Source organism: Pseudomonas entomophila (genome assembly GCF_013523165.1).
Classification (GTDB): domain Bacteria; phylum Pseudomonadota; class Gammaproteobacteria; order Pseudomonadales; family Pseudomonadaceae; genus Aquipseudomonas; species Aquipseudomonas entomophila_A.
Map to the genome: position 1 here is coordinate 1 of NZ_JAAMQI010000004.1, position 57,671 is coordinate 57,671.

Below are 57,671 nucleotides of genomic sequence, written 5' to 3' on the forward strand. Positions count from 1 at the left end.
ACACTGACCGCGGACAAGACCACTGTCACCGAAGGCGGCCAGGTTACCTACACCGTGACCCTGACCAACGCCCAAGGCTTGCCGGTCAGCGGCCATAACGGCCTGAGCTTCACCTTGACCGACGGCACCGTGGTCAAGGTCCCGGCTGGCACCACCACCGGCACCGCGACCATCGTGGTGAAAGACGACGCCTATGTTGGCGGCCAAGCGGACATCGTCAACAAGCTGGTCTCGGTCAGCGGTGGCGACAACTTCGAGAAATTGACGCTGGGCGGCGAAACCCGCACCACGACCGTCACCGACGAGCCAGGCACCCCTGGCAATCCAGGCGGTACTGGCACCTTGAATGGCGGCGACCTGGTCACCGTCGGCATCACCGCCGACCAGACCAGCGTCACCGAGAACCAGTCGGCGACCTTCACCGTCACTACTAACCGTGTGCTGGAGCGTGACCTCAACGTTACCCTCAGCAACGGCGCTACCGTGACTGTGAAAGCGGGCTCGACCACGGCCACTTACACCCTGGCAGCCCAGGGCGACGACGTCTTCAAAGACGGCGAAACCGTTAAGCTGGGTGTTCAGAGCGCAGTCGATGCCGGTGGCAAAGGCTTCGAGAACCTGCAGCTGAGCACCACCCCAGCAACGTTGCAGATCACCGACACCATCAACGAAGTTGTTGCGACGCTCACCGCCGACAAGACCACCGTCACCGAAGGCGGCCAGGTCACCTACACCGTGACCCTGACCAACGCCCAAGGCTTGCCGGTCACCGGCCATAACGGCCTGAGCTTCACCTTGACCGACGGCACCGTGGTCAAAGTCCCGGCTGGCAGCACCACTGGCACCGCGACCCTGGTGGCGAAGGACGACGTCTACACCGGTGGCCAGGCGGACATCGTCAACAAGCTGGTCTCGGTCAGCGGCGGCGACAACTTCGAGAAGTTGACCCTGGGCGGCGAAACCCGGACCACGACCGTCACTGACGAGCCAGGCTCGGGCACGACAGGCTCCACAAACCAGGGCGACAAGGTACTGATCACCATCACCAGCAACGGCGATGTGGACGAGTCGCAGCCGCCTGCCTTCACCGTCAAGGTGAGCCAGGCCCTGGATCGCGACCTCACCGTCACCCTGACCAACGGCGCCAGTGTCGTCATCGCCGCCGGCCAGACCCAGGTCCAGTACAAGGCGCCTATCCAAGGCGAGGACGTCTTCAAGGACGCCGGCTCGCTGACCGTTGGCATCAAGGACGCTGCAGTCGTCGGCAAGACGTTCGAGAACCTGCAACTGGGCGATGCGGCCACCGTGCAGATCAGCGACACGGTCAGCGAAGTGATCGCGACCCTGACGGTCGACAAGACGTCGGTGATCGAAGGCAATACGTTCAACTACACCGTGACCCTGACCAACGCTCAAGGGCTGCCGGTCAGCGGCCACAGTGGCCTGACCTTCACCCTGTCCGACGGCACCAAGGTGTTCCTGGCTGCCGGCAGCGCGACGGGCAGTACGCAGGTCACCGCGCCGGACGATGTCTTCATCGGCGGCCACGCCACCATCGTCAACAAGCTGGTCACCGTGGCAGGTGGCGACATCTTCGAAAAACTGACCATGAGCCAGGACGAAGTCTTCACTTCGGTGAAGGACGAGCCAGGCAGCGGTACGACGGGCTCCACCAACCAGGGCGACAAGGTCTCGGTGACCATCGTCAGCAATGGCGACGTCACCGAAGCCGAACAGCCGTCGTTCACCATCCAGGTCAGCCAGAAGCTCGACCAGCCGCTCACCGTGACGCTCAGCAACGGTGCGCAGGTCGTCATCGACGCCGGCCAGACCCAGGCGATCTACAAGGCGCCTGTCCAGGGCGAGGACGTGTTCAAGGATGCAGGTGCGTTGACCCTGAGCGTCAAGGACGCTGCCGTGGTCGGCAAGTCGTTCGAGAACCTCGACATCAACAGCAGCGCCACCGTGCAGATCAGCGACACGATCAACGAGGTCGTGGCGACCCTGACCGCCGACAAGACCACCGTCACCGAAGGCGGCCAGGTCACCTACACCGTGACTCTGAGCAACGCTCAAGGCTTGCCTGTAGGCGGCCACAACGGTCTGACCTTCACCCTCACCGACGGTACCCTGCTCAAGGTCGCCGCCGGCAGCACCACGGGCACCGTGACCATCGTCGCCAAGGACGACGCCTACGTGGGTGGGCAGGCAGACATCGTCAACAAGCTGGCCTCGGTCAGCGGTGGCGATAACTTCGAGAAGCTCACGCTGGGCGGCGAGACCCGTACCACCACGGTCACCGACGAGCCGGCCGGCCAGGGCGACCTGACCAGCCTGACCCTCAGCGGCGATGCCTCGGTGATCGAAGGTGGGACAGCGCACTACACGCTGGCCCTGAGCAACCCGTCGAAGAGCGACGTCACGGTCACGCTGACCTACAGTGGCACCGCCACCAACGGCCAGGACTACACCGGTGTCACCACCGTGAAGATCCCGGCCAACGCCAGCAGCGTGGGCTTCGACATCAAGACCATCGACGACCAGTTGGTCGAAGGTGCGGAGAACTTCGTCGTCAAGGTCGCCAGCGCAACCGGTGGTGGCTTCGAGAACCTGGCGATCGACGCCAGCAAGTCCAGCGTCACCACGACGATCATCGACAACGACAACGCACCAGTGTCCACCGGCGGCGCGGTCACGGGTATCGAGGACACCGACTACGTCTTCGCCTGGGACAACTTCAAGGTCACGGACGCCGATGGCAACACCGGCCTGAGCGTGAGCATCACCAAGCTGCCGGACCTGGGTGCGTTGAAGTTCTTCAACGGCACGGCATGGGTGGACGTCACGCTGAACCAGACGGTCAGCCAGGCGGACATCGGCAAGGGCTACCTGAAGTTCGTGCCGCTGGCCAACCAGTCGGGCGTCGACGGTTATGGCGGCTCGGGTGTCGGCAACAAGCAGGCCGACTACGCGCAGGTCAAGTTCAAGCCGTTCGACGGGACCAACGTCGGTACCGAAGCGACGATGAAGATCGACATCGCACCGGTGGCGGACAAGCCGACCCTGAGCATCGCCAGCAACAACGTCAACTCGCTGGGCCTGACCAAAGAGTCCTGGACCACCCTCAAGGGCCTCGGGAGTGACGGCAACGGCATCACTGGCGAAGCGCTCAAGACCGTGTTCGCCAACTCCGGCACTGCCAACCGCAGCGAAACCACGACGAACGTGCAGTCCGACAGCAGCGTGACGGCCCAGACCGGCTCTAAGACGTCGGGCTTGCTGTACCTGGAAGCAGGCAAGGTGTACACCTTCAGCGGCGTGGCGGACGACAGCCTGTACGTCACCATCGGTGGCAAGGGCGTGGTCAACGCGACCTGGGGCGGCGGCGGCAGCATTTCGGGCAGCTTCACCCCGACTACCAGCGGCTACTACCCGATCGAGGTCTACCACGCCAACCAGTCGGGCCCCGGCAGCTATGACCTGAACATCAAGGTCGGTAGCGGTGGGGTCACCGACCTGAGCAGCACCAACATCCCGATGTACCAAAGTGTCGCCGACATGGCCGGCGCGGGCCTGAGCACGTCGGACCTGCACACCAACGCCAGCGGCCAGACCTATTACGATGGCTACAAGCTCAACGAAGGGCCTGAAAACGGCAGCGTCAAACTGGTGGGCATCAGTACGGCACTGACCGACACTGATGGCTCCGAGAGCCTGAGCGTCAAGCTCAGCGGTATTCCAGCGGGCGCCGTGGTCAGCGACAACGCCGGTCACAGCGTCACGGTCGGCGCTACGGCCGTCGATGTGACAGGCTGGAGCCTGTCCAACCTGACCATCAAGCCGCCGGCTTACTACTCGGGTCAGTTCGACGTGAAGGTCACCTCGGTGTCCTCCGAAAGCGTTGGCGGCAGTACGGCCACGACTGAAGGTACGCTCAAGGTCACCGTTTATGCGGACAGCTACACCGCGACCAACCTGACGACCGACAACGATAACTACACGGGCAGTACGGGCAGCGACATCGTCGTGGGTGACGTCACGGGTCTGCATGTCGTGGCGGGCAAGGACTACAACATCGCCTTCATCGTCGATACCTCGGGCAGCATGGGACAGTCGGGTGTGGATGCGGCGAAAAGTTCGCTGGAATCGGTGTTCAAGACGCTGACGGACAGTGTGAAAGGTTCGATGTCCGGAACGGTGAATATCCTGCTGGTAGACTTTGCCACCCAGGTCAAGAGCAATGTTTCGGTGACACTCAATGACGCCGGCCTGACCACGTTGAAGAATGCGCTGGCCAACATGACGTCAGGTGGCGGTACCAACTACGAAGATGCGTTCAAGACTACGGCCAACTGGTTCCAGAGCCTCAAGAATGCCGGCAACACGGGCAGTAACCAGACCTACTTCATAACCGATGGGAAGCCGACGTTCTATCAGACCAACGAAAATACCAATCCCACGTTGGGTTCTTCGGGTGTTGCCATGGATACCTATCTGAGCGGCAATGGGTATCAATCGGGTGGCTCCATCGCCGGCCGATACCTGGACAACAACACGTACGTCAGCGTCGACAGTGGTGTGCTGACGGTGGCCTCTAGGGCGTACACGCTCTTTGGCTCTTACATGAAAACGGTGCTGACTGGCGAGCTTCATGCCGAAGGTAATGGTGGATATGAACTGTCGGGTCGTGCGGGAACTGGCAGCACCACCGATGACGCGACACTGAGCAACTCGCAGAGCACGTTCAAGTTGCTATCGGGGCTGTCCAACGTCGAAGCGATCGGTCTGAATAACGAGGTCAGCGTCAGCGATCTGAAACCCTACGACTCGGACCAAAAGCCGCAGACCAACATAGACCCGAGCAAGTTGGCCGATGCCATTCTCGGTCACACCGAAACCACCGTGCCTGGCAATGACACGATCAACGGCGGCGATGGCAACGACATCCTGTTCGGCGACTTGGTCACCTTCAACTCGGTGGCGGGTACCGGGGTCGAGGCCATTCAGGGCTATGTGGCCAACAAACTGGGCGTGGACAGCGGCGACGTGACTGCGCAGCTCATGCACAAGTACGTATCTGAGCACTACAGTGAGTTCGACCTGTCCGGGACCAACGACGGGGGTGACATCCTTAACGGCGGCAACGGCAACGACATCCTGTTCGGCCAGGGCGGTGACGACAAACTGTATGGCGGCAAAGGCAACGACATCCTGCTGGGCGGTAATGGCAACGACCTGCTGGACGGCGGTGACGGCGACGACATCCTCATCGGCGGCAAGGGTAACGACACCTTGATCGGCGGTGCGGGTGCCGACACCTTCATCTGGAGGGCAGGTGACACAGGCAACGACGTGATCAAGGACTTCAAGGCCAGTGAAGGCGACCGTATCGACCTGCGTGACCTGTTGCAGGGCGAGAAGGCCAGCACCATCGACAACTTCCTGAAGATCAGCACGGTCGATGGCAGCTCGACCTTGCAGGTCAGCAGCGAGGGCAAGCTCAACGCAGCGGGTGGCCTGGCCAACGCCGACGTGTCGATCAAGCTCGAAGGCGTCAACTGGTCGACCTCCAGCATCAACTCGTTGATCAGCGGTGCCGACCCGACCATCAAGATCGATAACTCCAACAGCTGATCCACGCCTTCACGGTGGCCTTGTCCGGCCACCGTGAAGTGCAGGGTTTGCCTCTCGCCGCCCGCAGCGCATACTCGCGCCTCGGGCCGGCGAAGTGGGTGAACTTTGCCTATGCTGCGATCTACCAAGAAGCATCATCGTGATGAGGGAACACCCCATGTTCTACGTGCAACGCGACGCCGGAGGTCGGCTGCTGCGTGTGGAAGCTGCGCCGTACGCCGAGTCCACCGAAACACTGCCGCCCGACCATGCCGAGATTCAGGACTGGTTCGCCGACGACGTCGTGGAGAACAGCCTCAAGCAGCTCAAGCAGAGCGACCTGGACATGATCCGGGTGCTGGAGGACCTGATCGAGGTCCTGACGGCCAAAGGCGTCTTCAGCATCACCGATCTGCCGCCGGGGGCGCAGGCCAAGCTGCTCAGCCGTTCGCACGCGCGCAGGGCACTGGGGAGCCTGACCACCCTGATCAAGGAAGACGAGGAAGAAGGCCTGATCTGAGCGGTTGCCGAGTTCAGGAGCTCCATCACGTCGCTCGAACAGTGTCGCCTCGGCGCCACTGCACCCTGCGCTGCCCGTCGTTTGAAGCAGACCTTGCTGTCAGGCGATACTCTCTGGCCCTTTTTCCAGGATGACCTTGTCCATGCGTATCTGGATCGACGCCGATGCCTGCCCGAAAGCCGCCAAGGACTTGGTGATCAAGTTCGCCCTCAAGCGCAAGCTGGAGGTGGTGATGGTCGCTGGCCAGGCCCTGGCCAAGCCCACACTGACCTGCGTGCGCCTGATCGTCGTGCCCAGTGGCATGGATGCCGCGGACGATTACCTGGTCGACAACGCCTTGCCCGGCGAGCTGGCGATCTGCAGCGATGTACCCCTGGCCGATCGGTTGATCAAGAAGGGCGTCGCTGCCCTGGACCCGCGTGGCCGAGAGTTCGATGAGCGGAACATGGGCGACCGCCTGGCCGTGCGCAATCTGTTCACCGAGTTGCGCGAGCAAGGCCAGGTCGGAGGAGGGCAGGCGCCCTATGGCGAGCGGGAGAAGCAGGCGTTCGCCAATGCGCTGGATCGCATCCTGACGCGGCTGCTGCGTCAGGCGGGTGCCTGACGCCAGCCCATTTCCGGGGCCTCCAGCAAGCTGCCGGTGGTCTTCACCAGTCAGCGTGGGTCAGGTCCAGTACCCGGTCGACCAGCTTGTAGATGCCCGCCGCCGCTTCGCTGATCGACTGGGCGCGCATGTAGGCGGGGGTGGTGACCAACTTCCGCTCGGTGTCCTCGACGATGTCGTGCACGTCGCATTCTTCGTGCGTGGCGCCCATCTTCACCAAGGCGGCAAGGGTCTCGGCGTCGTTGCCGATCGTGCACACGACGCCTTCACCATAGATCTTCGCCGCGAAAGCCGGCGCAATGCACATCAGGCCCACCGGCTTGCGCTGCTCTGCAAAGGCCTTGATGAAGGCCAGTACCTCGGGCTGCACGCTGCAGTCGGCGCCTTTCTCCGCGAAATCGGACAGGTTCTTGGCGGCCCCGAAGCCACCTGGCACGATCAGGCCGTCGAACTCATCGGCCTTGGCTTCGCGCAGGTCCTTGACCTGGCCACGCGCGATGCGTGCCGACTCCACCAATACGTTGCGCGCGCCTGGGGTTTGTTCGCCGGTCAGGTGGTTGATGACGTGCTTCTGGTCGATATCGGGTGCGAAACACTGGACCTGTGCGCCGCGCTGATCGAGGCGTAGCAGGGTAATGACGCTTTCGTGGATTTCAGCGCCGTCGTAGACGCCACAACCCGACAAGATCACCGCGATCTTCTTCTGCATGCTCGTTTCTCCAAGGTCGAGGCATCGATGACGACAGTGTGGCAGATACGCACGCTCAAGGCATGCCACCGTGTGTGCCACGGATGTCTTCGTGCCAAGGGCCTGAAAGAGAACGGCGGCCGGTTCTCAGGCGAGCGTCAGCAGAGAGGGCGTGCTCAAGGGCGCTGTTCGGGTGGCTCGTCCTGAGGCGTGACCGCCTGCGCGGCCTTGGCCTCGGCCGCCGCCTTGCGCTCGGCGCGCACGGTACGGAAGCGCCGACGGATCCACAGCAGGATACCGATCAGCAGCAACCCGCCCAGCACCCACAGCTCGTACTTCTTCACGCTGCCCAGCAAGCCTTCGAGAATGGCGCCGAAGTGATAGGCCGCCGCCCCCAGGGCAATGGCCCAGACCGCCGCGCCAATCCCGTTGAGCAGCAGGTATCGACGGGGAGGGTAGCCCGACAGGCCGATGGCCACTGGCATGACGGTGCGCAGGCCGTAGACGAAGCGAAAGCTCAGCACCCAGATGTCCGGGTGACGCCGGATGTGCTCCAGCGCACGATCGCCCGCCGCCTGCCAGCTCGGCTTGCGTGCCAGCAGGCTGCGGCCACGGCTGCGGCCGAGGAAATACCACAGCTGGTCGCCGGCATAGCTGCCGAAGAAGGCCGTCAGCACCACCAGGTTGATGTCCATGTATCCGCGGAACGCAAGGAAGCCTGCGAGGACCAAAATGGTCTCGCCTTCGAAGAACGTGCCGAGGAACAGGGCAAAATAGCCAAAATCCTGCAGGAATTGTTGAAGCATGGCGTAGGTGCTGGCGAAATGAACGCGCAGCCTACCCCTTCGCAGGCATTCGTGAAAGTGTCCAAATGTGTCTCGACGTGAACGACTTCCGTGGGACAATCCCTGCGTCCATGGGTCGCAAGGTTGATCAGATCTGTAACGCAGGCGTCATAATGGACGCCTATAACTGTCGCGCTAGCCCGCCTGCGCGGGCTCAGGAGTTTGCCGTGAGCTTTACCCCCGCCAACCGTCTGTTCCCTGCCACTCGCCTGCGTCGCAATCGCCGGGACGACTTTTCCCGTCGCCTGATGCGCGAGAACGTGCTGACGGTCGATGACCTCATCCTGCCGGTGTTCGTGCTCGATGGCGAAGGTCGCCGTGAAGAGGTCGCTTCCATGCCCGGCGTCGAACGCCTGTCGATCGACCTGCTGCTCGAGGCGGCCGAAGAATGGGTTGCGCTGGGGATCCCCGCGCTGGCGCTGTTCCCGGTCACCCCGCTGGAGAAGAAGACCCTCGACGGCGCCGAAGCCTGGAACCCCGACGGTATCGCCCAGCGAGCCACCCGTGCCCTGCGTGCGCGCTTCCCTGAACTGGGCGTGATCACCGACGTCGCGCTCGACCCCTTCACTACGCACGGCCAGGACGGCATCCTCGACGACGAGGGTTACGTGCAGAACGACATCACCGTCGACGCACTGGTCCGCCAAGCCTTGTCCCACGCCGACGCCGGTGCGCAGATGGTCGCACCGTCGGACATGATGGACGGCCGCCTGCAAGCCATCCGCGAAGCCCTGGAGCTGGCCGGCCACGTGAACGTGCGCATCATGGCCTACTCGGCCAAGTACGCCAGTGCCTACTACGGTCCTTTCCGCGACGCGGTGGGGTCGGCTGCCAACCTGGGCAAGGCCAACAAGGCGTCGTACCAGATGGACCCGGCCAACAGCGACGAAGCCCTGCACGAGGTCGCGACCGACCTGGCCGAGGGCGCCGACATGGTCATGGTCAAGCCAGGCATGCCGTACCTGGACATCGTCCATCGGGTCAAGACCGAGTTCCGCGTGCCGGTGTTCGCCTACCAGGTCAGCGGTGAATACGCCATGCACATGGCCGCCATCCAGAATGGCTGGCTGAGCGAGGCGGTCATTCTCGAGTCGCTGACCGCTTTCAAGCGGGCCGGTGCCGATGGCATTCTCACCTACTTCGCCGTGCGTGCCGCTCAACTGTTGAAAGGGCAGTAAGGCCCTACAGGAACGACTGATGAATAACGAAGTGCCGACACCGTTCGACCCCAAGGAAGCCCGCGCGGTGCCTACCGAGCTGGTGGAGACGCCTCCAGACCTGCCCGTTTCCGAAGCCCCTCTGGACACCGCAGTGCCGCCTCCGGCGCCTGCACCGGCCATCGCCATTCCGGGGCTCGACGACAGCAGTCTGTACATTCATCGCGAGCTGTCGCAGCTGCAGTTCAACATCCGCGTGCTCGAACAGGCGCTGGACGAGTCGTATCCGCTGCTCGAGCGCTTGAAGTTCCTGCTGATCTTTTCCAGCAACCTGGACGAGTTCTTCGAAATCCGTGTCGCGGGCCTGAAGAAGCAGATCGCCTTCGCCCGCGAGCAGGCCGGTGCCGACGGCCTGCAACCCCATCAGGCCATGGCGCGGATCAGCGAACTGGTGCACTTTGAGGTCGATCGGCAGTACGCGATCCTCAACGACGTGCTGCTGCCCGAGCTGGAAAAGCATCAGATCCGCTTCATCCGTCGGCGCTACTGGACACCCAAGCTCAAGACCTGGGTGCGCCGCTATTTCCGCGACGAGATCGCGCCGATCATCACCCCGATCGGCCTCGACCCGACGCACCCGTTCCCCTTGCTGGTCAACAAGAGCCTGAACTTCATCGTCGAACTGGAAGGCGTCGACGCTTTCGGGCGCGACTCGGGCCTGGCCATCATCCCGGCGCCACGGCTGTTGCCCCGCGTGATCCGCGTACCGGAAGAGGTCGGTGGGCCAGGCGCCAACCACGTGTTCCTGTCGTCGATGATCCATGCGCACGCCGACGACCTGTTCCAGGGCATGAAGGTCAAGGGCTGCTACCAGTTCCGACTGACCCGTAACGCCGACCTGGCGCTGGACTCCGAGGACGTCGAGGACCTGGCCCGCGCGTTGCGCGGTGAGCTGTTCTCGCGCCGCTACGGCGATGCCGTGCGCCTGGAAGTCGCCGATACCTGCCCCAAGCACTTGTCCGACTACCTGCTCAAGCAGTTCAACCTGAGCGAGAGCGAGCTGTACCAGGTCAACGGCCCGGTCAACCTGACGCGCCTGTTCAGCATCACTGGCCTGGACAGCCATCCTGAACTGCAATACATGCCGTTCACGCCGGCCATCCCGAAACTGCTGCAGAACGCCGACAACATCTTCAGCGTCATCAGCAAGCAGGACGTGCTGCTGATGCACCCCTTCGAGTCGTTCACGCCGGTGGTCGACCTGCTGCGCCAGGCTGCCAAGGACCCTCACGTGCTGGCGGTACGCCAGACCTTGTACCGCAGTGGTGCCAACTCGGAAATCGTCGATGCCCTGGTCGACGCCGCGCGTAACGGCAAGGAAGTGACCGCAGTCATCGAGCTGCGCGCACGCTTCGACGAGGAGTCCAACCTGCAGATGGCCAGCCGCCTGCAAGCGGCGGGCGCGGTGGTGATCTACGGCGTGGTCGGTTTCAAGACGCACGCCAAGATGATGCTGATCCTGCGCCGCGAGGCAGGCGACATCGTGCGCTACGCCCACCTGGGCACCGGCAACTACCACGCCGGCAACGCACGCCTCTACACCGACTACAGCCTGCTGACGTCCGACGATGCGCTGTGCGAGGACGTGGGCAAGCTGTTCAGCCAGCTGATCGGCATGGGCAAGACCCTGCGCATGAAGAAGCTGCTGCACGCGCCGTTCACCCTGAAGAAGGGCATGCTCGACATGATCGCGCGCGAGACCCAGTTCGCGGTGGACGGCAAGCCGGCGCACATCATCGCCAAGTTCAACTCGCTGACCGATGCCAAGATCATCCGCGCCCTGTACAAGGCCAGTCAGGCCGGCGTGCGCATCGACCTGGTGGTGCGTGGCATGTGCTGCCTGCGGCCGGGGGTCGCGGGCGTGTCGCACAACATCCAGGTGCGCTCGATCGTCGGCCGCTTCCTGGAGCACACACGGGTGTTCTACTTCCTCAATGGCGGTGAGGAGCAGATGTTCCTGTCCAGTGCCGACTGGATGGAGCGCAACCTCGACAAGCGTGTCGAGACCTGCTTCCCGGTCGAGGGCAAGAAGCTGATCATGCGCGTCAAGAAGGAGCTGGAGAGCTACCTGACCGACAACACCCACGCCTGGATCCTGCAGCCCGACGGTCGCTACGTACGCAGCACCCCCACCGGCAACCAGAACCCGCGCAATGCCCAGGCCACCCTGCTCGAGCGCCTGAGCAACCCGGTGCTCAGCGTACGTTGAGCACGAAACCGACCCGGGCCAGCCACTGCGCCTCGTTGGCGAAGTCGGCCTGGGTCAGTTGGTTCTGCTCCAGCCAGCCGTCCGGGAACACCACGTCCAGCTGATCATGCCCAGGGTGCAGTTCGACCGTGGGCATCTGCTGGGTCCCACGGATGTGGTGGAAGAGGATGGCGAAACGCAGCAGCACGCACAGACGGATCAGGGTCGCGCCTTCCTCGCCGAACTCGGCGAAACGGTCCTTGGGGATGTTGCGTCGATGGCCTCGCACCAGCAGCGCGAGCATCTGCTGGTCCTCGCGCGAGAACCCGGCCAGGTCGGAGTGCTCGATCAGGTAGGCGCCGTGCTTGTGGTAGTGGTAGTGCGCGATGTCCAGCCCGATCTCGTGCACCTTGGCTGCCCAGCTCAGCAGGTCGCGCCAGTTGCCTTCCTCCAGGCCCCAGGCCGCGGCGACCTGGTCGAACGCATGCAGGGCCTTGCGCTCGACGCGTTCAGCTTGCTGCTGGTCGGCATGGTAGCGCTCCATCAGGGAGCTGAGGGTGCGCTCACGCACGTCCTCATGGTGGTGGCGGCCGAGCAGGTCGTACAGCACGCCCTCGCGCAGCGCGCCGTCGCAGTGGGTCATCTGCTGCAACTCCAGCGCATCGAAGATGGCTTCGAGAATCGCCAGCCCGGCCGGGAAGATCGCGCGGCGGTCCGGCTTGACCCCATCGAAGTCGATCTTGTCGGTCTCGCCGAGCTTGAACAGCTTGCGTTTGAGCCAGGCCAGGCCCGGTGCGTTGACTTCGCCCGCACCCTGACCACCGGCCTTGATGGCCGCACCGATGGCGCGAATGGTGCCGGACGACCCGATGGCCTCGTCCCAGCCCAGCCGGTGCAGGCCGTGCTCGATGCTCATCAGCTCCAGACGCGCGGCGGTGTAGGCCTGGGCGTAGCGCGCCGGGGTGATCTTGCCATCGCGGAAATAACGCTGCGTGAAGCTCACGCAGCCCATCTGCAGGCTCTCGCGCAGCAAGGGCTCGAACCGTTGGCCAATGATGAATTCGGTGCTGCCGCCGCCGATGTCGGCGACCAGGCGCTTGCCGGGGGTATCGGCGAGGGTATGCGAGACGCCCAGATAGATCAGGCGCGCCTCTTCACGGCCGGAGATGACCTCGACCGGGTGGCCGAGGATGGCTTCGGCGCGGTGAATGAATTCGGCCCGGTTGCGGGCCTCGCGCAGGGCGTTGGTGCCGACGATCCTGACGGCGCCATCGGGCAGGCCATTGATCAGTTGGGCGAACCGCTTCAGGCAGTCGAGGCCGCGTTGCATGGCCTCTTCGCTGAGCAGGCGGTCCTCGCCGATGCCGGCGGCCAGCTGAACCTTCTCGCCCTGTCGCTCGAGAATGCGGATCTCGGTGAGGTGGGCCTTGGCCACGACCATGTGGAAGCTGTTGGAGCCAAGGTCGATGGCGGCGATCAGGGACAGGTTCTTCGCTTTGGTATGCGGCATGATCTCGAGGTTCTCGGTCGATTACCCGACAATCGTGCCACGATCCACGCCGCGCGCCAACGCGCGACGTGATCTGCGTTGATGGGAGGCAACGTCATGCGCCCCGGCGACGCCTGGCAGTCGGCACCGATTGACGGGATCAAGCGCTTCCATAGTGACAGCCAATCGCCCGCAGCTTCCTGTAGCGCGCCGGTGCGGCTATGATGGGTCACGTTTTTTCTTGCCTATGATATGGAGATATCCATGAGCGATCTGATCAAATACGTCACCGATGCCACCTTCGAGTCCGAAGTGCTGAAGGCCGAAGGTCCGGTACTGGTCGACTACTGGGCCGAATGGTGCGGCCCCTGCAAGATGATCGCCCCCGTGCTGGACGACATCGCCTCCACCTACCAAGGCAAGCTGACCGTCGCCAAGCTGAACATCGACGAAAACCAGGAAACCCCTGCCAAGCACGGTGTGCGCGGCATCCCGACGCTGATGCTGTTCAAGAACGGCAACGTCGAAGCCACCAAAGTGGGTGCCCTGTCCAAGTCGCAACTGGCAGCGTTCCTCGACGCCCACCTGTAAGGCAGGCGCGAGCGATGAAAAAGCCCCGGAATTTCCGGGGCTTTTCTTTTGCAAATCACTAGACGTCGAAAAAAGCAAGTGATACATTCGGCCTCGCACTGTTTCTCCAGTGCCCTCTGCACGCCGTCGCCGATGCACCCCCAATTCGAATCAGTACGCGATCCTGTCGCCTTCTTGCGGCGCGGCTTCATTAAGCCAGAAGCTTAATCCTCCCTTCTTACATGATTACGTCACTCCCCTTATGAACCTGACTGAACTCAAGCAAAAGCCGATTACCGATCTGCTGGAAATGGCCGAACAGATGGGCATCGAAAACATGGCCCGTTCGCGCAAGCAGGACGTGATTTTCTCCCTGCTGAAAAAACACGCGAAGAGCGGCGAAGAGATCTCGGGTGACGGCGTGCTGGAGATTCTCCAGGATGGTTTCGGTTTCCTGCGTTCCGCCGATGCGTCTTACCTGGCCGGCCCGGACGACATCTATGTCTCGCCCAGCCAGATCCGCCGCTTCAACCTGCGTACCGGCGACACCATCGTGGGCAAGATCCGCCCACCGAAAGAAGGCGAGCGCTACTTCGCGCTGCTGAAGGTCGACACCATCAACTTCGACCGTCCGGAAAACGCCAAGAACAAGATTCTCTTCGAGAACCTGACCCCCCTGTTCCCGAACAAGCGTCTGAAGATGGAAGCCGGCAACGGTTCCACCGAAGACCTCACCGGTCGCGTGATCGACCTGTGTGCACCGATCGGCAAGGGCCAGCGTGGTCTGATCGTCGCGCCGCCGAAGGCGGGCAAGACCATCATGCTGCAGAACATCGCGGCCAACATCACGCGTAACAACCCCGAGTGCCACCTGATCGTCCTGCTGATCGACGAGCGCCCGGAAGAAGTGACCGAGATGCAGCGTACCGTGCGCGGCGAAGTGGTCGCCTCGACCTTCGACGAGCCGCCGACCCGCCACGTGCAAGTCGCCGAGATGGTGATCGAGAAGGCCAAGCGCCTGGTCGAGCACAAGAAGGACGTGGTCATCCTGCTCGACTCCATTACCCGTCTGGCACGCGCCTACAACACCGTCATTCCGAGCTCGGGCAAGGTGCTGACCGGTGGTGTGGACGCCCATGCCCTGGAGAAGCCGAAGCGCTTCTTCGGTGCTGCGCGTAACATCGAGGAGGGCGGCTCGCTGACCATCATCGCCACCGCGCTGGTCGAGACCGGCTCGAAGATGGACGAGGTGATCTACGAGGAGTTCAAGGGCACGGGCAACATGGAGCTGCCACTGGATCGCCGCATTGCCGAGAAGCGCGTGTTCCCGGCCATCAACATCAACCGCTCCGGTACCCGTCGCGAAGAGCTGCTGACCGCCGACGACGAACTGCAGCGCATGTGGATCCTGCGCAAGCTGCTGCACCCGATGGACGAGATCGCCGCCGTCGAGTTCCTGGTCGACAAGCTCAAGCAGACCAAGACCAACGACGAGTTCTTCCTGTCGATGAAGCGCAAGTAACAGGCGCTTCGAATAGAAACGGCGCCTTCGGGCGCCGTTTCTGTTTGTCTGCCTGAAAAGCCTGCGTCGCTGTCAGATATCGATGGCATAACCGAAGTCGATTTCGCACGCGGGTATGCCGCCGCGCATTCCCCAGTTTTCGCCCTCACGCTCATCGAGCAGGATCAGCACAGCCTCTATCGGCAGATGGAGCTGCTCCGACAACGCCTGGCTTATGGCCTGGTACAGCCGACGCTTGGTGTTGAGCGTGCGCCCTTTGAAGACGGTGATCTCGACCTGCAGGAAGGCGTCGCAGTCCCCTGGGCTGCGGAAATCGTGTGGGGCGTAGGTGTGATAACGCGCTTGCAACTCCTCGTCACTGACCTTGAATACATGGCGCAGGCAGCGGTAAACCGTTTCGATGATCGCCTGACGTGTTTCAGGCGTCCGGTGCACGGGGTCTTCTATACGTACGATGGGCATGGTCAAGCCTCGATGGGATGCAAGGGGGCGGTGGTCAACAGCTCGGTCAGCAGGTCACGGTGCTCGTCGAGGCTCTGGGACAGCAGATGGTTCAGCGCGGCCGAGGCATCGGGGGCGGTCTTGTCCTGGGACAGCTTGAAACGCCCCTCCACGCAGATCGGGTGAATGCTCAGGCCGCGTATGTGCGGCAGGTTCTTGAGGACCCTGGGGTCGGCAGGATCGACGTGATAGCTCCGATCGCCGGTGGCCAGTCGCTGGGCCGTTTGCTGCAGGATCTCGAGGTTCTGAGGAGCGTTCTCGGACACGCGGACGATGGCCTGCATGTGCACGGCGAGGTAATTCCAGGTCGGTAGCTGAGAAGAGACGTACGCCTCAGGCGGAATATAGGCGGACGGTCCTGTGAAGATGATCTGGCAACGGATTTCACCCTGGCCGCGAAACTGGGGGTTGGCGCCGTCCACATGGCCGAACAGCGAGCCGTCTGCCTGGCGCAAGAGGGGAATGTGGCTGGAAAAGAAACGGCCTTCTTCATGCGATGTGAGAATCGCCAGCGGAAACGCGTCGATGAAGCGATCGATCAATTCGGGCGAGGTGGCGCGGTATTGTGAATAATGAAAGGGACAAGCACTCATGGTGGGCTCTCGTGCAGAAAAGGGACTCAGGACGCCAGTAAGGTGCGGCGTTGTCGGTAACGGTCTTGTGCGATGACGACTTGTGCCAGCCAGGCCAGCACATTGCCCGTCCGCCAGCCCGGCCCAGTCCGCGGTATGCACGGCCCGGCCAGCCCGCACAGCTGATCCATCAGGGTTCGACCCATCATCAGCGAAAGAGCGATACCGCGCCCATTGCAGCCACTCCAGCTGAGGATTCGCCTGTCGCCGTCGTGAACCTTGGGCAGGCCGTTGGGCGTCAAGCCCACCCAGCCAGCCCAGTGTTGAAGCGGCGCAGCGGGCCGGTGGCCATACAGGCCATCGAGGCGGCCCTGTAACAGATCACTGCAGGCTTGGGTCGAGCGTTGCCAGGGAAGGGCGAAGCAACCGGTCAGGACCGTGCGGGCGTCGAGCCAGCGTGCAAACCACATGTCCTTGTGCGTGTCGGAAAAAGGCAGCGGGCTGGACGCAGCAGGGCGGGGCATGGCGAAGGTGGCCAAGGTGAGCGGGAGTGGCCCTATAGCGCGACGAGTCGCCTGACTGGCCCCCGTACCGTAGGCATTACCGGCGATGAAGACACGACTTGCCTTCAAGCGGCCTGTCGGGGTTTCCAGAACGATCCCGCAGCCTGTGGGGGTGATCCGCACGACCGGGCAGTGCTCGATGATCGATCCGCCCCGCTGGTAGATCGCATTGGCCAGCTGTTGCAGCAAGGTTAGAGGGTCGATGGCGCCCCCGCCCGGAAAGTGCAAGGCCGTCGTGTAGCGAGGCGTGCCGATCGCGTGCACGAGCGCCTCGCCTTCGAGCATGCCGACATCCACGCCCAAGGCCCGCCAACCGGCGGCCAGTGCCTGGGCGTTGGCGGACAGGGCCGGCGTGAACGGTTGCAACCAGCCACGTTGGCCTTCGCTCGGAATCTGCTCGAACACACCTTGGACGGCCTCTTGAAGCGCCGCCATCAACGCGCGGGTGCCACTGCCCACGCATCGACGAAGCGAGTCTGGCGTGTGACGAGCCGGTACGGGCACCACGAACCCCGAGTTTCGCCCGCTGCCGCCGCTGCCTACCTGGTTCGCCTCCAGTACCGTAACGGACAGCCCGGCCTCGAGCGCCCGTTGCGCGGCGGCCAGACCGCCGAGGCCGGCACCGATGATGGCGACATCGGTCTCCAGCGGCAAAGGCGCGGCATGGACCTGACGACAGGCCAATCGAGCCTGCCAGCACGAAGGCGCCGTCAGCAGCTCATGCAAGCCATGGCTATGCATGAGCTGCAGGCTCTGGAGTCGTCAGGGCCGTGGTCAGCGACTCGACGATGGACTGGGCGCGCAGCGCCAGCAAGCTGAAGGAGCCGGCATCGCCCATCCCGTGCGTGGACTCGCACAGACCATTCAGGTAGATCGGTAGCGCGTTGCCCAGGTCGATACGGTAGTCACGTTGGACCGACAGCCCCGCGTGCGCGTGCTCGTCGATCAATGTCGCCAGCAGCGGCGGCACAGGCTCCTGACGTTCGCCTTGCCCCAGGTCGAGAAAACCGGTGGCCAGGATGACCAGGTCGAATCCCTGACGATGATGCTCCCCCTGCAGGGCATGCCGGCTCTCTATCTCCACCTGCCCGGCCGAAGGGCGGCACGCCTGGATCTCCTCGCACGTGCGCAATTGCAGCCGGTCTTCTCCGCGCAAGGATTGCTCATAGCGACGCACGTACAACTGATTGAGAACGTCGATATCGGCTGCCGAATAGTTGGTGTGCACCAGCTCGCGACGCAGCCGCGCCTTCTGGTCGGGGGTCGCCTGGTAGAACGTGTCGACGAAGGCCGGAAAGTAGACCTCATCGGAAAACGGGCTGGTGTCTTTTTGCCGGTAACCGAAATTGCGCGTGAAACCCACCACGTCCCGCACGCCTGACTGCTCACTGGCATGGAGCAGGATTTCCACGGCGCTCTGGCTGCCGCCGATGACTGCCACCCGAGACTGGCCCCCCGTCGCCGCGATGCTTTCGGCCAGCGCAGGCAGGTAGTCGTTCAGGTGGCGAATACGGGCGTCGGTGATCCCGGCAAACGGTGCCGGTATATGAGGGGTACGCCCAGGTGCCAGGACCAGTGCGCGCGCACGCACGGTACGCCCGTTGGTACAGGTCACCTGATAGTGGCGCTCGCCTCCGGGCTCATCGACCAACGTCACGGTCTGTGCTTCGCAGCCATACTGCACACGGTCAGCGAAGAAGCCGGCGGCCCACGTGACGTACTGTGCGTACTCTTCGCGCAGGGGGTAATGAAGCGGCAGGTTCAGGTGTTCGTAGAGACGGCCTTGCTCGAAGAGAAAGTTGGTGAAGCCATAGCGGCTGCGCGGGTTTCGGGGCGTCACCAGGTCGCGCAGCGGATGGTTCTGGATATCCGAACCAGGCAGCAGCATGTTGGGTTGCCAGAACGGCCCCAGGCGCCGCTCCAGAAACGCCACGTTCAGGTGAGGTGCCAGCTCTTCGAGCGCGATGGCCAGCGCCAGGTTGGCCGGGCCGAAACCGATGCCCAGCAGGTCGACGATAGGCGAGGGACGGTTCATGCTTGCGCCTCCAGTGTGTTCGCCACATGGGACGAGTGAGCCAATGTGCGTTGCAGCGCACGCCCGAGGCGCTGCAGGATCTGCTCCACTTGTGCGGGCGTGATCACCAGTGGTGGCAGGAACCGCAGCACGGCGCCATGCCGCCCGCCTGTTTCAATGAGCAGGCCTTCGTCCAGGCAGGCGCGTTTCACGCGTGTGGCCAAGTCGCCGGCAGCCAGGCGATGGCCTTGGGCATCCAGGGCGCCCTGTGGATCGACCAGTTCCATGCCCACCATCAAGCCCCGCCCTCGTACGTCACCGATGCAGGCATGCTGCTGCTGGAGTCGCAGCAAACCTTCACGCAGTTGATCGCCTACCTGGCGTACATGCTCGAGCACGCCCTCCTGGCGAATGTATTCCAAGGTGGCGGCGCCGCTGACCAGCGCAATCTGGTTGCCTCGGAAGGTGCCGGCATGCGCGCCGGGTTTCCACAGGTCGTACTGGTTCAGATAGACCAGTACGGACAGGGGATAACCCCCGCCGATGGCTTTGGAGAGCAGAATGGCGTCGGGGGTGATACCGGCCTGCTCGAAGGCGAACATGTCGCCGCTGCGGCCAATGCCACTCTGAATCTCGTCGATCACCAGTGGGACCTGATGCCGTGTGGTGATGTCGCGTACCTGGCGTAGCCAGTGAGCACTGGCGGGAATGCAGCCGCCTTCGCCCTGGATGGCTTCGAGCAGCACCATGGCGGGCTTGCCCACGCCGCTTTCGGGGTCGCTGAGCAGGTTGTCCAGGCACGCCAGGCTCAGCGCATCGGTGTCATCGGCACGCATGCCTGCGCCGAAGGGGCTGCGGAAGGCATAGGGGTACGGCGCGAAATGCACTTCGCCAGGCAGCCCGCTGATCGCGTGCTTGGGCGCCAGATTGCCCATCATGCCCAGCGTGCCGTGGGTCATTCCATGGTAGGCGCCCTGGAACACGATGACCGGACGCCGCCCGGTGGCGGTTTTGAACAGCTTGAGTGCCGCTTCGGCGGCATCCGCACCTGTAGGGCCGCAGAGCTGGAAGCGCGCATGGGCGGCAAATTCGGCGGGAAGCGCCCGGTACAGTTCCTCGACGAAATCGACTTTCGCAGGGGTGGCGATATCCAGCGCCTGTTGCAGCTGTCCGGACTGAAGAAAGGCGATCACCCGGTCACGGACGAACGGGTGGTTATGGCCCAGGGGCAGTGCGCCTGCACAGGCCAGGCAGTCCAGGTAATGACGGCCTTCGCTGTCGATCACCTCGGCGCCCTGGCCATGGCTCAGGACCTTGGGAATGTTCCTGGCATACGTGCGGGCATTGGATTCCCGTGCGGCCAGCATCTGCAAAGCATTCGGGTTCATGAGACAGTCCTTGTCAAAGGGAAACCGTGGCGATGGTGTGGTGCTGCTTATGGCCGAGCGCTTGCTGGCCCAAGGCGTGGATCCAGCGGCGGTACTCGAGGCCCATGCGATCGCTCACCACGTGCATTTCCGCGCGTGGGTCCAGCGGCAGTCGGGCAGGCCGCTGCGATTCGACGATGCGCCGGTCCTGCTCGAACACGGTGTTCTGGCGGGCGAGGATCTGCTCAAGGGTCAACTCCGGGCCGAAGTTGATGGCCACGATCAGCCAGATGATGCACTCGGCTTCATCCACCGGCGTGGCATTGAAGAACGTGCAGAAACGCTCGGTTTCGCCGGTTTTCTTCATGAAGTACGCCGTGGTGGGGTTGAGCACCGAGTAGGTATAGCGAGCGTTGACCGGTATGCCGCGGTGATCGCCGAACGGCTGGAACACGGTGATCTCCGAAGAGTGCAGGCCACGCTCGTCCTCGTGCACGCTGTACTTTTTCAGCGGTTCCGGTGCGTCCGGCAGGCCGTTGAGGTGAGCGTGGACGAAAGGGAAATGCGAAGCGTCGATGAAGTTTTCCAGCGACCGCAAGGCGTTGGCCTTGTAGTGGTACGGGCCGGCGTAGACCTTCCGGTAACTGTCATCCTCCCATTGTGGCAGCTCGGGCAGGGGGCGCTGGGGTGCTTCCAGGCTGACCCACACGTAGCCATAGCGCTCTTGCGCGTAATGCCGGTACACCAGGCGGTGCGAGGCCGGCCCGCTGCGCTCCGGGTGGGCAGGCACCCGTGTGCACTGCCCTTGGGCGTTGTAGCGCCAGCCATGGTAAGGGCACTCGATTTCGCCCTGCTTGACGCAGCCCAGCGACAGACGCGCCCCCCGGTGGCCGCAGTAGTCTTTCCACGCATGGACCTGGCCCGCTTCGTCTCGCCACAGCACCAGGTCTTCGCCCAGCAGCTTGGCGGCCAGGGGCTGATGCGCCCCGACGTCCTCGCTGCGGCACAGCACATGCCATTGCCCCGCCAGCGCCTTGTAGTCGACTTCGTCACGATTCCATTCACCGGTGTAAAACATCGGGATCTCCTGTTTTCAGGCAAAGAAAGGCCGTCGATGCCCAGGGGCATCGTTTTTTCAACGCTCAGAGGTCAGCGGATTTCGGGGTATCGTGGCTCGAACCGCCAGCCAGGGGATGCCCAGCCGGTCTCGTCGTAGTCACCGAGGCACTGGTCGACCAGGGAGGTGCATTGGTCCATCACGCCGGCAGTCTCGCAGTGGCGCAGCATGTCCAGGCGAACCTGTTCGTTGTTGCCGGCGTAATTGTTCTCGTAGAGTTCATGACGACCGGCGAACTCACTGCCCAGCGCGTCCCAGAGCAGCTTGATCAGCTTCATGCGCTCGGAGGCCGTCTGGTTCGTGCCCTGGTAGTAGTCATCGATCAGCGGGCGGGTCTGGGGGTCGGCCATGTCCAGCCAGCTGGACACCTGCATGATCGGCGAGCCGCCAAGGATCGTGTTGAAGACTGGTTTGAGCTGGCTCATCATCTGGGTGCCGAAGTAGCGCACGGTGGCTGCGGCCTCAAGCCGTGGAACGACCGAGCCGTCCTGACGGACCTCGGGCGACTGGCACAGGTTCTCGGTCAGCGTCCAGAGCATGTTGCGCAAGGCCACGATGTCTGCCAGGCGCGTACGCACACCACGGAACTCCGACGAACCGTTGGAGGCCAGGACCTTGGCCAGCAGGCCGCAGATGAAGTCCATCTTGACGGCCAGGCGAGTCCCGGACTGCAACGGATAGCGGTTCAGGAACCCCGAGGCGGCATAGAAGCTGCGCGCTCGCTCGACGTCTCGGTAGATCAGGACGTTTTCCCACGGCACCAGCACGCCATCGAAGATCAGGACTGAGTCGTTCTCGTCGAAGCGGCTGGACAACGGGTTGTCGAACGGGCTCAGGGCAGCGGCTTCATAGGAGCGGCGACACATGATCTTCAGGTTGGGCGCGTTCATCGGCAGGATGAAGCACAAGGCGAAGTCTTCTTCGGCGCCTGCCCGGTACTGCGTGGCGCTGTTCTGCGCCACGAAGGTGGCATTGGACAAGGCAGCGCTGGTGGCCACCATCTTCACACCGCGCACGATGATGCCAGCGTCCGTCTCTTTTTCCACGTGCAGGTAGATGTCGCGCATTTCCGCCACGCTGCGAGCCCGCCCAATGGGTGGGTTGACCAGCACGTGGTTGAGGAACATCACTTGGCGAGCGCTTTTCCGGTACCACGCCAGGGCGTTGTCGTGAAACGGCGCATACAGGTGCGGATCGGAGCGTAGGGTGGCGGTAAAGCCGGCCTTGTAGTCCGGTGTACGGCCCATGAACCCATAGGACAGGCGCGACCAGTGGGCAATGGCGTCACGGGCCTTGAGCAGGTCAGCGGACGAACGCGACGGCATGAAGTAGCGGTGCGTTCGATAGCCGTCCGGATCGACGTCGGTCATCAGCGTTTGCGTGGCCGGGTCATGCAAGGCGTCGTACAGGCGCGACAGCGAGTAGGCGCTGTTGCGGAAGGCCGGGTGCTCGCAGACGTTCCTCACCCGCTCACCATAGATATGCACCTCGCGTCCATCGTCGAGGCTGTCCAGGAACTGGGCCCCTGTCATCATTTCGTTATGCGCACCAGCGTCCATCAGAACTTCCTTGTTGTTGTGGGGAAAGCGGTGGTCCGATGCGGCCTCACGAGGAGGCCGGCAGGTCAAACGTAATAACGTGCGATCAGGGCGATGCCGGAGACGAGCACCACGATGTTGATCACCTTGAGGAATTGTTCTCGCGACATGTTCAGCGTGATGCGGCGTCCGACGGTGACGCCGATCAACATGCCGGGGGCGAGAAAGAGCGCCAGCCACAGCAGGCTGATGTCGAGGTACACCCCGGCCAGCGCGAACAGCACCACGCGGGTCAGCGTACTCAGCCCGATGAGCGTGGTCTGGGTGATGCGCATGGCCTCCTTGGAGGGGATTCGGCCGCTGAGGTAGATCGCGTAGATGAAGCCACCGCTGCCGAACAAGGCGCTGAAGACACCCCCGACCGAGCCGAACGGGTAGGCCGCCGCTGCGCTGAAGTGGCGCTGAGGCTTGAGCCCGCTCAGCGAATACAGCGCGTAACCGATGACGAAGACGCCCAGGGCCGGAAGCAGGTACTCGGGACGCGTGGCCAGGAGAATGGCCGCCCCGATCAGGCTGCCGAGGATCATCATCGGGACCAGGCGGCGCAGTTCGCTCCAGTCGGCCTTGCGGCCATCGCGGCTCACGTTGACCATCGCGGCGAACAGGTCCATCAGCGCCAGGAGCGGAACGATCTTGGCCACCGGCAGAAACAGCGCCAGCACAGGGCTGGCCACCAGGGCAGTCCCGAACCCGGCGATGCCGAAGATCACGTAGGCACACAGCAGGGTGGCAAACATCAGGGCGTAGGGAGCCCATCCAATGGTCAGCCCATCGATCATCACACGAATCCCTTCTTGTTATGTGGGTAACTCGTTTTGGATCCTAAATCAGCCTCTGGTCAGGCGCAACACCGATTGGATCCATCTTTAGTCGCACACCGTTGCCGGCCTGCTCGCAGCCTCCGGCAAGACGGAATGTGTATCGCGCAATTGGCTCACGCGGCTGCGTGTACGTGCCAGATCACCGGCCTCGCAGGCATCCATCATCTGATCGAAAGACCACTCACTGATCAGAAACAGCGTGGCGCGTCTGTCGTACAGCACGTCGATGACGTTCAGGAAGCGTTGCTGACCGGCGGCACTGGCCACCGACAACCTGGGCACGGCATCGAGCACCCAGCGCGCGTACCGATCGGCCAGGGCCAGGTAGTCGATGGTCGCCGAATCTGCTTCGCACAGGTCCGCGAACCGGAAGTACACCGTGTCTTTGTCCAGCTCCAGGCCCTTGAGCACACGGTGATTGACGGTCAATGACGTCGACGTCGGCAGCTCGGCCGGCAAACCGAGGTGTTGCCTTTGTCGTGCGGTTCCGGGAGACACGAAGGCGCCCTGGTTGAAGGCATCTGCCGAGGCGTCGCTGGAGGCACGATAATCCAGGTCGCCTGCCACGGACTGGACGTCCATGTGCTGTTCGATCAGGTGGATGGTCGGCAGGAAACGCTCGTGGTACAGCGGGTTCGGTAGCAAGCCCTGGGGCGGATAGTTGGAGGTCACGACCATCACGCAACGGCGGTTGAGCAACGCCTTGAACAGGCGACTGACCAGCATGGCATCGCCGATGTCATGCAGGTGGAACTCGTCGAAGCACAGCAGGCGACAATCGCCGAGCAGGCTGTCCAGCGCCGTTTCGATGGCGTTCGGGGTGGCCGCGTGCTCGAACATTCGCTGGTGAAACTCGCGAAAGAACGCATGGAAATGAATGCGGCGCTTTTGCGGCAAAGGCACGGCCGCAAAGAACGTGTCCAGCACGAAGCTCTTGCCGCGGCCGACCGGGCCCCATAGGTAAAGGCCACGTGGCATCCGATGCCCAAGCCGCATCAGCAGCGTAGGGTTGAGCAGCTTCTGGGTCAGCACGCCCAGGCGCTGGGCGGCGGCCACCTGGTAGGTATCGAGGGTATAGCCCTTGGCGTGGGCGGCCTGTTCGATGGCGTCGACCACCTCGTTTCCCACGTTAGCGTGTGTCATCTCAAACCCTACCAAGGAGCGATGCCGGATAGTAGCCATAGTCACTGCACTGCGATAGACATTGGATCCGAACGTGACGGTGCCGTTTCAACCTTTTTCCAGGGCCAGGTAGCGCTGAGTGCGCACGATCGCCTCGCGCTCCGCGAAGCTGGTGAGCTGGTCGGCCATCGCGGCGCTGTCGCCGCTGCGCATGATCTGCGCCAAGGTATGCTGCATGGCATGAATCGCCGCGCGCTGCAGGTCCGACGGGATGATCACCAGCTGATAACCCAGCGCTGCCAACGTCTCGACCGGTACCATCGGGGTCTTGCCGCCATGGAACATGTTCATCAGTTTCGGACCAGGCAGACGGTGGGCGATCGCTTCGATCTGCGCCAGGGTCTCTGGAGCCTCCACGAAAATCATGTCGGCCCCTGCTTCGATGTAAGCTTCCGCTCGGTCCAGTGCAGCGTCGAAACCTTCGACGGCAATCGCATCGGTGCGGGCGATCAGGACGAAGTCCGGGTCCTGCAGGGCGTGACGTGCAATCCGGATCTTGGTGCACATCTCGGACGCGGCGATCAGGGTCTTGTCGTCGAGGTGCCCGCAGCGCTTGGGAAAGACTTGATCCTCCAGGTGCAAGGCGGCCACGCCGATACGTTCGAACGCCCGCACGGTTCGCTCGACATTGGGCCCACCCCCGAAACCGGTATCGGCGTCCGCGATCACGGGCAACGCGGTGGCGTCGACGATCTTCTCGATGCGCTCGAGCACTTCGCTGAAGCTCAACAAGCCGATGTCCGGCAACGCCGTGGAGCGCGCGATGGCACCGCCGCTGGCATAGACGGCCTGGAATCCGGCCAGCTCGACCAGGCGCGAGGACAGGCCATCGTAGGCACCTGGGGCGATCAGGCTGGTGCCGCTGGCGAGGTGTGTGCGCAGTTGTGCGGTAACGGTCATGGCGTCCTCTGCCTCGGGTCATGGGAAGGAGCGAAAAGCTTGGCGGCCCTTGTCGAGGATGTCTAATATTTAAAAAATCCCCAACCAGGATGTTAAACGTTCCATGGAGCTACGCCATCTGCGTTACTTCGTCGCCACGGCCCAGGCCCAGAGCTTCACCAAGGCCGCGCAGGCGCTGCACATCGCCCAGCCGCCGCTAGGGCAGCAGATACGTGCCCTCGAGCAGGAGGTCGGTACGCCCTTGTTCTTGCGCCAGGGGCGCGGCGTGGTACTGAGCGATGCCGGGGCCGTCTTCCTCACGTCGGCGCTGGATATTCTGGCGCGCGTCGAGCAGGCGAAAAAAGAGGCGGTGAGGGCCGCCAATGGCGAGCTGGGTACGCTGGTCCTGGGGTTCACCGAGTCGGCCTCGTTCAACGAGGCCGTCACTCGACTGATCAGCCGCTATCAGCAGACCTATCCCGATGTCGGCCTCACGCTGCTCGAGGATGACAGCGAAGCGCTGATCAGGCGGCTGAGCCAGGGGGAGCTGGATGCCGCGATCGTGCGCCCCCCGTTCGCCACCACGGGCGAGCTGGCCTTTCAGGTCCTCAGCGAGGAGCCGCTCATGGTCGTGTTGCCCAGCAGCCATGCCCTCGCTCGGCGCGAGCGCGTATGCCTGGAAGCGCTTCGTCATGAACGCTTCGTGCTCTATGCCCGCCAGTCAGGGTATGGATTGAGCGCCGACATCGTGGCCGCATGCCGTGCCCAGGGGTTCAACCCCCTGATCCACCAGCAGGCCCCGCAGGTGTCCTCGGCGGTCAACCTGGTGTCCGCCGGTCTGGGCGTGGCGATCGTCCCGGCGTCCATGCAGCGCATGCAGCGGCCCGGGCTGGCCTTCCGCACCCTGGCACTGGAGCACCCACGGGCCGTGCTCGGGCTGGCCACCCGGGCACATCAGCCGCGTACCGTGGTGCAGCGCCTGGTCGCGTGTGCCGAGGGGTTGCGCACAGACAAGGGATAGCAGGTAAGCTAGGCGCCTCTTTTGTAGTGTGACCTGGGCGATGGAATTCAAGGATCTGCGGGACTTCGTGCGACAGCTAGAGCAGCGCGGCGAGCTGAAGCGCATTGCGGTGCCGGTATCGCCGGTACTGGAAATGACCGAAATCTGCGACCGGACCTTGCGCAAGCAGGGCCCGGCGCTGCTGTTCGAGAACCCTGTCGGTTTCGACATGCCGGTGCTCGGCAACCTGTTCGGCACGCCTGGGCGCGTAGCCCTGGGCATGGGCGCCGACTCGGTGAGCGAGCTGCGGGAAATCGGCAAGCTGCTGGCCTTCCTCAAGGAGCCCGAGCCGCCCAAGGGCCTCAAGGACGCCTGGTCCAAGTTGCCGATCTTCAAGAAGATCATTTCCATGGCGCCCAAGGTGCTCAAGGACGCGCCGTGCCAGGAGATCGTGGTCGAAGGCGACGACGTCGACCTGAGCACGCTGCCCGTCCAGCACTGCTGGCCAGGCGATGTCGCGCCGCTGATCACCTGGGGCCTGACCGTGACCCGCGGCCCCAACAAGGAGCGGCAGAACCTGGGTATCTATCGGCAGCAGGTAATTGCCCGCAACAAGGTCATCATGCGCTGGTTGAGTCACCGGGGCGGTGCGCTGGACTACCGCGAGTGGTGCGAAAAGCATCCCGGCGAGCCCTTCCCGGTGGCCGTGGCCCTGGGCGCCGACCCGGCGACCATTCTGGGTGCGGTAACGCCGGTGCCCGACAGCCTGTCGGAGTACGCCTTCGCAGGCCTGCTGCGTGGCCATCGCACCGAGCTGGTGAAGTGCCGCGGCAACACCCTGCAGGTGCCGGCCAGTGCGGAAATCGTGCTCGAAGGGGTGATCCATCCTGGCGAAATGGCCGACGAGGGGCCGTACGGCGACCACACCGGCTACTACAACGAAGTGGACCGCTTCCCGGTGTTCACGGTCGAGCGCATCACCCACCGCATTCGCCCGATCTACCACAGCACCTATACCGGCCGGCCGCCTGACGAGCCGGCGATTCTCGGTGTGGCCCTGAACGAAGTGTTCGTGCCGATCCTGCAGAAGCAGTTCCCGGAAATCGTCGATTTCTACCTGCCGCCCGAAGGTTGCTCGTACCGCATGGCGGTGGTGACCATCAAGAAGCAGTACCCTGGCCATGCCAAGCGGGTCATGCTGGGGGTCTGGTCGTTCCTGCGTCAGTTCATGTACACCAAGTTCGTCATCGTGACCGACGACGACATCAACGCCCGCGACTGGAACGACGTGATCTGGGCCGTCACCACCCGCATGGATCCCAAGCGTGATACCGTGCTGATCGACAACACGCCCATCGATTACCTCGACTTCGCGTCGCCGGTATCGGGCCTGGGGTCGAAGATGGGCCTGGACGCGACCCACAAGTGGCCAGGCGAAACCACGCGCGAGTGGGGCAGGGTCATCGTCAAGGATGACGCCGTCACTCGCCGTATCGACGAGCTGTGGGATCAGTTGGGAATCGATTGAATGCAGGTAACCTTGCAGCCGTCCGGCGCAGTGCTGGCGGTGGAACCGGGAGAACGGATTCTGGAGGCCGCGCGGCGCCTGGGCTATGACTGCCCGCAGAGCTGCCGCAATGGTAATTGTCACGTCTGCGCGGCCTTGTTGGTCGAAGGCCGCGTCCGACAGGAGGGCGAGGTGCGTGATCATGGCGAGCTATACACCTGCATCGCCGAGCCCCTGGAGGACTGCATACTGCTGTGGGACGGCGTGCTGGCGCTGGGCGAGCTGCCGGTACGCACGCTGGCCTGTACCTTGAGCGAGTGTCGCGACATCGGCGGCGACGTCTGGCGTGTTCGCCTGCTCGCCCCGGCCGGCAAGCCACCGCGCTACCACGCGGGCCAGTACCTGATGATCGAGCGCGAGGGCGCGAGCAAGGCTGCCTTCTCGCTGGCCTCGGCACCGCACTGCGGGCGTGAGCTGGAGCTTCACGTGCTGGCGCGCGAAGACAGCACGCGCCAACTGATCGCCCAGTTGCAGCGCGACCGGATGGCACGCATCGAGATGCCTTTCGGCGACACTCACCTGGCCGAACTGCCTGACGGGCCGCTGGTGCTGATCGCCGCCGGTACCGGCATGGCCCAGATGCACAGCCTGATCGAGCACTGCCGCGCCAGGGGGTTCGAACACCCCGTGCACCTGTACTGGGGCGTACGCCGCCCGGACGATTTCTATACCCTCGAGCACTGGGCCGAATGGGAAAGCCTGCCCAACCTGCACCTGCACAAAGTCGTCAGTGACCTGTGTGGCTGGGAAGGGCGCTGCGGCATGTTGCATGAAGCCGTATGCGAAGACATCGCCGACCTCAACCAGGTCCACGTCTACGCCAGCGGCTCGCCCAACATGGTCTACGCCACCCTCGATGCACTGGTCGAAGCCGGGATGGATGCGCACCGCATGCGGGCGGACGTGTTTGCATACGCACCGCGGGGTTGAACGCAGCCGTCAGTGTTCAGCCGGGCCATAGACCTTGTCCGGCGCCCACGGTGGGGCCTGCTGAACGTTGAGCAGGCGGCAGGGCGTACCGGCAGAGGGCGCCGTGCCTTCCGCCGAGGGCGGTGTTCGATATGTAGGCCTGTACAAGGTGCGCCTTCGAAGCGTCTGGCGTGTTGGCGGTATTGCCGTCTATTCAGATGAAGAGATCCGGGAGACCCGTCGAGAGGGTGGCTGTGTCTCGAATCACCAAGGATGGCGCAATGCCGATACCTGCGTTACTGCAACCTACGCGCGTAGAAGGGTACAGCGGCGCGTCCTTCCATTGGCAGACGAACGGTTTTTCACCACGCCAGGCGGTTGTGACTTGCAGTGCTCTGTCGAAGGAACGTGCGAAAGAGTTTTGAGGATGTACAGACAGTAGAGTAAGGAGAGCACTAGCCTCAAGGAGGCGCTGAGGCTGATCAGCGTCAACTACACCAGAATCGGCTCGAAAGTGTTGCCGTATAGAATGATGATAGGCAGCACCGGTCGTCATGGAAGATTCTTCGTTGCGCACGCTCAGCGCCTGGCGGGGGGCGATGAGCAGCATTCCCGCAGGGATGTGCACGAAAAATGGGGAGCCAACTAACGTACTGCTATTGGGCGCCTACTTAAAATTTCGTGGGAAGTTCCTCTAGAGGCAATGGCATGAGCGTCTTGAAGTTAACCCGATGGAAGTGCCGAAGTCTCTAGCCTTTAGAAAATAAACATTGGACTAGCCTACGTGCACCCATAGCCTCTGATATTTTGGCGCTATCGATATAAGCAATTAGCTTATCCAGTCGGACACCTTTTCTACCTGCCGTCGGATTTTTTGGTTATAACTTGGAACCACGACGACCCCTTCAGGTAGATTACGACCCTTCCACGGTCCCGGAGAAAGGACGAGCGCCCCGATGTCATCGACTCACGCCTCCAACTGGCAACCGACGTATCCCCCCTCGCTCGATTTCGGTCTGCAACATACCCCTGAACAGCTCGCGGCCTCGATGAAGAGCACCATGGCCTTGCACCGTGGCGGCCCGGTCTGGCTCTTTGCCTATGGCTCGCTCATCTGGCGACCGGAGTGCAAGTCCCTCGAACGCCAGCGCGCACGGGTGCACGGCTATCACCGTGGGCTGTACCTCTGGTCCCATGCGCACCGGGGTACGCCCGAGCAACCGGGTCTGGTCTTCGGCCTGGACCGCGGCGGCTCGTGCAGTGGCGTCGCCTACCGGTTGGACGAGGCCGATCTGGAGGCCGCCTTGCTGGCTCTGTGGCAGCGCGAGATGCCTTACCCGGCCTATCGCCCGCACTGGCTGAACTGCCGGCTGGCGGATGGCACGCGTATCCAGGCGCTGGGGTTCGTGCTGGAGCGGCACTTGCCCTGCTACGCTGGAAACCTGCCCGACACATTGCTGAGCCAGATCCTGGCCACCGCCAAAGGCCACTACGGCACGACCCGCGAGTACGTGGAGCAGACGCTCGATGCCTTGCGCGTGCACCAGATGCCCGACCGCGGTCTCGAAGCGCGTTTTCGCCGCTGCCACGGCTTGCTGCAGGCCTGACCGGCCGTCGACCTCCTGCTTTGCCGGTTGCCGCCGATAACAGGGCAGGTCAGCGTGTCTCGGGTATGCTGACGTCATTTGCATGAGGAGCGAACGTGAACGCGCGGATCTTGTTGGTACTGGCCCTGTTGCTGCCAGGTATGGCCTTGGCGGCCGAGGAAGAGAAAGAAGGCGCACCCAAGGTCGCCTACATCACCCTGACGCCACCGCTGGTGGGCAACTATGCACTCGACGGTGGCCCGCGCCTGCGTGTCTACAAGGCCGACGTGGCCCTGCGCGTGACCGGGGATGCGGCTGCGGCGGCGGTCAAGCACCACGAGCCATTGATTCGCAACCAGCTGGTCGGCCTGTTCGCTCAGCAGGGCGTGGATGACATGAGTTCGGTCGACGCGAAGGAAAAGCTTCGCCAGGAAGCGCTCAAGCAGGTCCAGCAAGTGCTGGAGACCGAAGAGGGCAAGCCGATCGTCGAGGACGTGCTGTTCAACAACCTGATCGTGCAGTGATCAGGTCGCGAGCGCCAGGATCGCCTGCCACTGTTCGGCGGTGACGGGCATCACCGACAGACGGCTGCCTTTCTGCACCAGCGGCAATGCCGCCAACGCGGCCTGCTGTTTCAGCAACCCCAAGGGCAGCACGTGCGCGAAGGTGCGCACATGGCAGACGTCCACGGCGCTCCAGGGGTTCTTTTCCGCGCTGGCCTTGGGGTCGAAGTAAGGGCTGTCAGGCAGCAGGGCGGCCGGGTCGGGGTACGCCAGCGTGGTCACCTTGGCAATGCCAGCGATACCTGGCTGCGGGCAGCTGGCATGGTAGAAGAAGCACTCATCGCCCACGGCCATCGCGCGCAGGAAGTTGCGTGCCTGGTAGTTGCGCACGCCATCCCAGCGCGCGTCGTCCAGGCGGGCCAAAGCCTGGATGGAAAGCTCATCGGGCTCCGATTTCATCAACCAGTAAGTCATTGCGCGGTCCTGACATTATTTGAAATAAATCGTTGCACCTAACCGACAGTCGGTTGGCGCCAGCATTTGATTGTCGACTCGGGTTGGCGGAGAATGCGCCGGTTTTCAGGGCTACGCACCTGCGGCCATTGTGGTCGTGGGGCGAATCAGTTTGCCCGAGGGGGGCAATCGATGAACCGACGCAAGACGGATCCGCTGTGGATCCTGGTGCTGATCTTTGGTCTGGGTGTGGTCACCACGGGCTATGCGCAAAGCTTTCTGGAGCGCAAGGTAGACGCCTCCTATCAGGCATCCGTCGTTCAAGATCAGTCCGTGCGTTGAGTCGCTCCCCACGCGCCGGTCATGCCGGCGCCAGGTACCATTCGCGGTCCGAGACCGTGCCCTCCAGTGGTACATCCCAGCTGGCCTGAGCCAGCCGCTCGACCTTCTGGCACTCATGGGCCAGCCCCAGCAGCCTGGGCTTCTTCCACGTCGTGCGACGTTGCTGATAGGCCAGGCTGCGATCGTAGAAACCACCCCCCATCCCCAGGCGTCCGCCGTGTTCATCGAAGCCCACCAACGGCAGCAGGATCAGGTCGAGTGCCCAGATCGGGCGCTGGCGCCTGCGGTTGACCACGGGCTCTGGAATGCGAAACCGGTTGCGGCGCAACGGCTCGCCCCGTTCGAAGCGCTGGAACACCATGCGCGTACGCGGCCAGGCATGCAGCACCGGCAGGTAGACCTGCTTGCCACGGCGATGGGCCTCGCGCAAAAGCGGGCGCGGGTCGATCTCGCCATCATTGGGCAGGTACAGGGCGATGTGTCGAGCGCGTCTGAACAGCGGGTGCTGGGCCAGCTGGCGGTACAGCCCGGTCGAGGCCTGGCGCTGTTCGGCGGGTGTCAGCGCGCGGCGTGCAGTGCGTAGCAGGCGGCGAAGCTGGGGGCGGGTGAGCGGCGCGGTGTCGGTCATGGCACGGGCGTCTCGGGAGGGCAGTGCTGGCGCAGCCTGCGCCAGATGACAAGATGCCCGCCACTGAGGGCGGGCATCGGCGTATTCAGGCTCCCCGGTAAAACCGCTGTCGGTGTAGCCCTTGAACCCGAAAGTTCAAGGTGGAGGTTGCCGGACGCTTTAAGGCTTTCCGTCGAGCGGACATGCACACCAGCACCACGTGCAACCCCCGTGGTTGTGCGTATCGGCTCAGGGACATAACCGACTGGCGCATCCACCAGGGAGTGTGGCCAGTATACGCAGATTCAAACGTTTTTTGCATCCGGGTCGTCGGTCAGCGCCTGATCGACCCGCTCCAGCAGGTCACGGACCTGCTCACGCGAAGTGCCCGTGGCGGCGATGTCCGGACGGTCCTGCTTGTGCAGCAGGTCGTGGGTAATGTTCAGCGCAGCCATCACCGCGATGCGGTCGGCACCGATCACCTTGCCGCTGCTGCGGATCTCGCGCATCTTGGCGTCCAGGTAGCGGGCGGCGCTGACCAGGTTGTTGCGCTCCTCGGGAGGACAGATGATGGAATAGTCCTTGTCGAGGATCTGCACGGTGACGTTGTTGCTTGAACTCATGAGTCTTGCTCCAGGGCCCTGAGACGCACGATCATCGATTCGACCTTGCGCCGGGCGGTCTCGTTCTTTTCGATGAGATGGGCGCGCTCTTCGCGCCAGGATCGTTCCTGCGCTACTAGGAGTGCATTACGCCGTTTTAGTTGCTCCACACGCTCGATCAGCAGCTCGAATCGGCTCATCAGCGCTTGCAGCTCGTTCTCTTGCATGGATGGCACTCGCTTCGCTCCGTCGTCACGTCCCCGGCGATGATGCCCCGGATCGCGCGCTCCCGGCCAGTGCCGATAGTGTGCTGCGCGTGCCGGTGCTAGGATACGAGACCTTCATTCTAGTCATTGCGCCGCCTGGCGCCTAGTTGCCCATGCCCAATACCCAATCGCCGTACACCGCCTTCGCCGCCCTGCTCAGCAGCAATGGGCATCCCGTTTCCCCCGCCGAACTGCACGGCCTGCTGCTCGGTCGCAGTTGCGCCGGGGCCGGCTTCGACGCCGAGGCTTGGCTGGCCGATGCCGCCGCCCTACTCGAGGTCGAGCCTCAGGACACCGTGCGCAACGCGCTGGTCGGCCTGCAGGAAATGGTCAAGGCCGAACTGACCGGCGACGACATCGCCATCGTGCTCCTGCTACCGGGCGATGACGCGCCGCTGAGCGAGCGCGCCATGGCCCTGGGCCAGTGGTGCCAAGGGTTCGCAGCCGGCTTCGGGCTCAACGCCGGGGGCAAGGAGCTCAGCGAAGAGGCCCGCGAGGTTCTTCAGGACCTGGTGGCCATTTCCCAGGTCCAGGATGCGCTGGAAGAGTCCGAGGACGGCGAGAGCGACTACATGGAAGTCATGGAGTACCTGCGTGTGGCGCCGCTGCTGCTGTTCTCGGAATTCGCCAAGCCCGCCGAGGCTGCCGAGCCTGCCGCCAAGCCGTCGTTGCACTGAAACCCGAGGGGGCGTTCCAGCCATGAGCCGAATTCCGAAGGCCGAGTATGTCCGTCGTCGCAAGGCGCTGATGGCGCAGATGGTCCCTAACAGCATCGCCATCCTGCCGGCGGCGGCCGTCGCCATCCGCAACCGCGACGTCGAGCACGTCTACCGGCAGGACAGCGACTTCCAGTACCTCAGCGGCTTTCCCGAGCCCGAGGCGGTGATCGCACTGATTCCGGGCCGGGAACACGGCGAATACGTGCTGTTCTGCCGCGAACGCAACCCCGAGCGTGAGCAATGGGACGGCCTGCGTGCCGGCCAGGAAGGCGCCGTGCGTGATCACGGCGCGGATGACGCGTTTCCGATCGCCGACATCGACGAAATCCTGCCAGGCTTGATCGAAGGCCGCGAACGCGTCTACAGCGCGATGGGCAGCAACCCCGAGTTCGACCGGCGGCTGATGGACTGGATCAACGTGATCCGCTCCAAGGCCCGGCTGGGCGCCCAGCCGCCGAACGAGTTCGTCGCCCTGGATCACCTGCTGCACGACATGCGGCTGTACAAGTCGGCAGCCGAAGTGAAGGTGATGCGCGAGGCGGCCGCCGTGTCGGCCCGTGCACACGTCCGCGCCATGCAGGCCTGCCGCGCCGGGTTGCATGAATACAGCCTCGAAGCCGAACTGGACTACGAATTTCGCAAGGGCGGGGCGAAGATGCCGGCCTACGGATCGATCGTCGCGGCCGGGCGCAACGCCTGCATTCTGCATTACCAGCAGAACGACGCCGTGCTCAAGGACGGTGACCTGGTGCTGATCGATGCCGGGTGCGAACTCGACTCCTACGCCAGTGACATCACCCGCACCTTCCCGGTCAGCGGGCGCTTTTCCCCAGAGCAGAAGGCGATCTACGAGCTGGTGCTCGAGGCACAGGCCGCCGCCTTCCAACAGGTCGCGCCCGGCCGGCACTGGAACGAGGCACACGAAGCCACCGTGCGCGTGATCACCGAAGGGCTGGTGCGCCTCGGCATCCTCAAGGGCGAGGTGCAGACGCTGATCGATAACGAGGCGCATCGCGCCTTCTACATGCACCGCGCCGGCCATTGGCTGGGCATGGACGTGCACGATGTGGGCGACTACAAGATCGGCGGCCAGTGGCGGGTACTCGAGCCCGGCATGGCGCTCACGGTCGAGCCGGGGATCTACATCGCCCCGGACAACCAGGCCGTGGCCAAGAAGTGGCGCGGTATCGGCATCCGCATCGAGGATGACGTAGTGGTGACCAAGCAAGGCTGCGAGATCCTGACCACGAGTGTGCCCAAGACGGTGGCCGAGATCGAGGCCCTGATGGGCGCCGCGCGGGGAGTGGCCGCATGAGCCGGTTCAGCCTGGCGATCATCGGTGGGGGGCTGGTCGGGGCCAGCCTGGCCGTGGCCTTGCAGGCCGGCGCCAAGGCCCGAGGCTGGTCGATCGTCTTGATCGAGCCCTTTGCCCCGGGCGACAGCTACCAGCCCAGCTATGACGCGCGCTCCTCGGCCCTGTCGTTCGGCACCCGGCAGATCTACGAGCGGCTCGGCCTGTGGCAGACCATCAGCCACCGCGCCGAGCCGATCCGGCAGATCCAGGTCTCCGACCGTGGCCGCTTCGGCGCTACCCGGCTCGACGCGCTCGAAGAGGGCGTCCCGGCCCTGGGCTACGTGGTCGAGAACGCTTGGCTCGGGCAGTCGTTGTGGAAGGCCCTGGACCCCGAGGTGGTCAGCTGGCGCTGTCCGGCCGAGGTCACCCGGATGAGCGCGATCGAGGGCGGCTATCGCCTGCAACTGAACGACGACACGCACCTCGACTGCGACCTGACCGTGCTGGCCGACGGTGGCCGCTCGACCCTGCGCGAGCAGCTGGGCATCCATGTGCACCAGCGGCCTTACGACCAGAGCGCCTTGATCGCCAACATCACCCCAGGCGAAGCCCATGGCGGGCAGGCCTTCGAGCGCTTCACCGAGCAAGGTCCGATGGCCTTGCTGCCCCTGCCCGACAACCGCTGCGCCCTGATCTGGACCCGTGCCGGCAATGACACGGCGCGCCTGCTGGCGGTCGACGATCGCGCGTTCCTGGACGAGCTGCAGGGCGTCTTCGGCTACCGCCTGGGCAAGCTGCAACAGGTCGGTGCGCGCCATGTCTATCCGCTGGCCCTGATCGAGTCGGATGAGCAGGTCCGCCCGCACCTGGTCGTGCTGGGCAACGCAGCGCACAGCCTGCACCCGATCGCCGGACAAGGGTTCAACCTGTCTTTGCGCGATGTGCAGTCGCTGGCCGATGCACTGCTGGCCGGGCCTGCGGTCCCTGGGGATCTGTCGACCTTGCAGGGCTACCGCCAGCGCCAGACCCAGGACCAGGCGTTGACCATCGGCTTCTCGGACCAGGTCACGCGCCTGTTCGGGACCGATCGACCACTGCTCGCCACCGGTCGCAACCTGGGGCTGCTGGCGCTCGACCTGCTGCCACCGGCCAAGCGCTGGTTCGCGCGTCAGGCGATGGGGCTGGGCACGCGTCCCGACCCGCGAGGCGGTCGATGACCGAACCGCGCCAGCGGGTCTGGCGTGCGCGCCTGATGCGCTGGTTGATCAACCTCTACCCACCGTACTTGGGCGCAGGCATCCATGTGCAGTCCCTCGGGGCCGACCTGCGCAGCGCCAAGGTGCGGATGAAGCTGACGTTCTGGAACCGCAACTATGTCGGCACCCAGTTCGGTGGCAGCCTCTATTCGATGGTCGATCCGTTCTACATGCTGCTGCTGATCGAACAGCTCGGGCGTGACTACATCGTCTGGGACAAGGCGGCCAGCATCGACTTCATCGCCCCGGGCAAGGGGCCGGTCTTCGCCGAATTCCACGTCGACGACGCCCTGCTCGACGATATCCGCCAGCAGACCGCAGGCGGCAAGAAATACCTGCCGCGGTTGCAGGTCGACATTCGTGACGCATCGGGCGAGCTGGTCGCCCGCGTCGACAAAACCCTCTACGTGCGGCTCAAGCCGCGAGCAAGGCAGGCATAAGGCATGGAAACGCGCGCGGATCTGGTAATCGTCGGGGCGGGCATGGTCGGCAGTGCGCTGGCCCTGGCCTTGCATCGCAGTGGGCTCGAGGTGCTGTTGATCGACGGCGGGCCCTTGTCGGTCACGGCGTATGACGCGTCGGGGCCCTTCGAGCCGCGCGTCAGTGCGTTGTCGGTGGCCAGCCAGCGCATCCTCCAGCGCCTGGGCGCCTGGGAGGGCATCGAGCGTCGACGCAGCTGCCCTTACACCGACATGCAGGTGTGGGACGGCAGCGGCACCGGGCAGATTCATTTCTCCGCCGCCAGCGTGCATGCCGAGGTGCTCGGCCATATCGTCGAGAACCGCGTGGTGCAGGATGCCTTGCTCGAGCGCCTGCTGGACAGTGACGTCGGCCTGTTACCGGGCGCGCGCCTGGAGCAGTTGCGTCACTCGGGTGACGACTGGCTGCTGACGCTGGCGGGCGGACGCCAGGTGCGCACGCCGCTGGTGGTGGCCGCTGACGGCGCACGCTCGGCCGTAAGGCTGCTGGCCGGGTGCGAGACGCGCGAGTGGGATTACCTGCACGACGCCATCGTGACCAGCGTCCGGTGCAGTCAGCCGCACCAGGCCACGGCCTGGCAACGCTTCACCGACGACGGCCCGTTGGCATTTCTGCCCCTGTCGCGCGAGGCGAGCGAGGGCTGGTGCTCGATCGTCTGGTCGACCACGCCCGAGCAGGCCCGAGCGGCCATGGCCCTGGACGATGCCGGTTTCTGCCACGCCTTGGAGCAGGCCTTCGAGGGGCGCCTGGGCCAGGTGCTGCAGACCGAGGCCCGGCTCTGCGTGCCGCTGCGTCAACGTCACGCCAAGCGTTACGTGGACAACGGCCTGGTCCTGATTGGGGATGCCGCGCACACCATCCACCCGCTGGCAGGCCAGGGCGTCAACCTGGGGCTGCTGGATGCGGCCGTGCTGGCCGAGGAACTGCAGCGCGCGCAGGCCCGCGGCGAGCGCCTGGCGGACGAGCGTGTGCTCAGCCGTTACGAGCGTCGACGCATGCCGCACAACCTGGCGCTGATGGCCGCAATGGAAGGGTTCGAGCGGTTGTTCCAGGCAGACCCGCTGCCGTTGCGCTGGTTGCGCAACACCGGGCTGAAGTGGGTGGATCAGCGCCCCGAAGCCAAGGCCCTGTTCGTGCGCCAGGCTTTGGGCCTGAGCGGGGACCTGCCTGAACTGGCACGCCCCTAGCGGCGGTATCGCAACATCCCGTAACGGCTTGCCGAGACAGGACGCTTTGTGTGGCAAATGGGATTGACTACGATTTGCGCCTCTGTGAATCGATGAGGAATCGCCATGCTGTCGCGCAAGTCCCTCCTGGCCGCTCTGGCCGTGACGCTCTGGGGCGGCCATGTCCAGGCCGCCGATGAAATCGTGGTGTATTCCTCGCGCATCGACGAGCTGATCAAGCCGGTGTTCGACGCCTATACCGCCGAGACCGGCGTGCCGATCACCTTCATCACCGACAAGGAAGCGCCCTTGATGCAGCGCATCAAGGCCGAGGGCCAGAACGGCGTGGCCGACCTGTTGCTGACCGTCGATGCCGGCAACCTCTGGCAAGCCGAACGGATGGGCATCCTGCAACCCATCGAATCGCCGGTGATCGAGCAGAACATTCCTGCCCAGTACCGGGCGGCCTCCCATGCCTGGACGGGCCTGAGCCTTCGGGCGCGGACCATCGCCTATTCCACCGAGCGTGTCGATCCGGCGTCATTGAGCACGTACGAAGCCTTGGCCGACAAGGCCTGGGAAGGGCGGTTGTGCCTACGGACCGCCAAGAAAGTCTACAACCAGTCGCTGACCGCCACGCTGATCGAGAACCATGGCGAGCAGCAGGCCGAGCAGATCGTCAAAGGCTGGGTGAACAACCTGTCCACCGACGTGTTCTCCGACGACACCGCCGTCCTGCAGGCCATCGCGGCCGGGCAATGCGACGTGGGCGTGGTCAACACCTATTACTACGGGCGCCTGCACAAGCAGCAGCCGGACCTGCCGATCAAGCTGTTCTGGCCCAACCAGAACGACCGTGGCGTGCACGTGAACCTGTCGGGCATCGGCCTGACCCGGCATGCACCGCACCCGGAGGCAGCCACCCGGCTGGTCGAGTGGATGACGGGTGCCCAGGCGCAGAAGCTGTTCGCCGACATCAACCAGGAGTTCCCGGCCAACCCCAAGGTCGAGCCATCGGCCGAAGTGGCCGCCTGGGGGGCGTTCAAGGCCGACGACATCCCGGTCGAGGTGGCCGGCAAGCGCCAGGCCGAGGCGATCAGGCTGATGGACCGGGCGGGCTGGCGCTGAGTCATGCCCGTCTGCCGCGACGCGCGTGCTGCTACGAGTGTGGGAGCAACTGCCTGTTTTCTACTCGGTACATGCCCGATCCTATGGGCTGATGTGTGGGCCTACCTGCGATGCAGGCGGCGCCTGACCGGACGCTATCGCGGGCAAGCCAGCTCCCACCCAGACCTCTGCAGCCGTCGGTGTAGCCATGGCTGCGCAAGCAGCTTGTGGGAGCGGGCTTGCCCGCGATTGCCGCAATGAGGGGCGTATGCCCACCGCTGCCAGGACAGCACCCGCTCTGCGCCACGCTGCCTTTCCATCACTGAGGTTCACCCTTGCCATCTTCACCTCATCGCCGCTGGTACCTGCCCGTCGCGCTCACCGCCAGCCTGGTGCTGCTGCCGCTGAGCGTTCTGCTGTTGTCCTGGCAGACCCTCGACCTGGACATCTGGTCGCACCTGCTCGAAACGCAGATGGCCCGCCTGCTGGGCAATACGCTGGTCTTGGTGCTGGGCGTCGGTACCGGTGTCACGCTGCTGGGCGTGAGCCTCGCCTGGCTCACCAGCCTGTGTGAGTTCCCCGGACGGCGCTGGCTGGACTGGGCGTTGATGCTGCCGTTCGCCATCCCGGCCTACGTGCTGGCCTTCGTCTTCGTCGGCCTGCTGGACTTCGCCGGCCCCATACAGAGTGCGCTGCGCGAGGTATTCGGGCCCCTGCGCCTGCCACGGGTACGCTCGACGGGCGGCGTCATCACCGTACTGGTGCTGGTGTTCTACCCCTATGTGTACCTGCTGGCGCGCAGCGCCTTCCTGGCACAGGGCAAGGGGCTGATGGAAGCGGCGAGGGTGCTGGGGCTGTCGCCCTGGCAGGCGTTCTGGCGCGTGGCGCTGCCCATGGCGCGGCCGGCGATCGCCGCCGGGATCGCCTTGGCGCTGATGGAAACGCTGGCCGATTTCGGCGCCGTGGCCGTGTTCAATTTCGACACCTTCACCACGGCCATCTACAAGACCTGGTATGGCTTTTTCAGCCTCTCCAGTGCGACGCAGCTGGCCAGCCTGCTGCTATTGCTGGTCGCCTTGCTGCTCTATGGCGAGCGGCGAGCACGGGGGCCGGTGCATGCCGCTCAGGAGCGCCCTCGGGGTCAGGCCCTGTACCGCCTGCGGGGCCTCAAGGCCTTCATGGCCAGCGCCTGGTGCCTGCTGGTGTTCGCCTGCGCGTTCGTCATCCCGATGCTGCAACTGCTGGCCTGGTTGTACGCCCGAGGCCGGCACGACCTCGACGAGCGCTACCTGGGCCTGGTCCTGCATACCCTCTACCTGGGCGCCCTGGCAGCGTTGATCACCGTGTCCGTGGCAGTGCTGCTGGCCTTCGCCAGGCGCCAGGCACCGACACGTGGCATCCGGGCGGGCGTCGGCCTGGCCACTTTGGGCTATGCCTTGCCGGGGTCGGTCCTGGCCGTGGCGATCATGCTGGCTTTCAGCTACCTGGACAATCAGCTGATGATTCCGCTCTCTCGCTGGCTGGGTGGCGCTGCCCAGCCGGTCCTGCTGGGCAGCCTCTCGGCCCTGTTGCTGGCTTACCTGATCCGCTTCATTGCTGTGGCCCATGCGCCGCTCGAGAGCAGCCTGGCACGCATCCGGCCCTCATTGCCCCAGGCCGCCCGCAGCCTGGGCGTCGCGGGCCCCCGTCTGTTTTTCAAGGTTTATCTTCCGTTGCTGCTGCCCGGTGCGTTCAGCGCGGCCTTGCTGGTCTTCGTCGACGTGCTCAAGGAAATGCCGGCTACCCTGCTGATGCGACCGTTCGGCTGGGACACCCTGGCGGTGCGGGTCTTCGAGATGACCAGCGAAGGGGAGTGGGCACGTGCTTCATTACCGGCCCTGACGTTGGTCCTGGTCGGTCTGCTGCCGGTCATCGGCCTGATACGCCGATCGGCTCGAGGGCATGGCACGGCTCGCTGAGGGTGTCAGCCTGCGACCATGCCGCTACAATGCGCGGCATTTGTGACGGCAGGTCTTACAACGAATGATGACAAGGTTCTGTCATCCACTGCCTTCACCCTGCTTGGAAGGAGAAACCCATGGGACAGCGCACGCTCCTGCATGACTGGCATCTGGCGCTTGGCGCCAAGATGGTCGATTTCAGCGGGTGGGATATGCCGCTTCATTATGGTTCGCAGGTCGAAGAGCATCACCAGGTCCGCGACGATTGCGGCGTGTTCGACGTTTCCCACATGACCATCCTCGACGTGAGCGGCTCCCAGGCCACGGACTGGCTGCGCTACCTGCTGGCCAACGATGTCGCGCGCCTGGACCGCATCGGCAAGGCACTCTACAGCCCCATGCTCGATGAGCGCGGCGGGGTGGTCGATGACCTGATCGTCTACCGCACCGACGGAGGTTACCGCCTGGTGACCAACGCCGCGACCCGTGACAAGGTCGTGGCCTGGCTGCAACGTCACAGCGCGGGCTTCGACGTGAGCGTCGAGGCGCGCCCTGAGCTGGCGATCCTGGCGGTGCAAGGGCCACAGGCACGGGCCAAGGTCGTCAGCCTGGTCAGCGCGGCACGGGCCAGGCTGATTCACGCGCTGCAACCGTTCGAAGGGCAGGCCGATGGCGACTGGTTCATCTCGCGCACCGGTTATACCGGCGAGGACGGGCTGGAAATCATCCTGCCCGGCGAACAGGCCCCCCAGCTGTTCAACGACATGATCGGCGCCGGCATCGCGCCCAGCGGGCTGGGTGCGCGTGACACGCTTCGCCTGGAAGCCGGCATGAACCTGTATGGTCAGGACATCGACCAGGCCCACACCCCCCTGACGTCCAACCTGGGCTGGAGCATTGCCTGGGAGCCGAGCGACCGTGACTTCGTCGGCCGCGCCGGGTTGCTGGCCGAGATCGAGCACGGCGTGCAGGACAAGCTGGTCGGTCTGGTGCTCGAAGAACGCGGTGTATTGCGCGCGCATCAAGTGGTCCGCGTCGCTGGGGTTGGCGAAGGAGAGATCACCAGTGGTAGTTTCTCGCCTACGCTGAACAAGTCGATCGCCCTGGCCCGGTTGCCGATGGCCAGCCGCGACCGCGCCGAAGTCGAGATCCGCGGCAAGTGGTACCCGGTGCGCGTGGTCAAGCCGACGTTCGTGCGCCATGGCAAGATCCTGATCTGAACCTATTCCGGCGGACCGCCGCTGATTCAAACGAGGAAGTAGAGACATGAGCAATATTCCCGCCGAACTGCGTTTCGCCGAAAGCCATGAATGGGCACGTCTGGAAAGCGACGGCACCGTCACCGTCGGCATCAGCGACCACGCCCAGGAAGCTTTGGGTGACGTGGTGTTCGTCGAGCTGGCCGAAGTCGGCAAGACGTTTGCCGCAGGCGATCAGGCAGGCGTGGTCGAATCGGTGAAGGCCGCATCGGACATCTACGCGCCGGTCGGCGGCGAGGTCATCGCGGTCAACGATGCCTTGGCCGACGCGCCCGAGCAGCTCAACGAGGAACCGTACGGCGCCTGGATCTTCAAGCTCAAGCCCAACGATACCGCCGAGCTGGACAAGCTGCTGGATGCGGCGGGTTACAAGAGCGCGATTGGCGAATAAGTGAAGCCTGGCAGGCGTTTAGGCGTCGTGAGCAGCAACCTGCCTCGACCTTGAGCCGCTCAGGCTCGAACCATTACCTGCTTGCGCCTGACCTGTACGGTTCTGCCCATCAGGTGACCGCTTGATGCATCGAAGAAGCCCCTGTCAGCTTGCGCTGTGCGGGGGCTTTTTCGTATTAATCCGTCAAGCAGGAAGACGGGCAAGAAAGCAGACCGAAAATCTTAATTCAATGGTTTATTTTTCGAATATTTTGTACTGAAGGACAATTAATAGCCAATCCTTCTGCTTTATTCACAATTTTTTACGCGCATGCAGCCTTCTTGCAGGGCAAAACGCAATCCTTAGCCACCCCTTTCATCATAAATTGGATCCAATGTTTGAGTCTGCGACTCACTTCCAGGCCGTCACACGCTTCCACAGGCAAAGGAGAGCGCCGCCATGATGTTGAAAGACCCTTCCACTAAATACCGCCATTTCGAGGTAGTCGACCTGCCGGATCGCACCTGGCCCAACAACGTGCAGAAAGCGGCGCCGACGTGGTGCAGCGTCGACATGCGTGACGGTAATCAGGCGCTGATCGAACCCATGAACCTTGAACGCAAGCGCCGTTTCTTCGACCTGCTGGTCAAGATCGGCTTCAAGGAGATCGAGGTGGGCTTTCCGGCAGCCTCGCAGACCGATTTCGATTACGTGCGCGAACTGATCGAAAGCGGCGCCATCCCCGACGATGTCACGATCCAGGTCATGACCCAGGCACGGACCCATCTGATCGAGCGTACGTTCGAAGCGCTCAAGGGTGTATCGCGCGCGATCGTGCACGTCTACAACGCCACCGCTCCGGTGTTCCGCGACGTCGTGTTCGGGGTTGATCGGGCAGGCTGCATCGACATCGCCACCCAGGCCACTCGTGAGATCAAGGCGTTGATGCAAGCCCACCCAGAGACTAGGTGGACGTACCAGTATTCGCCGGAGACGTTCTGCTTCACCGAACCGGACTTCGGGCTGGAGATCTGTGATGCGGTCATCGCTGCGTATGAACCGACGCCCTCCAACAAGATAATCCTCAACCTGCCCACGACCGTGGAGGTGGCGACCGCCAATGTGTTCGCCGACCAGATCGAGTGGTTCTGCCGACAGGTGAGCCAGCGTGACAGCGTGATCATCAGCGTGCACCCCCACAACGACCGGGGTACCGGGGTCTCCACGGCCGAGCAGGCGTGCCTGGCAGGCGCCGAACGCGTCGAGGGTACCTTGTTCGGCAACGGCGAGCGCACGGGCAACGTGGATATCCTGACGTTGGCCATGAACCTCTATACCAGCGGCATCAGCCCGGGCCTGGACTTTTCGGACATCGGCCACGTTCAGCGCGAGGTCGAGCACTGCAACCAGCTGCCTACCCACCCACGTCACCCCTACGCGGGCGAATTGGTGTTCACTGCGTTCTCCGGCTCCCACCAAGACGCCATCAAGAAAGGGTTCGCGCACCAGCGCGCCAACCCGGGAGGGTACTGGCAGATTCCCTACCTGCCGATCGATCCGGCCGACATGGGCCGCAGCTACGAAGCCGTGATTCGGGTCAACAGCCAATCAGGCAAAGGCGGGGTGGCGTACCTGCTGGAGCAGCAGAGCATCGTGCTGCCACGTCGCCTGCAGATGGAGTTCAGTGGCCTGGTGCAGCGTGTCGCCGATACCGAGGGATGCGAGGTGACCCGCGACATGATCCTGTCCTGCTTCGATGAGCATTACCTGCAGCCGGGCAAGCCCTACACCCTGACCCCGCCTAGGCTGATTCAGGAAGGCGCCAGTACGTGCGTGAGCGCGCAACTGGTTTTCGAAGGCGGCCGTCTGCCTGTGCGCGGTGAAGGCAACGGACCATTGGCCGCCCTCGTCGCTGCGTTCAACGCCTGCGGCTTGGCCTTCGACATCGCGGATTACCATGAGCACGCGATACACGAGGGCGCCCAGGCCGACGCGATGGCCTATGTGGAGATCCGCATCGACAATCAACGGCTGTTCGGTGTCGGCAGAGACAGCAGCATGCTCCAGGCATCGTTGCAGGCGCTGGTCAGTGCGGTGTGCAGGGCGACTCGGCAGGGTCTGCTCGCGCACGTGCGTGATGGAGCGGTCATGCTCTGACGCGCGGAGAGCAGGGGTGTAGGCACGCACGGCGAGCATGGTCTGAAACGAAAATCCGATCTTGCGCCGGGTCTTGTCCGACACGCTGTGTTTGCTCGGCCTGGCGCGGGTGCTGCGGTGCGCTGCGATTTGCCTGGGTACCTCGTGGAGCTCAAGCTCTTCACGCTTTTGCATACAGGTGTGTGCGGCATCGGCGTACCCGCATTTTCTTCACCCGGTAGCAATTCGGCGGTCTGTGTGAAATCGGCTACATAGGTGCGGCGTTGCGGACGTGGTGGAGCAGCCTGATCCATATCGGCACGGATATGCGTTCATGCCAAAAAGGTGTTGATTGCCTTTCTTTATCTAGTGCATCTCGGGCGTGCGCTGGCCGTCCTTCTTCTTCGAACTCGGCGCGTGGGTGTGATCTCATACAACGTTTCTTCCATCGCCGGATTTCTGAGAGAAAACCAGTTCTGCAACAGATGAATGCGCAACAGAGTTTTTAGAATCGCTACTTCATCTGTATGCTAAAAACATACAGATGATGACTTTATGTGAATGCTAAAAGCATACAGATGGCTGCTACAGATTCGCACCTGAACAGTGCATGAAGCGATCGACGCAGGGAGGCGTCTTGGTTGTTACATTTTTTTCATTGCCAAGTAATTTTTTCTGCCATACCGTTTTTAGCGTCAGTAGGGCTCATGTTAAATAAGGCACACGATGCATACTAGCTATTCGTTGAAGAGTCTTACGCTTCTTATCTGGATAGTGAACCTGTGCGCCATCTATGCGTCCACGTTGAGTTATGTCTTTCTGTCTTATTACACCTACAAAGAAACCGGCAACCTGTTGTACTCGCAAGTCGTGCTATTTGCACCGATGGTGTTGCCTGTCCTGTTTGTCGGGCAAATTTACAAACTGTCCGATAGAGCCTCTCCGCGCGCATTGTTGCTGTTCTCCAATGCCTTGGCGTTGGCGGTGGCCGTGCTGGTTTATTCATTACTGCCGACCGTCATAGGGGTTGCGATCATTGGCAGCATCGCCATTGGAGGACTGGACGCGTTGCAGAGGGTGGGCCGAATCGTTGCCATCAAATGCTATTTCGATTCAGCCAATGTCGAATCTACCGTTCCGTTGACCCTGACAGCACAGTTCATTGCCGGCGGTATCGCCGGTGCTACGATGGCATTGATCAAGGGCGATATGATGCCTTGGCACGTGCTGGCCATCACTGCCGCATTGTTCGCCATAGCCGCCTTCGCGGCCTTTCTACTACCCCGCGCGGAACGCCCGACGAGTACCACCGTGCCGGCGTCTACGGCGCTGATCAAAACGTTTGCGGATCTACTGAGAGCCCGACCGGCATTGTGCCGCAGTTTTTGGGGTTTCATTCTTTTCGTCAGCCTGTATCAAGGCTTCTTCAACGTATCGCGGATCACTCTGCCGGCTCATGTCCTAGGCCTGTCGGAGAGCTATGTAGGCCTGCTGCAAGCGGTCAACAGCGTGGCCGCCTTGTTCGGCGCGATTCTTTACTACACGTTGAACAAGCGTGGACACAAGCTGGCGCCCTTTTCCATGGCAACCGCCAGCGCACTGTTCATGGTGGCAGCCGCCTATGGCGGAGGCCTGGCCTCCAGCTACAGCGCTTACTTTTTCTACATCTTTTTCTTTGAACTGGCCTTTTTCAAATTGCAATCCGACGTCGTGCTGACGGCGCCGGCCGCTGCCATGCCGCTGGTTGCGTCGGTGCAGTATGCGGGCGTTTATGGTGGAATGATGATAACGATAGTGTTGGGTTCATTGTTGGTCGAGCACATTGGGTTGCTATGGACCAGCGTCATTTTTGTCGTGTGCTATTTGGCGGCCGCTTTACTGCTCTCGTTCGGTTTAAGGCCTGCCGAGCATGTTGTTCGATAGGTGCTTCATTGTAATAAGTAAGTCGTGAGTTCATGCGTTAGAAGGCGTGATAGGACTCAGCATACTGTTGTTTTTGCAACAGGTTCAGTGCCTCTTCCACGCTGGCCTTTATGGCGGTTGTTTTTTTCGCTCTGCGGCTATTTCCTCTCTCACCTAAACGGTATGGAGCACCTTATGAAACACGTCGTCTTGGTCGACAGCACGGTCAGTGGTCTGCTCGCCTTTGAGGCTGCCAAGCGCCTCGGTTGTCATGTGACCTTCATTCACCCGCGTGATACGTCTTTTCTGACAATATCGGTCAAGGGGGATCACTCGAAAATCGAGCCCTACCTTGAACACGTCGATGACTATATTCGCATCGATTCGCTTGAGGGAGAGGAATTTCACAATCTACTGGTGAAGCTCCACGGCATTCGAAAAATCGATGCACTGCTTTCTACGTCTGAGGCAGCGATTGTTGCCGTAGCCCGGGAAGCCGAGTGGTTCGGTACGCGTTATCCAAGACATGAGCACCTTTGCGATGCTGTTTACAAAAGTCGTCTGCGTGAACGCTTGCGCGACAATAACGTACGTTCTCCTGACTTTCAGGTCTTGACCGAAAGCCAATTGGCCGAAGGTATAGCCCCGCGGTTGGCATTGCCGTTCGTGGTCAAACCTACACGTGGTTTTTCCAAACAGTTTTCGGCGATCTGTTTTACCCAGCAGGATTTTGACGTATTCGTTGAACACATCCGCCAGGCGCGTGCTGATGCCGATCCGATGATCGATGCTCTGGTCAGCCGCGAATACGTGATCGAGCAATACGTGAACGGTACGCTGCATTCTGCCGAAGTCATCGTCCAAGACGGGGTCGTGTCGTGCTACGCAACGACCATTCGTTTCCGCGCCGATTACAACGAGATGCTCGAGATGACGGCCACCATGCCCTCGGGGCTGGACGCGGCCGCGCGCGATGAATTGAAGACCTACGTTCAGCAAGTGTTCACCGTCTTGAAACTGGATATGGGGCTGTATCACGTCGAGTTGCTCCGTGATGATAAAGGCCCATGCCTGGTAGAGATCAACGCCCGCATGATGGGCAGCGTCGCACCGCAGATGTATCGAATGCTCACCGGGATCGATCCATTCGAAATGCTGATCCGTCTGCATTTGGGAGAGACCCTCAGGATTGACGACTCTCTGATTAAAGTCGCGGGTACCGTGGTCACGATCGCTTCGCGATATGGCGGGCGAATTGCCGATGACTACGACCCTTGCATGTTGCAGCCGCTGCTGGACAAGTACGGCATCACGTTCTGCACTGCCCGTGTCGATCCTGGTCAGAAGGTGAGCGTCTACACCGGCAATATTGGAACCATTGGCCATGTCATCGTGCTCGACGAATGTCCTTATGCTGCTGCAAACAAAGGCAACAAGTTCTTGGCCGACCTGTCGTTGCTGTATGGCAACGAATTGGCGAAATACACCGGTCCTGAGTTGGCGTAAGTAATTGCTGTGCCGGTTCCAGTGGTCATGGCGGCCCGTATTGAAGCAAGCCATTGAACAAGTGATTGGTGCCCATGGCCGCTACCTGATGACTCACGGCGAATGATCCAGATAGCTGCATCTTACGCCACCTCTACTTGCACCTCGTTCGCACGGAGTCCGCCATGAGCGCCGTTCTCTCGCAGACACACGCCACTGCCAAGGCGGCCCCCTTCATCCTGCTGCTGATCATCTTCATCGACGGCCTGGGCACGGCACTGCTGATGCCGATGCTGCCGATGCTACTGGATCCGGCCGACCCTGCCGGAGTGGTATTCGCCAGCGCGCCTAATGCCGCTCGGACGGCCTGGCTTTACGGTGTGCTTTTGGCGGGCTACGCCTTTACAATGATGCTGGGTGCGCCGCTGCTGGGCGCGCTTTCGGACCGTATCGGGCGGCGTCCGACGCTGCTGCTTGCGGTGGCGGGATCGGTCGCCGGATATGCCCTGAGCACTTGGGCGGTGAGCCAGGGCAACGTGGCCTTGCTGATCGCCGGACGGTTGCTGGGGGGCGCCTTTGCCGGTAGCGTCCCTGTGGCCCAGGCCATGCTGGTTCAGACCCCGGACAGCGCAATGAAACGCCTCGGCTGGGTGATGTTTGCCATGACTGCGGGCTTTTTCGCCGGCCCCGCGCTCACGGGTATCCTGCTGGCAGGTCACACACCAGGGGCAAGCTTGCTTCTGCCGTTGCAGGTCGCCCTGACTCTCAGTGTGCTGTGCTTGTTGATGGCTTTCATACTGCCCTCTAGCCCCGCTCCGGCGGCAACAACGGGGCCATCGCTAATCAGCCAGGTTTTGAACGGCTTCACTTCCCCCGCCACACGCAGGCCATTGCTTGCCCTGCTCTGGCTGCAAATAGGCTGGAATCTGTTCTATCAATATCTGCCCTGGATGCTCGCACGCCAGAGCCAGGCCGTAGGCAGCATCAGCCTGCTGCTGACGGTGATCGGGGTCGGCATGTGCGCCGCCTTCATCTGGGTAGCTGGAGCCCTGCAAACCCGCTATCCAGCACCACGGATCGCACGCCTTGCCATCCCCACGCTGGTGGTGAGCTGCGCACTGCTCGCGGCCACGCTCGACAACGCCCTGGCCCTGGTCTTCGGTGCTCTTGCCGCAATCGCCTACGGTGTGGCCTACACCGCCCTGATCGGGCATGCCCTGGCATGCGAGCGGGCAGGACTGCGTGGTACGGTGCTGGGCATCGCCGCCTCGCTGGCTGCCGGTGCCGCAGCCGTCACAGCGCTAGTGGGCGGGGTAGTGGGTGTCTGGGGCAACCTGCTGCTGGTCTCGTTGAGCGTGGCCGCGCTGATCCTCAGCTGGGCCGCCCTGGGGGTGGGAGGCGATCGATGAGTAGCGACAATGCCACCTTGATCATCAAGGACCTGGCCTTGCGCCTGCCAGACGGCAGGCCGCTGTTCTCGGGCCTGAACGCGACGTTCTCCAGGCAGTTCACCGGCATCGTGGGGCCCAACGGCAGCGGCAAATCGATGCTGGCGCAGATCATGGCGGGCCGCCTGGCGCCGAGCGCAGGCAGCGTCCAGTGTGCCGGCAGTATCGGGTATTTGCCGCAGTGGCTGGAACCGATCAGTGGCACCGTCGCCGATCTGCTGGGGGTTCGTCGCGCTTTGCAGGCCCTGGCCGAAGTCGAGGCGGGCGCCTGCGACCCGGCGCTGTTCGACCTGATCGACGACCGCTGGAACCTGCCAAGCGACATTCATGCCTGCCTCACACGCCTGGGGCTGGCCCATCTGCCGCTCGATCGTGCGAGCGAGACCTTGAGCGGAGGTGAGACTGTACGCCTGATGCTCGCCGGCCTGCGCCTGGGTGGCGCACGCGTGTTGATACTCGACGAGCCCACCAATCACCTCGATCGTCAGGCCCGTGAGCAGTTGAGCGAGGAGCTGCGACAAGGCAAGGAAACGCGCATTATCATTTCCCATGACCGGGCCTTGCTGGAGCATGCCGATCGTATCCTCGAGCTTCGCAGCGATGCACTGGTGCAATACAGCGGCGGTTACAGCAGCTATCGCGAGCAACGCCAGGCCGAGCAGGACAATGCTCACGCTACACTGGTCAGGGCGCGCGCGGCACGCGACAGCGTCGAACACCAGATCACCGTCGCCCGCCAACGCGAGTTGCAACGCGCCAGTCATGGTCGCAAGGTGGCGCGTGCTACCGGCACTCCGGCCATCGTCGCCAACGCCCAGGCAGAGCGCGCCGAGCAACACAGCGGCCATCAGCGCATCCAGCAGGCGCGTCTGAGTCAGATGGCGCGCGAGCGGGTCGAGCAGGCCAGCGCGAACGTCGAATCTGTACGTCCAAGCCAACTGTTGGCACCAACTGGTCTGGTTGCCAACGCGACCCAGGTGGTCATGCTCGAACACTGCGAGCTTCCCTTCGGGCCCGTCGACAGCCGCTTCATCGATCTCACCCTGCACGGCCCGGTGCGAGTGGCGGTGATCGGACCGAATGGCTGCGGGAAATCGACCCTGCTGAAGGTGATGGCTGGGCAGCTGCTGCCGGCCAGCGGCAACGCCCGGCGCGTTGCACGCACACACCTGATAGACCAGCACGCACAGACCTTCGACCCTGGGCACAGCATCGAGCAGGTGCTGCGCAATGAGCTGGGGACTGCCGAGGAGGGCCGCTTGCGTCAGATCTTCGCCAATGCCGGGCTCGATGCGCGGCAGATGGCTACACCCTTCGCTCAGCTCAGTGGGGGTGAGCGCCTGCGCGGGGCGCTCGCCTGGCTGGCCGGCGGCCCTGAACAGACCCAACTGCTACTGCTCGACGAAGTGAACAACCATCTCGATCTGGCGGCCCTGGAAGCGGTCGAGCAACTGCTCAGGCAGTTCAAGGGAGCGCTGATTGTGAGTGCCCATGACCGCGAGTTTTTACAGGCGCTGGAATTGACGCATCAGTTGATCTGGCAGCCGACGGGGTGGAGTTATGAACCGTGGAGTGAGGCGTTGCAGTGAAATGGCCATCTTCCTCAACACCACGATCCGTCTTTGGGCGTGGTGTAGATATCTTGCAACCGGCAACGTGTGATTATTCATCGCTCAGCGCGCTGGCCCAACTTGGCGACGTCCATGCTACCGGTGCGCCAACCACGATTGAGGCGTGTGTGACACTGGCTGGGCGTGCTGATGGACGCGCGGCAACTCGCCCGGTGCGATCCACAGCTCACCCGGCCATTCCAGCAGATCGACCTGCTGGTCTGCCAGAGCTCGGCCAAGGCTGCTGGTCGTATGGCGATCCTGCAAGTCACCGGCTAAGTGCTTGACCCGGCCGGCCTGGCTGAGACACAAGCTGAGCTTGATCAGGTTGCCAGGCTTTGTGGCTTTGCAGATCAAACCCGATAACCGGAAGCAAACCTAACGCGCGCCACAAAAACCGCCACCGCATTTCTATAGCGCCCACGAAAAAGCCCCGCCAGATCGCCTCTGTACGGGGCTTCGCCTGCACCCACCCTGCACCTGCGGCACCTGCGGCACCTGCGGCACCTGCGGCACCGGCGTGTAATAGTGAAATCGGTGGGGACCTTGATTTATATGGCGCACTCGGCGGGGTTCGAACCTACGCCCACTGAGTCTGACATTCGACTGGTTGAGGAGGATCCGTCGAGTCGTGACTTCGCCTCGACAAACTCGCGAAACGCTACGTTGCCCAGGTCTCACTGACGTGTGCCATGCGCTGGTTGCAGCACCTTTCGTATTACAGGGTCCAAGCCCCTACCATCATTTTTACCAGTTTTTCCCCAGGGATAGGTGGATTTAAATTAGGTCGTACCTACCAGCGAAGGCGATGAAGCATCATGACCGAACAACGTGAGCATCATAATGCGTTTGCACCTGAATCCATCCGCGAACTTATTGCCACGCTTGAAAACATGCCTGTGGCAGACGCTCATCCCGAGCAGTTTCCACCGAATGCGGAGGGGGAAGTCGTTCGACAAGAAGGACTTCGCCTGGAGCAGATACGGGCCAAGACAAAGGGCACGCCAACAGAGGACATGGAGATCTTATCTTGGTGTCCTGGTGGAAGCGCATCAGGCGGGATCTGCTCGCCGTCCAACAATACGCGGTACAATTGGATGGAAAGGTACAGCGGATGCCACGCGCTGCCCATAGGTGAGTGTGTACTGTTAGGTGCACATAACGCGGGATTCGATAAAGATGCACCGCGAGCGCCCTCAATGGAAACGTGCCAGGATGTCGACATCGACGAACAACTTTCTTGGGGCGTTCGGGTATTTGATCTGAGAGTGCAATACTTTTCTGGTTCGAGTGGAGCAGACCGCTTCAGTATTATCCATGAGACAGCCAATGGACGCACTGTCGAGGGCGACGTATTGGACGATTTATCCAAATTTCGTCGAGATCATAATGCGTACAAAGAGATCGTCATACTCGATTTTCATGAGCTTAGAAACTTCACCGCTGCTGCTCATGCCGAATTCAGGACGCTGTTAAATCGCAAGCTCGGCAATTCAATCGTTCCCTATAGCTGTAAGGACGCAGCCGTAGCGCAACTGTGGGCGCTTGGGATGAATACCGTGGTCGCCTACAGCCATTCAGACCGCGGTCCCCTTTTTTGGCCAGGCGTAAATCAACGCTGGATCGGTGACAACACGCCGGGCAAAGACAAGATGGGAGATTTCATCGAGGATGTGGGTTATGAGGAAAAGCCCTTCGGTGAACTCAGGGCCGTCCAGGCCGCTTATTATTCACTGCCGTTTTTCACACCCAAGGATCTTTCGGAAGACCTGATGGGGTGGTTCGCGAGCACGGAGGAGGGAGGTCCGATTTCTCGTCATTATATCATTAACACTGATTGGTGTTTGCGTCAGCGTCTAGGCGATAACGTGATACATGCGAATGATGTACGTCGTCGGATACGTAACGCGCATGTCGTCACCACCAACAGCAGTCCGTATAATTTCAAGGTACAGACCAATTCATATGGTATTTATTGGATGTACAACGGTCAGTACACGGAGAAGATCAGTTTCTCACCCAATGTCACTGACTATACCTCCATCGTGTTGATACACAGTGATGCGGACTATGACAGCGAAATTTCATGGGCAGGCCGATCAGTCATCATCAAGAAAGGGTCGCGTCTGCTATTTCGCGTCCCAGGCGGTAGTACGCCAGAGCTGATCTGGCAGAACGGCGTCTAAATCAATGTTTGAACGTAAGACTTTAGCCAGTGTGGAAATTTCTCTGTCATCAACGGAAGGAATACGGTAAAGACGAAGCGGTAATAACTCGCGGATCAGGTTTGGGGTCTGATCTTGGATGTTTTTACCGAAACACGTAGGCACTGCAGCCGGCCTCGGATGAGCGACCGGCTGATGCTAATGGCATGCTTTGGGTTGTTTATCCTGGAGCCGCCGGATCGTGGCGTGCTTCGACACGCTAGAGAAAAGTCATGCTGCCATGGCCCAACTGGCTTGTTCCAGCAGTGCGCACGACCGCTTTTCGTGTGTGTGCAAGGCATCTTAAAACCGCTCCACACTTCATCGCCTGGTGAAGGTGCCGTCGGCACTCGATAGCCGGTGTCCTGAAACGAAAAAACCGGCCATGGGCCGGTTTTTTTATCCCCTGTTTGCGAGCCATGCCGCACCCAGGGAAACAAGATGGCGCACTCGGCGGGATTCGAACCCACGACCACTGCCTTCGGAGGGCAATACTCTATCCAGCTGAGCTACGAGTGCAACGGGGCACGATGATACCCATCTTGGCGGGCGACGTCCATCGCCTTGATGGGTATACGGTTTCTTCGCAACCGCCTCGAACCATCGGGGTCAGCGGCAACCCTTCGAAAGCAGCCGATGACCCGAAAACCGACCCTGCCACGGCGTCAGACCGTGTGCAGGTACCAGTTGTACTCCAGGTCCGAGATCGAGTGCTCGAACTCTTCCAGCTCGCTTTCCTTGCAGGCCACGAAGATGTCGATGTACTTCGGATCGATGTACTTGTTGAGGATCTCGCTGTCGTCCAGCTCGCGCAGGGCATCGCGCAGGTTGTTCGGCAGGCTTTGCTCGAGCTGCTCGTAGGAGTTGCCCTCGATCGGCTTGCCGGGGTCGATCTTGTTGGTCAGGCCGTGGTGCACACCGGCCAGGACCGCCGCCATCATCAGGTAGGGGTTGGCGTCGGCGCCCGCCACGCGGTGCTCCAGGCGAACCGCATCGGGCGTGCCGGTCGGGACGCGCAGGGCCACGGTGCGGTTGTCCAGGCCCCAGCTCGGTGCGTTCGGCACGTAGAACTGCGCACCGAACCGGCGGTACGAGTTGACGTTCGGGCACAGGAACGCCATCGAGGCGGGCAGGGTCTCGAGCACACCGCCGACCGCGTGACGAAGCGCGGCGTTCTGCTCGGGATCCTCGCTGGTGAAGATGTTGTGGCCATCCTTGTCCAGCACGGAGATGTGCACGTGCAGCCCATTGCCTGCCTGGCCAGGGTAAGGCTTGGCCATGAAGGTGGTGTCCATCTCATGGTCGTAGGCGATGTTCTTGATCAGGCGCTTGAGCAGGACCGCATAGTCGCAGGCCTTGAGCGGATCGGGCACATGGTGCAAGTTGACTTCGAACTGCGCCGGGGCGCTTTCCTTGACGATCGCGTCGGCCGGAATGCCCTGTTCCTTGGCACCTTCCAGGATGTCCTGGAGGCAATCGGCGTATTCGTCCAGGTCGTCGATCAGGTAGACCTGGGTCGACTGCGGACGCTTGCCGGAAATCGGCGAGCGGGGCGGTTGCGGACGGCCGTTCACGTTCTCCTGGTCGATCAGGTAGAACTCCAGCTCGAACGCGGCGCAGATGGTCAGGCCCAGGTCGTCGAACTTGCTGACCACTTGACGCAGCACTTCACGCGGGTCGGCGAAGAACGGCGCGCCCTCGATCTCGTGCATGGTCATCAGCAGTTGCGCGGTCGGGCGCTTTTGCCAGGGTTCGTTGGACAGGGTATCGGGGATCGGATAGCAGATCCGGTCAGCGTCGCCGATGTCCAGGCCCAGGCCCGTGCTCTCGACCGTCGAGCCGTTGATGTCCAATGCGAAGAGCGAGGCGGGCAGGTTGATGCCTTTCTCGTACACCTTGTGGAGGCTGGTGCGCTCGATGCGCTTGCCACGCACCACACCATTCATATCTGCAATCAGAAGGTCAACGTAGAGAACCTCAGGATGTTCCTTAAGGAACGCGTTCGCTTCGTTAAGCTGAACGGCACGCGGGGGTACCGACATGATGCAACACCTTTGTTGTTAAAAATATCAATCAAACGGGGCTTGCAAGCCCAGTCAATCGGAAAGAGAGCGCCAAGTCAAGCGCGCGGGGGGATGCCCCAAAATGGCATGCAGCTGGCATTTTTGCTGCAATTCAGGGCGCCTGCAAGGCCTATCTCAACAGGGCACCAGAGAGCGTCATCTATTTTTTACGGACACGTTGTGTAAAAAAATGAACAAGGCTAAGCTTCGATTCAACCCATAACACTCATAATAGCGGGGGTTGAATGATACGCTCGTCATCGCGCGCCATCCCTGGCCACGCCATGGTCCATGCTCCTTCGAGCCCCTGCGCGGGCGCTCTGCCCAGGCGGTTTCGCACACTGTCGGGCGTGACCGGAATAATTGACGGGTCGACCCCTGCGCTGCGCTCGTCTCCTGCACGCCATACCCCACGCGTCCAGCCCCCAGCGGCACTCCGACACACACCTTGCGTACCGATCGGCCTGCAGGCGCCCGCCCGCATCCGAAGGCACTTTGCTTTCGTCACGCGCTCCATCCAGAATCGAACGGCGGGCTCGTGCATGCCGTGTCGCGCGCGCTGACCACGCCGGTCAGCGCCTGTCGTCAGTCGCGTCCCGGCCCTGGGCCCGGATCAACATGACCTCCTGAGGTATTTATGAGTAACAACCTCGACCAGCTCACCGATTGGTTGAAAGAGCACAAGATCACCGAAGTCGAATGCCTGATCAGCGACCTGACCGGCATCACCCGCGGCAAGATCTCGCCGACCAACAAGTTCATCGCGGAAAAGGGCATGCGCCTGCCCGAAAGCGTGCTGCTGCAGACCGTGACCGGCGACTATGTCGACGACGACATCTATTACGAGCTGCTCGACCCGGCCGACATCGACATGATCTGCCGCCCGGACGAGAACGCTGTCTACCTGGTGCCCTGGGCGATCGAGCCGACCGCGCAGGTGATCCACGACACCTACGACAAGAAGGGCAACCCGATCGAGCTGTCGCCGCGCAACGTGCTCAAGAAGGTGCTCAAGCTCTACACCGACCGCGGCTGGCTGCCGATCGTGGCGCCGGAGATGGAGTTCTACCTGACCAAGCGCAGCGAAGACCCGGATTTCCCGCTGCAGCCGCCGATTGGCCGTTCCGGGCGCCCGGAAACCGGCCGCCAGTCGTTCTCCATCGAAGCCGCCAACGAATTCGACCCGCTGTTCGAGGACGTCTACGACTGGTGCGAACTGCAGCAGCTGGACCTCGACACGCTGATCCACGAAGACGGCACGGCGCAGATGGAGATCAACTTCCGTCACGGCAATGCCCTGGACCTGGCCGACCAGATCCTGGTGTTCAAGCGCACCATGCGCGAGGCCGCGCTCAAGCACAACGTCGCCGCGACCTTCATGGCCAAGCCCATGACCGGCGAGCCGGGCAGCGCCATGCACATCCACCAGAGCGTGGTCGACGTCAACACGGGCAAGAACATCTTCTCCAACGACGACGGCAGCATGAGCGACCTGTTCCTGCACCACATCGGCGGCTTGCAGAAGTT

At 62.7% G+C, this 57,671-nt stretch carries 46 protein-coding genes, 1 tRNA gene, 1 other RNA gene and 2 pseudogenes (1 of these 50 running past the window's edge); 29 read left to right on the forward strand and 21 right to left on the reverse strand.

The window, feature by feature from the left end:
* Positions 1-15: 15 nt before the first annotated feature.
* The 3 genes and pseudogenes from G7Z99_RS19990 to G7Z99_RS04030 form a co-directional block, all read left to right on the forward strand.
* A pseudogene (locus G7Z99_RS19990) lies at positions 16-5,634 on the forward strand (immunoglobulin-like domain-containing protein); the annotation flags it as partial.
* A 157-nt stretch (positions 5,635-5,791) separates the two neighbouring features.
* Positions 5,792-6,133, forward strand: coding sequence for a tryptophan synthase subunit beta (locus G7Z99_RS04025; RefSeq protein WP_181092301.1), 342 nt, complete (start codon positions 5,792-5,794; stop codon positions 6,131-6,133).
* Between the two features lie 142 nt (positions 6,134-6,275).
* Positions 6,276-6,737 carry a YaiI/YqxD family protein gene (locus tag G7Z99_RS04030; RefSeq protein WP_060395415.1) on the forward strand — a complete coding sequence of 154 codons (462 nt, stop codon included), beginning with the start codon at positions 6,276-6,278 and terminating at the stop codon, positions 6,735-6,737.
* A 43-nt stretch (positions 6,738-6,780) separates the two neighbouring features.
* Here the strand turns inward: G7Z99_RS04030 and elbB are convergent, their stop codons facing one another.
* Both elbB and G7Z99_RS04040 read right to left on the reverse strand, forming a co-directional pair.
* Entirely contained in the window at positions 6,781-7,446 is a 666-nt protein-coding gene (gene elbB / locus G7Z99_RS04035; RefSeq protein WP_181092302.1) for an isoprenoid biosynthesis glyoxalase ElbB, read from the reverse strand.
* Positions 7,447-7,601: 155 nt separating this feature from the next.
* Positions 7,602-8,231, reverse strand: coding sequence for a DedA family protein (locus G7Z99_RS04040; RefSeq protein WP_181092303.1), 630 nt, complete (start codon positions 8,229-8,231; stop codon positions 7,602-7,604).
* 206 nt (positions 8,232-8,437) lie between these two features.
* Here G7Z99_RS04040 and hemB point away from each other — a divergent pair, with 206 nt between their 5' ends.
* Both hemB and ppk1 read left to right on the forward strand, forming a co-directional pair.
* The gene (hemB, locus tag G7Z99_RS04045) at positions 8,438-9,448 is read left to right on the forward strand and encodes a porphobilinogen synthase (protein ID WP_181092304.1); all 1,011 of its coding nucleotides are present in this window, start codon (positions 8,438-8,440) and stop codon (positions 9,446-9,448) included.
* 19 nt (positions 9,449-9,467) lie between these two features.
* Positions 9,468-11,696, forward strand: coding sequence for a polyphosphate kinase 1 (ppk1, locus tag G7Z99_RS04050; RefSeq protein WP_181092305.1), 2,229 nt, complete (start codon positions 9,468-9,470; stop codon positions 11,694-11,696).
* Here ppk1 and ppx read toward each other — a convergent pair.
* Positions 11,683-13,185 (reverse strand): exopolyphosphatase, encoded by a 1,503-nt coding sequence (ppx, locus tag G7Z99_RS04055; protein ID WP_181092306.1) that lies wholly within the window; start codon positions 13,183-13,185, stop codon positions 11,683-11,685. The genes ppk1 and ppx overlap by 14 nt on opposite strands.
* A gap of 243 nt (positions 13,186-13,428) precedes the next feature.
* On the opposite strand from ppx, the gene trxA reads away from it, so the two are divergent.
* Positions 13,429-13,755, forward strand: coding sequence for a thioredoxin TrxA (gene trxA, locus G7Z99_RS04060; RefSeq protein ID WP_181092307.1), 327 nt, complete (start codon positions 13,429-13,431; stop codon positions 13,753-13,755).
* 241 nt (positions 13,756-13,996) lie between these two features.
* A complete protein-coding gene (rho, locus tag G7Z99_RS04065) occupies positions 13,997-15,256 on the forward strand; it encodes a transcription termination factor Rho (RefSeq protein ID WP_181092308.1) in 1,260 nt (419 codons plus the stop codon).
* Positions 15,257-15,328: 72 nt separating this feature from the next.
* On the opposite strand, the gene G7Z99_RS04070 is transcribed toward rho, so the two are convergent.
* The 10 genes from G7Z99_RS04070 to G7Z99_RS04115 form a co-directional block, all read right to left on the reverse strand.
* Positions 15,329-15,718 carry a tautomerase family protein gene (locus G7Z99_RS04070; protein WP_181092309.1) on the reverse strand — a complete coding sequence of 130 codons (390 nt, stop codon included), beginning with the start codon at positions 15,716-15,718 and terminating at the stop codon, positions 15,329-15,331.
* 2 nt (positions 15,719-15,720) lie between these two features.
* A complete protein-coding gene (locus G7Z99_RS04075; protein WP_181092310.1) occupies positions 15,721-16,350 on the reverse strand; it encodes an FMN-binding negative transcriptional regulator in 630 nt (209 codons plus the stop codon).
* A 26-nt stretch (positions 16,351-16,376) separates the two neighbouring features.
* On the reverse strand, positions 16,377-17,633 hold the full coding sequence (locus tag G7Z99_RS04080; protein ID WP_181092311.1) for an NAD(P)/FAD-dependent oxidoreductase: 1,257 nt from the start codon (positions 17,631-17,633) through the stop codon (positions 16,377-16,379).
* The gene (locus tag G7Z99_RS04085) at positions 17,626-18,927 is read right to left on the reverse strand and encodes a SidA/IucD/PvdA family monooxygenase (protein WP_181092312.1); all 1,302 of its coding nucleotides are present in this window, start codon (positions 18,925-18,927) and stop codon (positions 17,626-17,628) included. The genes G7Z99_RS04080 and G7Z99_RS04085 overlap by 8 nt, the downstream gene beginning before the upstream one ends.
* Positions 18,924-20,294: a diaminobutyrate--2-oxoglutarate transaminase family protein gene (locus tag G7Z99_RS04090; RefSeq protein WP_181092313.1), complete on the reverse strand. Its 1,371-nt coding sequence runs from the start codon at positions 20,292-20,294 to the stop codon at positions 18,924-18,926. Before G7Z99_RS04090 ends, G7Z99_RS04085 begins: the two co-directional genes overlap by 4 nt.
* A gap of 13 nt (positions 20,295-20,307) precedes the next feature.
* Entirely contained in the window at positions 20,308-21,351 is a 1,044-nt protein-coding gene (locus tag G7Z99_RS04095) for an aromatic ring-hydroxylating dioxygenase subunit alpha (protein ID WP_181092314.1), read from the reverse strand.
* A gap of 71 nt (positions 21,352-21,422) precedes the next feature.
* Positions 21,423-22,949 carry a 4-hydroxyphenylacetate 3-hydroxylase family protein gene (locus G7Z99_RS04100; RefSeq protein ID WP_181092315.1) on the reverse strand — a complete coding sequence of 509 codons (1,527 nt, stop codon included), beginning with the start codon at positions 22,947-22,949 and terminating at the stop codon, positions 21,423-21,425.
* Positions 22,950-23,014: 65 nt separating this feature from the next.
* Positions 23,015-23,767: a sulfite exporter TauE/SafE family protein gene (locus G7Z99_RS04105; RefSeq protein ID WP_181092316.1), complete on the reverse strand. Its 753-nt coding sequence runs from the start codon at positions 23,765-23,767 to the stop codon at positions 23,015-23,017.
* 87 nt (positions 23,768-23,854) lie between these two features.
* Entirely contained in the window at positions 23,855-24,952 is a 1,098-nt protein-coding gene (zapE, locus tag G7Z99_RS04110; RefSeq protein ID WP_181092317.1) for a cell division protein ZapE, read from the reverse strand.
* Positions 24,953-25,039: 87 nt separating this feature from the next.
* Positions 25,040-25,891, reverse strand: a complete 852-nt coding sequence (locus tag G7Z99_RS04115) for an isocitrate lyase/PEP mutase family protein (RefSeq protein ID WP_181092318.1) — start codon at positions 25,889-25,891, stop codon at positions 25,040-25,042.
* A gap of 103 nt (positions 25,892-25,994) precedes the next feature.
* Here G7Z99_RS04115 and G7Z99_RS04120 point away from each other — a divergent pair, with 103 nt between their 5' ends.
* From G7Z99_RS04120 to G7Z99_RS04140, 5 genes are all read left to right on the forward strand, one after another.
* Positions 25,995-26,891 carry a LysR family transcriptional regulator gene (locus G7Z99_RS04120; protein ID WP_181092319.1) on the forward strand — a complete coding sequence of 299 codons (897 nt, stop codon included), beginning with the start codon at positions 25,995-25,997 and terminating at the stop codon, positions 26,889-26,891.
* 40 nt (positions 26,892-26,931) lie between these two features.
* Positions 26,932-28,398 carry a 4-hydroxy-3-polyprenylbenzoate decarboxylase gene (ubiD, locus tag G7Z99_RS04125; RefSeq protein ID WP_181092320.1) on the forward strand — a complete coding sequence of 489 codons (1,467 nt, stop codon included), beginning with the start codon at positions 26,932-26,934 and terminating at the stop codon, positions 28,396-28,398.
* Positions 28,399-29,367, forward strand: coding sequence for a CDP-6-deoxy-delta-3,4-glucoseen reductase (locus G7Z99_RS04130; RefSeq protein WP_181092321.1), 969 nt, complete (start codon positions 28,399-28,401; stop codon positions 29,365-29,367). It begins immediately after the preceding gene.
* A 935-nt stretch (positions 29,368-30,302) separates the two neighbouring features.
* Positions 30,303-30,953, forward strand: a complete 651-nt coding sequence (locus G7Z99_RS04135) for a gamma-glutamylcyclotransferase (protein ID WP_181092322.1) — start codon at positions 30,303-30,305, stop codon at positions 30,951-30,953.
* Between the two features lie 95 nt (positions 30,954-31,048).
* Positions 31,049-31,456, forward strand: a complete 408-nt coding sequence (locus G7Z99_RS04140) for a flagellar basal body-associated protein FliL (protein WP_181092323.1) — start codon at positions 31,049-31,051, stop codon at positions 31,454-31,456.
* On the opposite strand, the gene G7Z99_RS04145 is transcribed toward G7Z99_RS04140, so the two are convergent.
* Positions 31,457-31,909: an EVE domain-containing protein gene (locus tag G7Z99_RS04145; RefSeq protein WP_181092324.1), complete on the reverse strand. Its 453-nt coding sequence runs from the start codon at positions 31,907-31,909 to the stop codon at positions 31,457-31,459.
* A 171-nt stretch (positions 31,910-32,080) separates the two neighbouring features.
* On the opposite strand from G7Z99_RS04145, the gene G7Z99_RS04150 reads away from it, so the two are divergent.
* The gene (locus G7Z99_RS04150) at positions 32,081-32,230 is read left to right on the forward strand and encodes a hypothetical protein (protein WP_181092325.1); all 150 of its coding nucleotides are present in this window, start codon (positions 32,081-32,083) and stop codon (positions 32,228-32,230) included.
* A gap of 19 nt (positions 32,231-32,249) precedes the next feature.
* Here the strand turns inward: G7Z99_RS04150 and G7Z99_RS04155 are convergent, their stop codons facing one another.
* The 4 genes from G7Z99_RS04155 to G7Z99_RS04170 form a co-directional block, all read right to left on the reverse strand.
* On the reverse strand, positions 32,250-32,858 hold the full coding sequence (locus G7Z99_RS04155; protein WP_181092326.1) for a 5-formyltetrahydrofolate cyclo-ligase: 609 nt from the start codon (positions 32,856-32,858) through the stop codon (positions 32,250-32,252).
* An 87-nt stretch (positions 32,859-32,945) separates the two neighbouring features.
* Positions 32,946-33,124: non-coding RNA, 6S RNA (gene ssrS / locus G7Z99_RS04160), on the reverse strand.
* Positions 33,125-33,142: 18 nt separating this feature from the next.
* A complete protein-coding gene (locus G7Z99_RS04165) occupies positions 33,143-33,460 on the reverse strand; it encodes a cell division protein ZapA (RefSeq protein ID WP_181092327.1) in 318 nt (105 codons plus the stop codon).
* Positions 33,457-33,666, reverse strand: coding sequence for a TIGR02449 family protein (locus tag G7Z99_RS04170; protein ID WP_181092328.1), 210 nt, complete (start codon positions 33,664-33,666; stop codon positions 33,457-33,459). The genes G7Z99_RS04165 and G7Z99_RS04170 overlap by 4 nt, the downstream gene beginning before the upstream one ends.
* 152 nt (positions 33,667-33,818) lie before the next feature.
* Here G7Z99_RS04170 and G7Z99_RS04175 point away from each other — a divergent pair, with 152 nt between their 5' ends.
* From G7Z99_RS04175 to leuA, 10 genes are all read left to right on the forward strand, one after another.
* On the forward strand, positions 33,819-34,382 hold the full coding sequence (locus tag G7Z99_RS04175) for a YecA/YgfB family protein (RefSeq protein ID WP_181092329.1): 564 nt from the start codon (positions 33,819-33,821) through the stop codon (positions 34,380-34,382).
* Between the two features lie 22 nt (positions 34,383-34,404).
* A complete protein-coding gene (gene pepP, locus G7Z99_RS04180; protein ID WP_181092330.1) occupies positions 34,405-35,739 on the forward strand; it encodes a Xaa-Pro aminopeptidase in 1,335 nt (444 codons plus the stop codon).
* A complete protein-coding gene (gene ubiH / locus G7Z99_RS04185) occupies positions 35,736-36,935 on the forward strand; it encodes a 2-octaprenyl-6-methoxyphenyl hydroxylase (protein WP_181092331.1) in 1,200 nt (399 codons plus the stop codon). Before pepP ends, ubiH begins: the two co-directional genes overlap by 4 nt.
* On the forward strand, positions 36,932-37,414 hold the full coding sequence (locus G7Z99_RS04190; protein WP_181092332.1) for a DUF4442 domain-containing protein: 483 nt from the start codon (positions 36,932-36,934) through the stop codon (positions 37,412-37,414). Before ubiH ends, G7Z99_RS04190 begins: the two co-directional genes overlap by 4 nt.
* Positions 37,415-37,417: 3 nt before the next feature.
* Entirely contained in the window at positions 37,418-38,641 is a 1,224-nt protein-coding gene (locus tag G7Z99_RS04195) for a 2-octaprenyl-3-methyl-6-methoxy-1,4-benzoquinol hydroxylase (RefSeq protein ID WP_181092333.1), read from the forward strand.
* Positions 38,642-38,746: 105 nt separating this feature from the next.
* Entirely contained in the window at positions 38,747-39,748 is a 1,002-nt protein-coding gene (locus tag G7Z99_RS04200) for an extracellular solute-binding protein (RefSeq protein WP_181092334.1), read from the forward strand.
* Between the two features lie 314 nt (positions 39,749-40,062).
* A complete protein-coding gene (locus tag G7Z99_RS04205; RefSeq protein ID WP_181092335.1) occupies positions 40,063-41,685 on the forward strand; it encodes an ABC transporter permease in 1,623 nt (540 codons plus the stop codon).
* Positions 41,686-41,804: 119 nt separating this feature from the next.
* Entirely contained in the window at positions 41,805-42,887 is a 1,083-nt protein-coding gene (gcvT, locus tag G7Z99_RS04210; protein WP_181092336.1) for a glycine cleavage system aminomethyltransferase GcvT, read from the forward strand.
* Positions 42,888-42,933: 46 nt separating this feature from the next.
* Positions 42,934-43,317, forward strand: a complete 384-nt coding sequence (gene gcvH, locus G7Z99_RS04215) for a glycine cleavage system protein GcvH (protein ID WP_060395379.1) — start codon at positions 42,934-42,936, stop codon at positions 43,315-43,317.
* 438 nt (positions 43,318-43,755) lie between these two features.
* Positions 43,756-45,453 carry a 2-isopropylmalate synthase gene (leuA, locus tag G7Z99_RS04220; protein ID WP_181092337.1) on the forward strand — a complete coding sequence of 566 codons (1,698 nt, stop codon included), beginning with the start codon at positions 43,756-43,758 and terminating at the stop codon, positions 45,451-45,453.
* A 389-nt stretch (positions 45,454-45,842) separates the two neighbouring features.
* Here the strand turns inward: leuA and G7Z99_RS20275 are convergent.
* Positions 45,843-45,941 (reverse strand): annotated as a pseudogene (locus G7Z99_RS20275) (IS5/IS1182 family transposase); the annotation flags it as partial.
* Between the two features lie 217 nt (positions 45,942-46,158).
* Between G7Z99_RS20275 and G7Z99_RS04225 the strand changes: the two are divergent.
* From G7Z99_RS04225 to G7Z99_RS04245, 5 genes are all read left to right on the forward strand, one after another.
* Complete coding sequence (locus tag G7Z99_RS04225; RefSeq protein ID WP_181092338.1) at positions 46,159-47,355, forward strand: MFS transporter; 1,197 nt, start codon at positions 46,159-46,161, stop codon at positions 47,353-47,355.
* 174 nt (positions 47,356-47,529) lie between these two features.
* Positions 47,530-48,840, forward strand: coding sequence for an ATP-grasp domain-containing protein (locus G7Z99_RS04230; RefSeq protein WP_181092339.1), 1,311 nt, complete (start codon positions 47,530-47,532; stop codon positions 48,838-48,840).
* A 164-nt stretch (positions 48,841-49,004) separates the two neighbouring features.
* Positions 49,005-50,228: an MFS transporter gene (locus G7Z99_RS04235; protein ID WP_181092340.1), complete on the forward strand. Its 1,224-nt coding sequence runs from the start codon at positions 49,005-49,007 to the stop codon at positions 50,226-50,228.
* Entirely contained in the window at positions 50,225-51,856 is a 1,632-nt protein-coding gene (locus G7Z99_RS04240; RefSeq protein WP_181092341.1) for an ATP-binding cassette domain-containing protein, read from the forward strand. The genes G7Z99_RS04235 and G7Z99_RS04240 overlap by 4 nt, the downstream gene beginning before the upstream one ends.
* 839 nt (positions 51,857-52,695) lie before the next feature.
* On the forward strand, positions 52,696-54,063 hold the full coding sequence (locus G7Z99_RS04245; RefSeq protein WP_181092342.1) for a hypothetical protein: 1,368 nt from the start codon (positions 52,696-52,698) through the stop codon (positions 54,061-54,063).
* Positions 54,064-54,523: 460 nt separating this feature from the next.
* On the opposite strand, the gene G7Z99_RS04250 is transcribed toward G7Z99_RS04245, so the two are convergent.
* Together G7Z99_RS04250 and G7Z99_RS04255 are read right to left on the reverse strand one after the other, a co-directional pair.
* Positions 54,524-54,600, reverse strand: a tRNA-Arg gene (locus G7Z99_RS04250).
* A 146-nt stretch (positions 54,601-54,746) separates the two neighbouring features.
* A complete protein-coding gene (locus tag G7Z99_RS04255) occupies positions 54,747-56,123 on the reverse strand; it encodes a glutamine synthetase family protein (protein ID WP_181092343.1) in 1,377 nt (458 codons plus the stop codon).
* Between the two features lie 658 nt (positions 56,124-56,781).
* Between G7Z99_RS04255 and G7Z99_RS04260 the strand changes: the two genes are divergently transcribed.
* Positions 56,782-57,671: the 5' portion of a glutamine synthetase family protein gene (locus G7Z99_RS04260; protein ID WP_181092344.1), read on the forward strand. It continues 469 nt past the right edge of the window; the window shows 890 of its 1,359 coding nt (coding positions 1-890); its start codon is at positions 56,782-56,784; its stop codon lies off the right edge, out of view.

What these genes read in the sequence shown, in the direction of transcription:
- G7Z99_RS04025 (WP_181092301.1), top strand. Translation starts at nt 5,792, where the DNA reads ATGTTCTACGTGCAACGCGACGCCGGAGGTCGGCTGCTGCGTGTGGAA.
- G7Z99_RS04030 (WP_060395415.1), top strand. Translation starts at nt 6,276, where the DNA reads ATGCGTATCTGGATCGACGCCGATGCCTGCCCGAAAGCCGCCAAGGAC.
- elbB (WP_181092302.1), bottom strand. Translation starts at nt 7,446, where the DNA reads ATGCAGAAGAAGATCGCGGTGATCTTGTCGGGTTGTGGCGTCTACGAC.
- G7Z99_RS04040 (WP_181092303.1), bottom strand. Translation starts at nt 8,231, where the DNA reads ATGCTTCAACAATTCCTGCAGGATTTTGGCTATTTTGCCCTGTTCCTC.
- ppk1 (WP_181092305.1), top strand. Translation starts at nt 9,468, where the DNA reads ATGAATAACGAAGTGCCGACACCGTTCGACCCCAAGGAAGCCCGCGCG.
- ppx (WP_181092306.1), bottom strand. Translation starts at nt 13,185, where the DNA reads ATGCCGCATACCAAAGCGAAGAACCTGTCCCTGATCGCCGCCATCGAC.
- trxA (WP_181092307.1), top strand. Translation starts at nt 13,429, where the DNA reads ATGAGCGATCTGATCAAATACGTCACCGATGCCACCTTCGAGTCCGAA.
- rho (WP_181092308.1), top strand. Translation starts at nt 13,997, where the DNA reads ATGAACCTGACTGAACTCAAGCAAAAGCCGATTACCGATCTGCTGGAA.
- G7Z99_RS04070 (WP_181092309.1), bottom strand. Translation starts at nt 15,718, where the DNA reads ATGCCCATCGTACGTATAGAAGACCCCGTGCACCGGACGCCTGAAACA.
- G7Z99_RS04075 (WP_181092310.1), bottom strand. Translation starts at nt 16,350, where the DNA reads ATGAGTGCTTGTCCCTTTCATTATTCACAATACCGCGCCACCTCGCCC.
- G7Z99_RS04080 (WP_181092311.1), bottom strand. Translation starts at nt 17,633, where the DNA reads ATGCATAGCCATGGCTTGCATGAGCTGCTGACGGCGCCTTCGTGCTGG.
- G7Z99_RS04085 (WP_181092312.1), bottom strand. Translation starts at nt 18,927, where the DNA reads ATGAACCGTCCCTCGCCTATCGTCGACCTGCTGGGCATCGGTTTCGGC.
- G7Z99_RS04090 (WP_181092313.1), bottom strand. Translation starts at nt 20,294, where the DNA reads ATGAACCCGAATGCTTTGCAGATGCTGGCCGCACGGGAATCCAATGCC.
- G7Z99_RS04095 (WP_181092314.1), bottom strand. Translation starts at nt 21,351, where the DNA reads ATGTTTTACACCGGTGAATGGAATCGTGACGAAGTCGACTACAAGGCG.
- G7Z99_RS04100 (WP_181092315.1), bottom strand. Translation starts at nt 22,949, where the DNA reads ATGGACGCTGGTGCGCATAACGAAATGATGACAGGGGCCCAGTTCCTG.
- G7Z99_RS04105 (WP_181092316.1), bottom strand. Translation starts at nt 23,767, where the DNA reads ATGATCGATGGGCTGACCATTGGATGGGCTCCCTACGCCCTGATGTTT.
- zapE (WP_181092317.1), bottom strand. Translation starts at nt 24,952, where the DNA reads ATGACACACGCTAACGTGGGAAACGAGGTGGTCGACGCCATCGAACAG.
- G7Z99_RS04115 (WP_181092318.1), bottom strand. Translation starts at nt 25,891, where the DNA reads ATGACCGTTACCGCACAACTGCGCACACACCTCGCCAGCGGCACCAGC.
- G7Z99_RS04120 (WP_181092319.1), top strand. Translation starts at nt 25,995, where the DNA reads ATGGAGCTACGCCATCTGCGTTACTTCGTCGCCACGGCCCAGGCCCAG.
- ubiD (WP_181092320.1), top strand. Translation starts at nt 26,932, where the DNA reads ATGGAATTCAAGGATCTGCGGGACTTCGTGCGACAGCTAGAGCAGCGC.
- G7Z99_RS04130 (WP_181092321.1), top strand. Translation starts at nt 28,399, where the DNA reads ATGCAGGTAACCTTGCAGCCGTCCGGCGCAGTGCTGGCGGTGGAACCG.
- G7Z99_RS04135 (WP_181092322.1), top strand. Translation starts at nt 30,303, where the DNA reads ATGTCATCGACTCACGCCTCCAACTGGCAACCGACGTATCCCCCCTCG.
- G7Z99_RS04145 (WP_181092324.1), bottom strand. Translation starts at nt 31,909, where the DNA reads ATGACTTACTGGTTGATGAAATCGGAGCCCGATGAGCTTTCCATCCAG.
- G7Z99_RS04150 (WP_181092325.1), top strand. Translation starts at nt 32,081, where the DNA reads ATGAACCGACGCAAGACGGATCCGCTGTGGATCCTGGTGCTGATCTTT.
- G7Z99_RS04155 (WP_181092326.1), bottom strand. Translation starts at nt 32,858, where the DNA reads ATGACCGACACCGCGCCGCTCACCCGCCCCCAGCTTCGCCGCCTGCTA.
- G7Z99_RS04165 (WP_181092327.1), bottom strand. Translation starts at nt 33,460, where the DNA reads ATGAGTTCAAGCAACAACGTCACCGTGCAGATCCTCGACAAGGACTAT.
- G7Z99_RS04170 (WP_181092328.1), bottom strand. Translation starts at nt 33,666, where the DNA reads ATGCAAGAGAACGAGCTGCAAGCGCTGATGAGCCGATTCGAGCTGCTG.
- G7Z99_RS04175 (WP_181092329.1), top strand. Translation starts at nt 33,819, where the DNA reads ATGCCCAATACCCAATCGCCGTACACCGCCTTCGCCGCCCTGCTCAGC.
- pepP (WP_181092330.1), top strand. Translation starts at nt 34,405, where the DNA reads ATGAGCCGAATTCCGAAGGCCGAGTATGTCCGTCGTCGCAAGGCGCTG.
- ubiH (WP_181092331.1), top strand. Translation starts at nt 35,736, where the DNA reads ATGAGCCGGTTCAGCCTGGCGATCATCGGTGGGGGGCTGGTCGGGGCC.
- G7Z99_RS04190 (WP_181092332.1), top strand. Translation starts at nt 36,932, where the DNA reads ATGACCGAACCGCGCCAGCGGGTCTGGCGTGCGCGCCTGATGCGCTGG.
- G7Z99_RS04195 (WP_181092333.1), top strand. Translation starts at nt 37,418, where the DNA reads ATGGAAACGCGCGCGGATCTGGTAATCGTCGGGGCGGGCATGGTCGGC.
- G7Z99_RS04200 (WP_181092334.1), top strand. Translation starts at nt 38,747, where the DNA reads ATGCTGTCGCGCAAGTCCCTCCTGGCCGCTCTGGCCGTGACGCTCTGG.
- gcvT (WP_181092336.1), top strand. Translation starts at nt 41,805, where the DNA reads ATGGGACAGCGCACGCTCCTGCATGACTGGCATCTGGCGCTTGGCGCC.
- gcvH (WP_060395379.1), top strand. Translation starts at nt 42,934, where the DNA reads ATGAGCAATATTCCCGCCGAACTGCGTTTCGCCGAAAGCCATGAATGG.
- leuA (WP_181092337.1), top strand. Translation starts at nt 43,756, where the DNA reads ATGATGTTGAAAGACCCTTCCACTAAATACCGCCATTTCGAGGTAGTC.
- G7Z99_RS04225 (WP_181092338.1), top strand. Translation starts at nt 46,159, where the DNA reads ATGCATACTAGCTATTCGTTGAAGAGTCTTACGCTTCTTATCTGGATA.
- G7Z99_RS04230 (WP_181092339.1), top strand. Translation starts at nt 47,530, where the DNA reads ATGAAACACGTCGTCTTGGTCGACAGCACGGTCAGTGGTCTGCTCGCC.
- G7Z99_RS04235 (WP_181092340.1), top strand. Translation starts at nt 49,005, where the DNA reads ATGAGCGCCGTTCTCTCGCAGACACACGCCACTGCCAAGGCGGCCCCC.
- G7Z99_RS04240 (WP_181092341.1), top strand. Translation starts at nt 50,225, where the DNA reads ATGAGTAGCGACAATGCCACCTTGATCATCAAGGACCTGGCCTTGCGC.
- G7Z99_RS04245 (WP_181092342.1), top strand. Translation starts at nt 52,696, where the DNA reads ATGACCGAACAACGTGAGCATCATAATGCGTTTGCACCTGAATCCATC.
- G7Z99_RS04255 (WP_181092343.1), bottom strand. Translation starts at nt 56,123, where the DNA reads ATGTCGGTACCCCCGCGTGCCGTTCAGCTTAACGAAGCGAACGCGTTC.